We start from the raw sequence: 57,671 nt of genomic DNA, 5'->3' as shown, positions 1-57,671 counted from the left end.
TTACAAAGAATAAGGAAGAACTTAAAATGAAAAGTGCTATGGCGTACTTTTATTTAGATGGTAAAGTCATTAAAGAAATTGATTTATTAAACCCAAATTATAATCGTAATAATGGGCATTATAATTTCCATTCTGATTCACATTTTGAAGGTATTAACTTTAATCATTTTTTAAATCTAGAAGAGGAAGTTGGTAAGGATATAGAGGACGTAGAACTTCGAATCATCGTTAAGGATGGCCTTGGCTTAACCTATGAAACGATTGCGGAACATAACAAATAGTTTTAAGATATAGGAACCAGGGAGTAAGTTTGCTCTCTGGTTATTTTTATTCATATAGATATTAAGGTTGTTCTTGTAATACTCTTTCACCAAGTGCTGGCTTCCTTTTATGGATTTGTAGTTGACCGATCTTTTAAAAAGGATGTCTATGTAAAGGAGTTAACTAAGACTAATTATTAGCATTGCGATCGGAATCATTATGGTGGTTTGTTTGCTACCTATCATACTTGATACTGCTAAGACAGCACTTGAGGTAACCGTCATGCTTTTCATATTATTGATTACGGTCTGTCTGATTTTATGGGTAGCCTTTGATATCAAATATGTTTTTGAGGAGCATCATTTGTTTATAAAGGGTGGTCCATTTAGAAGTCGAATCAAATATGAAGATATTACGCGAGTTACTCCTACCAATAATATTCTTGTTGGTTACAGGATTCTGTCATCCAAAGACGCATTGGAAATATTATATAAGACCGGAATTTTAGGAAGCATTATAATCTCACCAAAAAACAAAGAGGAATTTATTTTGGAATTAGCAAGGCGCTGTCCCAATGCTAGTATTTCTGAATAGGCGATTTTTTCAGGTAAGTGGTAGCTTACCTGTTTTTTTATGTCTCCCTATTTTATTCTTTTTCGTGTATAATTTTACCATTATATGCCGGAAATTTTCACAGAGGAGAGGTTTTCGCTGAAAGCATCCACGAATGTAAACGCTGACCATTTTAAAATACTAGAAAAAAAGTTTACGAAAGATAAGATTAATAGTTGTATCGTTTCTCATAAGGGGGAAATTGTATACGATTATTTTAGAAATAAAAAGCTCAGAGAAAAAGAGCATAAAATAAATTCTGTAACAAAGAGTGTTGTTGCGATTCTAATTGGAATCGCGATTGATAAGGGAATCGTGAAGGGAGTTTATCAGCCTATATCTGATTTTTTTCCTAATATTGATATGAACAAACGGAGTATTACGATTGAACATTTACTGACCATGTCAATGGGGATTGATTGGCCGGAATTTTCTACTTGGGGTGGAAGGCCGATGCCGATGATTAACAGCAAAGATTGGGTTCGTTTTGTCCTTGATAGAAAAATGGCTGAAAAACCAGGGGAAAATATGTATTACAATTCTGGTGCTTCCCATTTGTTGGCGGCAATTATTCAAGAAGCATCAGGAGTAAGCTTAATTCAATTTGCTGAAAATCACTTATTTAAGCCACTAAGCATTGAAAAATACATGTGGTATTCCGATTCAAAGGGGATTGGTATAGGTGGATTTGGTCTTTCTCTTAAACCAGAAGATATGCTTAAGCTTGGTCAATTGATGCTCAATAAAGGAAAATTGGGAGAAAAATTGATTGTTTCTGAGGCGTGGGTTACTGCTGCTACAACCCCGCATTTTTTGAGTCAATATAAATTTGGTTCATATGGCTACCATTGGTGGATTTTGAATGATGAGAAGAAACAGCCTTATAAGCCACATATTTATTATGCTATGGGATATGGAGGACAGTATATTATTGTCGTTCCAGAATATGAACTTGTAACCGTATTTACAAGTGATAATTATTCTGAAGCCTACGGTCCATTGGATTATTTTAAACAAGATCTATTAGTAACCTTTGAGGGATTATAATGCTAAGTTTTTATTGGTGAAATTTGAGATAGTGTGTTACCATAAACGGAACACATGTTCTATTTATGGTAGGGAGGTCGCAGAAGTGAGGCCCATTCTTTCAAAAGAAATAAGATTACAAGATTTTAAAAATTTTTACTGGTTGAAGGAGGAACTACAATCTTTCTGTAAGGCAATCGGGATGAGTTCATCAGGCTCTAAGCAAGAATTATCAGATAGAATATTGAAGTATTTAGAGACTGGAGAAATAAAAACCGCACCTAAAAAACATTATTCTAAACCTACCAAGCCGGGTCATCTTAGTTTAGACACCGTAATAACGGAAAATCATAGGTGCAGCCAAGAGGTAAGAGCATTCTTCAAAACTGCTATTGGCCCGAAATTTCACTTTTCTACATACATACAAAACTACTTTAAAAATCATATAGGTAAAACATATCGTGATGTAGTCGATGCTTGGTACAAAGAAGAAGAACGTAAGAAAGATCCACTCTATAAAAAGGAGATTCCTCCCCAATTCGAATACAACCGATTTGTTCGGGACTTCTTTAAAGATCCGAGTAATAAAGGGAAGGGTCGCAAAGAGGCGATTGAAGCATGGAATCGTACTAAGAGGCAACCGGGAAGCAACGAGTATAAGAGGGACATGAGTTATTAAAACACATTTGTGTTTTAGGCTAAGATTTTGCTGATCCTCTCTATTAATTAACAAGGAGAAGTTAATCATGATTGATCCGAACTTGAAATCAGCTTTAAAAAGCTCCTATGATGTTAAAGCCCAAGAAAGAGAGTCTTTAACAATTGAAGGTTGGAAGGAAAAAGAACGCGATGTTTTCCTATCATTCCTAGTAAATGAAGATGTTAAAAGCCTCCTGGAAGTAGGTGCTGGTCCGGGAAAGGACAGTCTCTATTTTTCATCTAAGGGACTTTTGACGATGAGTGTTGATTTATCGCCTGAAATGGTGGAACTATGCAAATCTAAGGGACTTAACGCAAGAGAGATGAGTTTTGATCATCTGGATTTTTCGGATAGCTCATATGAGTCTATCTGGGCTATGAATTGTTTGCTACATGTTCCGAAAAAGGATTTAGAAGACACGTTATTGGAAATAAAGAGAGTATTAAAGCCAAGCGGCCTTTTCTTTATGGGTGTCTATGGTGGTGAGAACTCTGAAGGTATCTGGGAAGATGATTTTTATGAGCCCAAAAGATTCTTCTCTTTCTATACGGATGAAGATTTAAAAATCATACTAGAAAACCATTTTAAAATCGAGTATTTTGTAGTTGTCCCAGCTGAGACAGTTGGTGGGAAGTATCATTTCCAATCTTGGGTATTACGGAAAAAAGGATGAGGAGTGAGCAAAATGTATGAGCTAAAAACCAAAGAGACTGAGAACAGTGTAATTGAATTTATTGAAAAAGTTGATAGCCCTAAAAAAAGAGAAGATGCTTATAAGCTACTAGATATATTCACGGAGACATCAGGCTTTCCAGCAAAAATGTGGGGACCAAGTATAATAGGTTTTGGTTCTTATCACTATAAGTATGCAACCGGTCATGAGGGAGATGCACCACTAGTAGGGTTCTCTCCTAGAAAGGCGAAGATTAGTTTGTACTTTGCTACTGGTGATACAGAGCGTGAGCAATTACTGAATGATTTTGGAAAACATACATCGGGGAAAGCTTGTGTGTATATCAACAAAGTGGCAGATATTGATGTAGAGGTTTTAAAAGCACTCATCAAGCAATCCATCAAATTTTTACAAGAAACTTATCCAAATGAATAAGTAATTTAAGGCTACTCCTTCTTTCTTAGAGGGAGTTTTTTGTTTTTACAGAACATGAGAATGCCTGTGAAAAGCATAAATTTAACTATTTTTCCAAACGATAACCAAAGAGATTTATCTAGGAGGAACCAAATTGGATTTACATTTTGTTTGGAAATCGTTTGTGATTGTGTTTGGCGGGGTTCTCATTTTACGTTTGGCCGGGAGAAAGTCTATTTCCCAATTAACCGTCGCCCAAACTGTCATGATGGTTGCGGTAGGTTCTTTAATTATTCAACCAGTTAGTGACAGGAATATATGGGTGACGATGCTCATCACATTCCTTCTTGTGGTGGTTCTTATTATGATCGAATATGCGGTCTTAAAATTTGATAAATTAGAAAGCTTCTTTTATAGCAAATCGGTCCTAGTTGTAGAGAATGGTCAGTTAAACGTAGCAAATCTTAGAAAGATTCGTTTAACGGTAGACATGCTTGAGGTTAGGATGAGGCAAAAGGGGATTCAAAATATAAGTGATGTTCAATGGGCAACGATTGAATCAAACGGTCAACTTGGATATATGTTGAAACCCGAGAAGCAACCAGCAACAAAGGAAGACATTCAATTGTTATTGTCTTTGTTAAAAGGAAACCAAGTAGTGATTCCATCCGCTAATGAAGCATCCAATCTATTTACTGAAATTAAAAATAACCAACATCTTAACGAACCGCCAGAACATCTGAAATGAGGGTTTTCATTGATGACTAATCAAAAGTATAGGGTATTTTTCGTCATACTATCAAAGTGGATTTTCTGGGGGACTATTGTTGGTTTGGTTATTGGCACTACTACAGCATTTCTACTAAGTACCAATGACTATCTTGGAGAAATACGTGAGAAAAATAACTGGTTAGTCTACTTTCTTCCAATTGGTGGACTGCTAATTGGATATTTGTATATGAATTATGGGAAGAAGGATGGAAACAACATCGCAGAAGGGAATAACCTCATTATCGATGCGGTGAATGGTAAGGCAAGGGTTCTTAGAAGAATGGGATTCCTGGTGTATTTAGGCACTTTTGTTACGATTATTTTTGGAGGGTCAACCGGCAGAGAAGGTGCAGCTATCCAAATGGGTGGAAGTATTTCTGAAACACTTAATCAGTTCTTTAAGTCTCATATCCTAGATAAGAAAATTCTTTTAATGAGCGGGATTAGCGCTGGTTTCGGTGCAGCTTTTGGAACCCCGATTTCTGGTGCCGTTTTTGGAATGGAAATGACATCCGTAGGAAAAATAAAATTCGAAGCATTCGTTCCTTGCCTTGTCTCAAGCTTTGTAGGTCATTATGTAACCGTTCATGCTTGGGGTGTGGAGCATAAAGAGAAATTATTCGTAAAACATATCCCGGATTTATCTCCTATTTTATTTTTAAAAGTCATCGTGTTAGCTATTATCTTCAGTCTTGTAGCTGTATTGTACTGTCAGCTGAGGCATGAGATCCAAAAAAGGTCTGAGAAAATCTTTAAAGAGAATCATATGAAAAGAGCTTTTGTCGGAGGACTCCTGGTGATTGCTCTAACTTGGATGGTTGGAACCCAGGATTATAACGGCCGAAGTTTACCGATGTTAGAACAAGCTTTTACCGAAAGTGTACCTCCATTTGCCTTTTTAGCCAAACTCATCTTTACAGCGGTTACGCTTGGAATGGGTTTTGTAGGAGGGGAGGCGATTCCTTTGTTCTTTATAGGTGCGACATTAGGGAATGCCTTATCTGAAATTTTTCATCTTCCTTTATCATTTATCGCTCCACTTGGAATGGTTGCAGTTTTCTGTGGAGGAGCAAACACACCGATAGCTGCGTTTCTTCTGGCAGTCGAATTGTTTGATGGAAAAGGAGTGGAGTATTTCTTTATTGCTTGTCTCATAAGCTATATATGTTCCGGTCACCATGGACTTTGGCCTTCACAAACCTTGTATCCACCTAAGAGTAGGCTGTATAGTGTGGTGGAAAGTGAAACCATTAAAAATATTGAAAAGAATAAATTTTAATGTGTGCGGAACTCTTTATCGTCCGCATTTTTTTTGTATATCTACTTGAATTAATTAGTAAATCAAAAATTCCGAATTTGAATAAAATTTATATTGTAGAAGAGGTGCTGCTTCAGTATAATCATTTAAAATGGCACTTCATTATAATAAAGATGATAAATTTCACCTTTCCATTTAGGTGAAAAGTAGCCACGTTAAGAGGGGTTTTCAAATGAAGATCATGGTAGAACAACACAAAAAAAGCATTCTGGAGACTTTTCGTCATTTCCATGAACATCCGGAGTTAAGCTGGGAAGAAACGAAAACGACCGATTATATAAAAGAAGTATTATTAGAACTGGGCTGTCGAGTTCGGACATTCAATGATTCAACAGGGGTAATAGGAGAAATTGGTAAGGGGAAGCCTGTTGTGGCTTTAAGAGCTGATATGGATGCATTATGGCAGGAAGTAGATGGAGTTTATCAGGCAAATCATTCATGTGGACATGATGCCCATATGGCGATGGTCTTAGGAGTAGTAGAAGCTTTAAAGGCTATGGATTCTCTCCCGAACGGTACGGTGCGCTTTATTTTCCAACCTGCTGAGGAAAAAGGAACAGGTGCATTGAAATTTGTAGAAGATGGTGTCGTAGATGATGTGGATTATTTGTACGGCGTCCACTTACGCCCTATACAAGAAATGCCGCTTGGCAAAGCTAGCTCAGCCATCATACACGGAGCAGCTAGAGTCATGGAAGGGAAAATATCTGGAGAAGATTTGCATGGTGCACGTCCTCACCTAGGTGCTAATGCTATTGAGGTAGGTGCAACACTAGTCAACATGCTCAATAGTATCCATTTAAATTCAATGGTTCCATACTCTGTAAAAATGACATCCTTTCATGCTGGGGGAAAAAGTCATAATATCATACCAGGGAATGCGACATTCAGCTTAGATTTACGTGCTCAATCGAATGAAGCCATGGATCAACTTATCAAAAAAGTGAATCATCAAGCTGACATCCTTCAGAATTTATACGGGATTAACATCGAACTGACCACCACGGCAAAGATTGCTGCTGCAGTAGAAAGTCAAGAAGCACAAAATATCATGGAACTTGCCATATCAGACGTACTTGGCGCTGAAAATGCAGAAGCACCTCTTGTGACTACAGGTGGAGATGATTTTCATTTTTATAGCATTAAACGACCGCATTTAAAAGCGACCATGCTCGGATTAGGTTGTGACTTAGCACCAGGTTTACACCACCCGAACATGACCTTTAATCACGATGCTTTATTAAATGGAACGGAGATATTAACACGAGCAGTGCTTCTAACGTTGGAAAAATAAATAACCTTTCAAAATCGAGTTCCCTTTTGGTGGGCTCGATTTTTTCATTGAAAAAGTAAGGATTAGGCAAGTGCAAATAGTTAATTCTTACTTAAAATCTTTTATAGAAAATAGAAGGAAAATATCCATTTTTATCGAACTTTTAGCTAGTAAAAGAAAAGGGGTTCTTTTAAATGAATCGACGTCAAGAAGTATTATTTGCTCAATTAGAAAGCTATCGAAGTTACATTTTAGGTGTAGTTTCGAATCTACTGGAAGAAGAAGCAGAAGTGATTCCATCTGGCTTTAATAACAACATCCGTTGGAACCTTGGTCACATATACCTCGATCAATATTTGTGGATTCAAGCAGTTACGAAGGAGAAGGCTGATGTACCTGAGGCATTCAATTCTTGGTTTGGATATGGATCATCACCAGAAAACTTCACATCTGACACACCTTCATTCGAGGAATTAAAGTCGTTACTAGAGCAGCAACCAACAAAAATTAAAGAGTTGTTCGGTCATCGATTTGACGAGGAATTTCCTCCTGTAGACATGGGAATGTACACAATTGAACAAGCACTCATCCGTACCGTTTTTCACGAGGGAATGCACTTGCAAACTATACTAGATATCAAAAAGTTATTAAATCAATAGGTTAAAAAGAGGCAGAGACCGGAAGTCTTTGTCTTTTTTACTAATTATAAAATAAATTGCGAATTGGAAAGTCGGAAGCTAGTATAACAGAACATTTATAAAAATAACGCAATAAATAGTAAACCTACACCTAAAAGAAAACCAACAATTAGACCTAAGTTATCTATAAAAAATAGAATCTTACTGTTCTTCTGAAAATTATAGGCGGTAATTCTTTTTTGTAACCAATAACCAAAAATGATGATAAAAAGAAGAGAAAATACGATTAAAGTAGGTGTGTCCTTTATATAAGTCTCACTTTGCATTCTCTCACCGTTTTCCTATTATTTTAGAACAGAAAAGGGGACGTCAAAAATCCACCAAAATCCTATAATAGTTGGCAGAACAAGAAGCCATGCTACATACGGTTTTTTATAGTGCAATAGCAACATAGAAAACATGATCACATTGAACACCAAATCCCATCCGTAATTCCAACCATGATGATATGTCATTATACCAGTTGTATGGGCAATACATTCTGTTATTCCGTAAATACCCGTCCATAAAAAAATAGACAGAATCTGCTTGGATTTCTCAGAACTCAACCTCCCAAGAAAAATAGATAACGTTACTGGATACTGAATAGCCATTTTTCCTAATGCAATTAACGAATGATTTAACTGTAAACCCTCATCTATAAACCCCAAAGGCTTAAACTTCCACATCGTATGATCAAATAATAAAAATTGGTATAATAAGTCACCTATGATAAAGAACAAGAGAGAGGGATAATAGCGGCTAAAATCCTTCCAGTTACCATATTTCCATCCGATGTACCCGTAGATAATAAACAGGATTATATTCATGTGATTACTCCAGAATTTGTAATTTAAGCTAATCCCTTTTATTATTCAATACAGAATGATTATATATTCTAAAATTAGAAATGGCTTAGCACGAATGCTAAGCCAACTAATTAATTACTTATTTACAACCCCATATCCATATGATTCATATGTTGAAAGTTTTTGCTGGGCATTGCACCGTTTGTTCCATGACATGATTCGTACATATCTTTCAATTCTTTTTCAGATAGTTCTGGATGCATTTCTTCCATAAACGGTTTCATTTGGCCAAAATTCATTACTCCATTTTCTACTTCATTATCCTGCGCAAAGGTGGCTGTAGCAATGGCGAGGAATAAAGAAGCTGTCAAAATACTAGTGAATAGTTTTTTCATAGAATTCATCTCCTTCGTATTCTCACGATAAAAATAACAAGAAGATATCGAGAACTCATGCAGAACTCGTGAATAAATCGTGACGATTTGTTAATGAAGCCCTTTTGTTGCTTATTGCTCAAAGATACGGCATGAGGCTGCCTCGTAGGTACCTTATAATTCACCTCTCTCGAAATATACGTCATCAGTTTGCTTCTTTGATGTCCTAAAATTCATTATTGCTCAAATATATCGCATCATAATGCCTTTTTGATGCCTTATACTTCATCAATCCTCAAATATACGTCATCAAAATGCCTTTTTAATCCTATAATTAATCGTTCTTCACATATACGTAATCAAAATGCCTCCGTGACACCCTATATCTTAACATTCCTCAAAAAAAACAGTATTACAAAACATAAAACGATCCATAAATAAACGAGCCCTATCTTTAATAGAAAGGGCTCCCTACGACTATAAACTATTAATTGGCGACAACAACTCAGCCATCTCATTCTTAGGTGAATTAACAAGCGAGGTTACTGCATATTTCTCCATTTCATCAGCCGGATAGGGGACGAGGAGGGACTTTAAATGTTCCGTGTCTTCAAACTTCGGATTCATCCATGTGTCATAAGCGTTCTCATGCAAAATTACTGGCATGCGATCATGAACATCTTCTGTCACCTTATTTGGAGTCGTTGTAATCACAGTACAAGACACAATTGGTTCCGTACCCTTTTTCCATATTTCATAAAGGCCTGCCATTGCAAAAGGTTTCCTATCCTTCATAACAAATCGATAAGGCTGTTTTGTTTTACCATCATCAAGCTTTTTCCACTCATAAAAGCCATCTGCTATCACAAGACAGCGACGTTTTTTAAAAGCATGCTTGAAGGACGGCTTTTCTTCAATCCCTTCGCTGCGAGCGTTAATCATTTTATAACCAATTTTCTCGTCCGAAGCCCAAAACGGAATCAGCCCCCAACGCAACATACTTCCTTTCCGACGTTCACCATTCGAACCAATCGCCAAAACCTTTTGGCTTGGCGCTATGTTATATCTAGGCAAATATTCATCATAGAACTCAAATTCAAATTGTGCCTGTAGCTGAAGAATATTGTCTGTTAACGTAAATCTTCCACACATAAGTTTCCACCTCTAGTAAGCTCTTGCGTATAAAAACTTCCTTTTATTTCAATACCATTTTTAAAAGATGGGTGGCGAATGCTTGAGCAATTTCTTCAGATGTTTGTGGACCATCCTCGCTGTACCATTGGAGAATCCAATTTAATGCTCCTAAAATAATAAAGCGAACCATCCTAATATCTATGTTCTCGTCAAAAACGTTCTTTTCAATTCCTTCTTTTAAAATTTTATCAAAAAAATGAGCATAGTCTCTTCGTTGACCGAGAGCATCCTCTAAATGTTCTCCCGTAAAATGTTGATCAGGTTTATCCATCATCATAAACATAGACTTTTCACTGGTGGCAAGAAGGACGTGAGACTTTACCGCATTTCTGAGTTTTTCAATAGGATTTAACTCACTATTTGCTACTTGCTCAATCTTTTCAAGACTCAGTTCCATAATCATCTGGTGGCACTGATACAATAGATCATCCTTATTTTTAAAATAGTAATACATCGATCCTTTTGTCATTAATAGGTTTGCCGCAACCTCTTCCATAGTCGTTCCATGATATCCTTTTTCAGCAAGCACAGTAGCAGCAGACCTTAAGATTTCCTCTTTCTTTTTGGCAATCTTTTTTTCTCTTAATGACATGACAATTCCTCCTAGGTCCAAAAAGTTTATTGTACAAGCTAATAAAGTAGCATGAGACTTGAAGGTAGATAATATTATTGAACATCGTTTCATTTTTTTACCTTGTGTTTAAATCGTATGTTAGAGAAGTGGAAAAATCAACTAAGAATTTAATAGAGGTAAAGGCAAGGAACTAGCAAAAGCTTGTATGACCGTGTTCTTCTTGAAATAAAATTAAACAGAGAGTCAAAAAATAAATACGTTGTATAATTTTTAGAAAATTGCTATTATTTGTATATGTAAGCGATTTCCTTATCTATTTTCGAAAGGAGTTGTTGTTGATTGTCGTTACCTCTTGATGGAGTACGAGTCTTAGATTTAACTAGATTGTTACCAGGACCCTATTGTTCGTTGATGCTAGCTGACTTTGGTGCAGATGTCATAAAAGTGGAAGATCCAAAACTAGGAGACTATGCACGTTGGGGCGAACCGAAGATTGAAGGACAAAGTGCAATGTTTATGTCTCTTAACCGGAACAAACGTAGTGTGACCCTAAACTTAAAAGATGAGAAAGATAAAAAGATTTTTATTGATTTAGTTAAAACAGCGGATGTTTTAATTGAATCATTTCGTCCAGGGGTGATGGAACGCCTAGGCCTTGGATACGAGCAACTTAAAGAACACCAACCTAAATTAATATACTGTGCGATTACTGGTTATGGCCAGACGGGTCCGTTTACCAGTGAACCTGGACATGATCTAAACTTTTTAAGTTATGCGGGCCTTCTACATCTACAGGGAGATCCAAATGGAAAACCACTCATTCCATCTGTGCAAATAGGCGATATTGGTGGTGGGTCTCTAATGGCTACCATTGGAATCTTACTTTCCATTATTGATGCTCAGAAATCTGGAGAGGGTCAGTTTATTGATATTTCCATGCTTGATGGTGCTGTGTCGTGGATGCAAACGATTCTTCCTAACTATTTTTCTAGTACACCAGAAACTCTTAAAAGAGGAGAGTTTGTTCTAAATGGAGGAAAAGCTAGCTATGAGGTGTATGAAACAAAGGATCACAGATACATATCAGTCGGTGCGCTAGAGTTTAAGTTTTGGAAGAATTTTTGCGAGGTGATTGGCAAAACAGATCTAATCGCAAAACTAGAAGCCCCCATTGAACAGCAAAGGAAGATGAAAGTAGAGATTCAAGAGATGATCTCACAAAAAACACTTCAAGAGTGGATGTTCCTTTTTGAAGGAATTGATGCGTGTGTGTCGCCTGTTTTAACACCGGAAGAAATGATGGAACACCCGCAAATAAGAGACCGACAAATGATTGAAGAAATTGAACACCCTGGAATTGGAAAAGTAAAACACATTAGCAATCCTATTAAGCTATTAAGCAAAAAGGTACAAATGAAGCGTCTTGCACCAAAGCTCGGGGAGCATAATGATGAAATTCTTGAAGAATTAGGCTATGTAAAACGAGAGAATCTATAAGTTTTAGTTGAATATATTAGAGATGGAAAGGAGTAAAAAAATGAGAATACAAGATTCTATTGCAATCGTTACTGGAGGAGCTTCAGGACTTGGAGAGGCTACTGTTCGAAACATGGTTAAAAATGGTGGAAAAGTAGCTATTTTAGACCTACAAGAAGATAGAGCCAATCAATTAGTAGAAGAGCTAGGCGAAAATGTGATCTTTTTCAAAACAAATGTTTCTAGCGAGGAAGATGTTCAAAAAGCGATTGATGGAACCATTGCAACATTTGGCCCTTTTAATACGGTTGTAAACTGTGCCGGAATTGGTGCTGCTGAAAAAACAGTTAGTAAAGGAAAGGCTCATAGTTTTAACACTTTTAAGAAAGTCATTGAAGTGAATTTAGTAGGTACTTTCAATGTCATTCGACTAGCTGCGGAGAAATTAGTTGCTAATACGCCGAATGAAGAAGGTGAGCGCGGTGTCATTATTAATACGGCGTCTGTAGCAGCGTTTGAAGGACAAATTGGGCAAGTTGCTTACAGTGCTTCAAAAGGCGGAGTTGTTGGAATGACCTTGCCGATTGCTCGAGATTTAGCGAGGGATGGAATTCGAGTAGTAACGATTGCTCCTGGTTTAATTGAGACACCACTATTCGGTGGGTTAAATGAACAGGCAAAAGCGGCGCTAGAGTCACAGGTTCCATTCCCATCTAGATTAGGTCGCCCTTCGGAATATGCGCACCTAGCACAATCGATTATTGAGAACCCAATGCTAAACGGTGAAACGATTCGTCTTGATGGTGCCATTAGAATGTCACCGAGATAAGGGAGGGTAAGGATGAAAACGAGAATTACCGAACTGTTAGGAATCGATTATCCTATTATATGTGGTGGGATGTATCAAGTTGGCCGTGCCGAACTAGCTGCGGCCATTTCTGAGGCTGGTGGCTTAGGAATCATCACTTCAAAAACGTTTGGTACGCCTGAGGGTTTGCGGAGTGAAATCCACAAGGTAAAAGCACTAACAGATAAACCGTTTGGGGTAAACTTAAATCTTTTTCCTAGCCAAACGGCTACGCCAAATGAAGATTTCATAGATGTTTTAATAGAAGAAAACGTTAAAATCGTTGAAACAAGCGGGAGAAGTCCGAAAGAATTAATGCCACAGCTGAAGGAGAATGGATTTATCGTTCTTCATAAAGTTCCTGGAGTAAAATATGCCATCACCGCTGAGAAACTTGGAGTCGACGCTGTCATCATTGTCGGAAACGAAACGGGGGGTCACCCTGGGATGAGTGATGTTGGTACACTCGTCATGTTACCTAGGGTAGTAGATTCTGTCTCAATCCCCGTGATTGCGGGTGGAGGATTTTCCGATGGTAGAGGCTTGGTAAGTGCGCTTGCCCTCGGTGCAGAAGGAATTGTAATGGGAACACGCTTTATGGCAACGAAAGAGGCTCCCATTCACGATAACGTCAAGGAATGGATGGTTCAAGCTGATGAGACCAATACGATTATTGTTCAACGTAATATCGGTAGTCCATCTAGAGTAGCCCTTAACGAAGTAAGTAAAGAAGTAGAACGACTTGAGAGGGAAGGGGCTTCATTAGAGCAGCTACTCCCGTATATCACCGGAAAAAGAAGTAAGAATGTCTATTTTGAAGGTGATCTTGATGGGGGCATTTGGTCTTGTGGCCAATCCGTTGGTCTTATAAAAGAGATTCTCTCGATTCAAGAGTTATTTTTACAAATGAAAGAAGAGGCGAACTTGTCCCTTCAACATATTCAAAACCGTTTAACACCGAATACTGAGGTAACGAAATAGACTAATTTTGGAGGAATGTAAGATGCGTGAAGTAGTGATTGTAGAAGCAGTTCGTACACCTGTTGGAAAAAGAAAAGGATTATTAAGCAACGAACGTCCAGATGAATTAGCGGCTAAAGTGTTAAAGGAGTTAGTCAAGCGTGCAGGTGTGGAACCTGGAATCGTTCAAGATGTAATCATGGGTTGCGTATCACAGGTTGAGGAGCAAGGGGTAAATATTGCTCGTACAGCAACGTTGATGGCTGATTTTCCAATTCATGTACCAGCGACTACAATTGACCGTCAATGTGGATCAGGTCAACAGGCGATTCATTTTGCGGCACAAGCGATTCTAAGTGGAGATATGGATGTCGTGATCGCGGGTGGTGTGGAAAGCATGTCACGTGTTCCACTTGGCGCAACAAGAAGAAATTCTGATTGGGCGGAAAGCTTAACTTCGAAATATGAAATGATTCACCAAGGGTTGTCTGCAGAACGCATTGCGGAAAAATGGGGGTATACTCGCACTCAACTGGATGAGTTTTCACTAGAAAGCCACAACAGAGCCCTGAAAGCTATTGAAGAAGGACGCTTCGAACGTGAAGTGATGCCATTAGAAGTAACGCTTGAAGATGGAACAACTGTTACGGTGAAAAATGACGAAGGACCAAGAGCCGGATCAACAATTGAAAAATTAGGAACGTTAAAGCCAGCGTTTAAAGAAGACGGTAATATTCATGCTGGAAACTCTAGTCAAATGAGTGATGGAGCGGCAGCTCTTTTACTAATGTCTAAAGATAAAGCGGAAGAGTTAGGATTAAAACCTAGATTCCGTATCATTGCTCGTCAAGTAGTTGGTTCAGATCCAACCCTTATGCTAACTGGACCAATTGAGGCTTCAAAGCAAGTACTTCAAAAAGCAGGCTTAACGATCGAAGACATGGATACGTATGAAGTAAATGAAGCATTTGCACCAGTTCCAATGTGCTGGTTAGAAGAACTAAAGGCAGATCCGCAAAAGCTTAATCCTAATGGTGGCGCAATCGCACTAGGTCATCCACTAGGTGCTACAGGTGCGCGTATTATGACTTCAATGATGCATGAATTAGAAAGAACAGGCGGCCGCTACGGTCTTCAAGCCATCTGTGAAGGTGGCGGAATGGCCAACGCAACGATTATTGAAAGAATTGAGTAGTTAGAGGAGTTGCAGCAGGAGAGGGAGGATTGTCTCCTGCTGTGACTCTGTAAATCTCGGTTTCGCGGTTATTTTATGTAATTTCGCGATTATATCGAAAAAAACGCGATTATCTTGCTGATTTTCGCGATTATATCGAAAAAAACGCGATTATCTTGCTAATTTTCGCGATTATATTAAAAAGTCACGATTAGCTTATAAAATTTAGTGATTACAGCATAAACTAGCAAAACCAAACTACAACACTAGAACACACCACACACAAACCCACACCATGCACACAGCAGCACACCATCTTCTTCAGTCATAACAACGCTCGTAACAGGTAAAGTAAATTGGTTTTCACAGAATTGCCGTCTACTAGTAAAGTCACCCTGTTTTAAAAAAAGCGATTTATCAAATGAACTGAGGAGGTTTTATTATGAACGTTGTTAATCTAATTGTTCAAACTGCTGACCGCCTTCCAGAAAAAACAGCTCTCGTCTTTCGAAATGAACCGATGTCGTATCAAGAACTTAAAGAGAAAATACTAAGGGTTGCAAACGGTCTAAAGTCTCTTGGAATCAGAGAAGATATGAATGTTGGTCTCATGTTAACGACTCGACCTGAATATGTCCTCTCTTATTTTGCCCTGCTGGCGATCGGTGCAACGGTTGTCCCACTAAACCCGCAATACAAAGAGAAGGAACTGACATACGCATTAAATGATTCTGAATCACAAGCACTCATTTACGATCAAGCCGTAGCTGGAATTGTGGAGAATGCAAAAAATCATTTTACCACTACCAATCTATTGATTCCTTGCTATGGAAAAGAGGACCCTCGATGTGAATGGACGAAATTGCTAGACTCAGAACCTCTTGACGAACTCACCCCTAGAATAAGCGAAGATACAGCACAAATTATTTATACCTCGGGCACAACAGGAAATCCGAAAGGTGCAATGATTACCCACGATAATGTAGCCTGGATGACCAAGGCAATGACGGATGAACAAGGGACGAACGAAAAGGATCGAGTCATCGTTGTTCTTCCACTGTTCCATGCGTTTGCGAAAATGGCTGGGATTTGGTGTCCACTTTACAAAGGAGCGACCATTTATATCGAAGAACGATTCCACCCTGATGCCATTTTAGAAATGATAGAAAGAGAGCGAATTACTGTCTTTAGTGGCGTGCCAACGATGTTTACTTTGTTTGTACACTCTCCTAGATTAAAAGAATTCGACTATTCTTCCTTACGAATTTTTGGCTCTGGTGGTGCAAGTATTCCGGTTGAAATTATTGACCGAATCAAAAAAGAAATCGGAGTGGAGATGGTAGAAGCGTACGGGCAAACAGAAGCCACCATTATGATTACCAGTCAACCAGTTAACGGAGAAAAGGTGGTTGGATCAGTAGGGCCACCAATAGAGGGCGTTGATTTACGAATTGTGACACCTGATGATCGTGATGTGCCACAAGGTGAGATTGGCGAAATCATTTTCCGAGGTCGTAATGCCATGAAAGGTTACTATAATAAGCCAGAAGAAACAGCTACAACGATTCGTGATGGCTGGGTTTACACAGGGGACCTTGCTTATCAGGACAAAAATGGAAACGTTTTCATTGTAGATCGTAAAAAGGACATGATTATTCGCGGAGGATACAATGTCTATCCTCGCGAGATTGAAGAAGTGCTGTATGCGCACAGTGATGTAATTGAATGCGCTGTAGTGGGGGAGGCTCACGAAATTCTTGGGGAAGAAATTGTTGCCTATGTGGTGGTAAAAAATAATCTTCAAGAGGAAGAGCTTTCTGCATACTGTCGAGAGCATTTAGCAAAATATAAAACGCCTAGAGTATTCCGATTCCTTGACTCTCTACCAAAAACAGTTACAGGAAAAATATTAAAAGGTCCCCTTCGTAAAAAAGAAACAAAAACGATTTAAGGAGGTTCCACTTGTTTACAGAGATAGGTGTCACGCAGGTTACCATCCCGCTACCCTTTCGGCTAAACCACGTTCACTGTTTTTTTGCTGAAGGAGAGAATGGATGGACGATTATCGATGCGGGGTTAAATAATCAAACAACAGAGGATATATGGAAACCTTTTATCCAAAAGCATGAAGTCAAAAATATCATTCTCACACACTACCATCCAGACCATTTTGGTTATGCCGGTACGCTCCAGAAGTTAACAGGAGCTGAAGTATGGATGACAAAAGTGGATGAAGAGGCAGGCAAATCGATATGGGAACCTTCATCTTTAGAAAACCAAAGAAAAAATTATCAAACATGCGGCTTACCAGAGGAGATTGCCAATGAACTAACGTCTGATGAAGGAAGTTTTCAAGCCAGAGTTAAACCATATCCAACGGTGAAACACCACCTTGAAGAAGGGATGAATGTACATTTCGGGAAGTACGAATATGAAGTTATTTTTACTCCAGGTCACTCAGACGGTCTCATTTCACTTTTTAATAAGGAAAAAAGTGTTCTGTTTTCGACGGATCATATTCTACCGAAAATTTCACCAAATGTTTCGTATTGGTTTAGAGGAATCAGTAACCCCCTTCAAGCATTTTTTACATCACTTGAAAAAGTAAAACGTTTGGATGCGGAATATGTTATTCCATCTCACGGGAAACCGTTTCAACATGCCAATAAAAGAATTGATGAATTACTAGGGCACCATCAAGAGCGACTTCACAAAGTCTATGAATTTATGAAACAGCCCTCGACCATTTATGAAGTCTGTAACCAGCTTTTTCAAGGGTTGAATACACACGAAACCCGATTTGCGATCGGAGAGACATTGGCACATCTTCAGTATTTACATCAGGATCAGCAGTGCAAAAAATACATGGAAAACGGTACTTGGTACTTTGAAGCTATCTAATCATGTAAGCGATTTTAAAAAGTAGGAGTGAATAAAGTTGAGTAAACGTTATCTACAAGAAGAACATGAAATATTTCGGAAAGCTTTTCGTAAATTCCTTGACCAGCATGCTGTTCCATTTTTCGAGGAGTGGGAACAAGCAAAACAGGTGCCGAAATCGTTTTGGAAAAAGGCAGGAGAACAAGGATTCTTATGTCCATGGGTAGACGAAAAGTATGGAGGTTCTAATGCTGATTTTGCTTACTCGGTGATTATCACAGAGGAGTTAGATCGAATTGGGTCTGGTATCGGAGGTTTAGGACTGCATAATGACATTGTGATGCCTTATATTGAAGAGTTTGGAACAGAAGAGCAAAAGGAAAGATGGTTACCGAAAGCCGTTTCAGGTGATATGATTTCCGCCATTGCGATGACAGAACCTGGAACGGGTTCAGACTTGGCTTCTATTAAAACGACTGCTAAAGACAATGGTGACAATTATATTTTAAACGGAGAAAAGACATTTATCACGAATGGTTATTCGGCTAATTTTGTCATTGTGGTTTGTGTAACAAATCCGAATGCTCAACCAGCACATAAAGGGATCAGCTTGTTAGTAGTAGAGGAAGGAACACCTGGTTTCAAGAAAGGCAAGAAGCTAAGAAAAGTAGGTCAGCATGCAAATGATACGTCGGAGTTAATTTTTGAAGATGCTGTTGTACCAAAAGAGAATTTAATCGGCGAAGAGGGCATGGGCTTTTACTATTTGATGAAGAAGCTTCAGCAGGAGCGTCTAATGGTTGCGATTGGAAGCATTGCTGTTTCCAAAAGAATGCTTGAGATTACGACAGATTATGTGAAGCAAAGAACCGCGTTTGGTAAGCCAATAAGCAAGTTTCAAAATACACAATTTAAAATCGCCGAAATGGCCACCAATATTAAGATCGGTGAAACGTTCGTTGACCAGTTAATCTGTGATCATATGGAAAATAAGGACATCGTCAATGAAGTGTCAATGGCGAAGTGGTGGACGACCGATCTGTCGAAAAAAGTTGCTGGAGAGTGTATGCAACTTCACGGTGGCTATGGATATATGGAAGAGTACGAGATTGCAAGAAGATATCGGGATGTGGCTGTTGGCAGTATCTACGCCGGGACAAATGAAATCATGAAGCAAATCATTGCAAAGAATATGGGCTTATAAACCGGAATAACTACTTCTGCAAAAATAAGGGGAAACGGGCAAAGTTTTATAGATACAAACCGTCTTCACGGTGTTTTTCAAAATATAGTTTGATTCAATGAAATAACCATAAAAATCAATCCAAAATTATGGAGATAACAAGGGGGAAGGAACATGAATCTTTTTGATGGACTTGAAAGAAATGCAAGGAATAACCCAAACAAAACGGCGCTTATTTTTAATGAAACTAGTTATACGTATGAACTGTTTAATGAGGAAGCCAATCGCGTTGCCCATGGTTTACTTTCCTACGGTATTAAAAAAGGCGACAAAGTTGCCATCATGATGAAAAATTCCGACCAATTTGCCTTTGTTTTTTACGGTATTTTAAAAGCGGGTGCAGTAGCAGTTCCGATTAACTTTCGATTAACTGCTCATGAAGTAAACTATATTTTAAATGATTCAGATTCGTTAATCATCTTTGCAGATGAAGACCTTTCTGAAACAGTTAAAAAAGCGGCTGAAGGCAATGACAAGTTACTTTTACAAGTGATTTCAGGGACGACGAAACAACCTAATCAGCTCTTACTATCACAATTCCGCAGCTTTAATACGGTCAACCCTGATGTTGGTGTCGTGGAAGAGGATGATTGTGAAATTCTCTATACTTCAGGCACAACCGGTTTACCTAAAGGGGTAGTATTTGATCATCATCGTATTCTTCATGTTGGTTTTGGGATGATCATGACGATGAAAATCGCGCAAGATGACCATTTGCTTCACATTGCACCACTGTTCCATTCCGCACAACTAAATCTATTCTTGGTGACAGGAACCTTCCTTGGTTGCCAACAAGTGATTAGACAAGATTTCCATCCTGTTCAAACTTTAAAGGATATTGATCAATACAAAATTAGCTTGTTCTTTGGAGTTCCAACGATGTATAACTTCTTGCTCCAAGTACCTAACCGCGAGCAATACGATTTAACTAGTATCAAGCGTTGCGGTTACGGGGCAGCCCCAATGCCTGTGAGTTTGCTACAAAAATCGATGGATCTATTTGGAACAGATCAATTTTTCAATATGTGTGGGTTAACAGAAGGTGGACCTGGTGGAGTTTTCCTCATGCCGGATGAACATAAGATGAAGCTTGGGGCGAGTGGAAGGGCTTCTCATTTAACTGACGCAAGAGTAGTCGATGAAAACGGAGAAGATGTGCGTCCAGGTCAAGTAGGAGAGTTCATTATTAAAACTGAATCTCTTATGAAGGAATATTACAAAAAGCCAGAAGAAACAAGAAAAACTCTTAAAAATGGCTGGCTATATACAGGTGATTTGGCAACGATGGATGAAGATCGATTCATCACATTAGTCGACCGGAAAAAGGATATGATTATCTCTGGTGGAGAAAATGTATATTCAACGGAAGTAGAACAAACGATTTATAAGCATCCGGCTGTTTTGGAAGCAGCGGTCATTGGGGTGCCGCATGAGGTATGGGGTGAAACCGTAGCGGCCGTTGTTGTAGCGAAACCTGGTCAACAAATTGATCATGAAGAACTACAACAATTTTGCCGACAAGAACTAGCAGGTTATAAAATTCCAAGGATTATCTACGAGATGGATCAGCTTCCGAGAAACCCATCTGGCAAGGTGCTAAAGTATCAGCTTCGCGATAAATATAAAGAACTAGCAACAAAATAAAGGTAGAGATAAGGCTCTGGACAGAAAATTATCCAGAGCCTTTTAATGTTTGCGGACAATATACCCATCATAAACTTCCTCTATACTTATATCCTCACCAGTGGCAATCCCTACAATTCTAGAGAGAATATTTTCCTCAGCCATGGAAGCGATATATAAGGTTTCAACCTTCCCGTTAGCTGTCTCTTCCAACTTTTCAATAGACTTTAACTCGTAATAATCAATGGCAGAGCGAACTAGTTTCTTTAAGTGATCTAAATTGATTTCTACTCTAGAATTGAAGTCTTTAACAAACTCGCTAAATGATATTTTCATACATACTCCTTTTGAATGTCCTCTCATTAGTATAATATTCATCCATATTACTAAACCAGTTTTTTAGAAAGTATATAACTTCTTTATTATAAGAATGATAAAAGAGACAATTCTCAAACAAAAAGAAAATTTATGTTACTATTATAAAGGTAGTAAAAACCCATACATAAAAGGTTTTTCAAAACAACACGGAAAGGGAGAAAAAGTATGACAAATAAACGAAACATCACGGTTGCAAGAGGGGATGGAATCGGGCCTGAAATTATGGATGCTACTTTAAAAATATTAGAGCATGCTGGGGCCAAGATTGAGCCAGAATTTATTGATATTGGGGAGAAAGTGTATTTAGCGGGTAATTCTTCGGGAATTCCTGATGACGCTTGGGAGTCTTTAAGACGAACAAAGGTATTTTTCAAAGGTCCTATTACAACTCCACAAGGTGGAGGCTATAAAAGCCTAAATGTTACAATCCGTAAAACATTAGGATTGTATGCAAACGTTAGACCAAATGTTTCATATGCACCTTTTGTAGAGACAAAACACCCGAATATGGACATTGTTATTATTAGAGAAAATGAAGAGGATTTATATGCGGGGATTGAGCATCAGCAAACACCTGAAGTTGTACAATGTTTGAAGCTCATTACTCGTCCGGGTAGTGAAAAAATTATTCGATATGCATTCGAATATGCTCGTAAAAACAATCGTAAAAAAGTGACTTGTTTTACAAAGGATAACATCATGAAGTTGACGGATGGTCTATTTCACAAGGTGTTTAAAGAAGTTGCTGTAGAATATCCTGAAATTGAGACAGAACATTGGATCATTGATATTGGGATGGCAAAAATTGCCGATACTCCACAGGATTTTGATGTGATTGTTATGCCAAACCTTTATGGAGATATCGCATCAGATGTTGCTGCACAAATAACAGGTAGTGTAGGTCTTGCCGGTTCTGCGAATATCGGTGATCAAGTGGCCATGTTTGAAGCGATTCACGGCAGTGCACCTGATATTGCAGGTAAGGGAATTGCGAATCCTTCAGGACTCATTCATGGTGCGATTATGATGCTTGTTCATATTGGCCAACCAGAAGTAGCAACAAAAATACATAATGCATGGTTAAAAACATTAGAAGACCGCGTTCATACAGGGGATATTGCAAAAAATGGCTCTTCTGTTGGAACAATGGAGTTTGCGGATGCAGTAATCGAAAGGTTAGGGCAACAGCCTTCTACTTATAAGCCAGTGGAATATAAGAAGGTAGAAGAAGCGGATGAAATTTCATTCAAGCTAGCACCACAAGTCAAAGATCGTCCAAAAGCTGATGTTGTGCGTACACTTGATGGAGTAGATGTCTTCTTATTCAATAACGAACTTACTCCAGATGAGCTTGGCCAAAAGCTAGAGTCCCTACAAGGTTCAGCGTTTAAATTAGCTGTCATCACCAATCGTGGGGTAAAAGTATATCCTCAAGGTTTCCCAGAAACATTTACCACTGATCACTGGCGTTGTCGCTTCCAAGGCAATGAAGGTGTTACAAACGCTGATATTATCAAGTTACTAAGCCGTATTGAAGAAGCAGGCTTAGACTTTATAAAAATTGAAAACCTATACAAATTTAATGATGAGCTTGGCTATTCATTAGGGCAGGGACAATAAAAGGGTTAAGGAAACACAAGGTTGCTTATAGGGATAAGTGCCTTGTGTTTTTTTGTGTTGAAATCTTAGATTACTATTAACGAACTTCCCTCTGCAAGTAACTTTTTAATCTAATTGCTTCTCGTTTTAATGGAGTGGATTTCCCTAAAAGTACATATCCTCGAATACGTGGATGGAAAATGGAATCTCTTTTTATCTTTTTTTGTATACATCGCTTGTTTCACGATAAACATAAAGGTATTTCACAATGTCAAGAGGCTGTTAACCCCCTAAAAAAGGAATTTTCCCTCGTCTTATAGAAAGATAGAGAAAATACTTTAGAAGGGGGTTTTTTGTTTTGCCTAGCGTGGAAAGTATGTATTTTAAAGAGCAGTTGCGACGAGAAGGTAGAAAAGAGTTTTGGAAACAAACAGGTGATAAACTGAGAAAAGGCATTGCAGAAAGACGATTATTGAACTCCGAACCACCAGATTCTTTAAGGGAGTACTTCCATATAGAGAAAAAGCAACTGAATGGACATGCTTTTTATGAGATGTCACCATTAGGAAGCAAATATGAGTTGAATATTTTCTATGCCCATGGTGGTGCTTACGTAAATAAAATTACTGCTTTCCATTGGGAGTTTCTTGGTCAAATAGGAAAGCAAATATCATGCAAGTTTACAATTCCACTCTACCCATTAGCACCCGAATATACATACAAGGACACGTTTGACTTTGTATATCCGTTATACAAACAATTAATCGAAAAACAAGAGGACATTATTTTAATGGGGGATTCAGCAGGAGGGGGACTTGTACTTGCTTTATCTCACCTTTTAAATGAAAAAAGTGACTTACAACCCAAAAAAATAATTCTAATATCCCCGTGGTTAGATCTCACCTTAACTCATCCAGAAATAGATTCAATTGAAAAGGATGACCCTTTTTTATCAAAATTAGGTGCAATTGAAGCAGGGAAAATGTACGCCGGTGGAGAAAATCCAACTCATTATCTATTAAGTCCTCTATACGGAGATTTAAATGATTTACCTGATATCATGTTAATTATGGGTACACATGATATTTTAGCTCCTGATGCTAGAAGGTTTGTAGAAAAAGCGAAAAACATAGATGTAAAAGTCGAATACTTTGAGTTCCCAGAAATGGTCCATATTTTCCCGATTTTTGATTTCCCCGAAGCAAATGAGGCAAAAAAACTTATTATTCAAACGATCAAAAAACCTTAAAAAGCAATCATATTCGATTGCTTTTTTATTATGTCAATATATTTTCATTCTCCTAAAAGGACTATTCATTCATTATTACTTAACTGAATTTCCACTGTATAAATAGTATAAAATATGCAACATATTGTATTAAAATGCAAGTTATGATAAAAATTAACTATCATTATGTAAAATATTACAACATTTTGTAAAATCTTGTCCTACGAAAGAAGGAGGTGAGAATATGAGCATTATGTACGAACCACATCATATCCAACCTATTATTCAATCACTTCAAAGAGCTTTAAAAAATGGGAATCAACTTGATGATCTACGCCTGATTGAAGATAAGGTTAATCAGATTATACAACTGCTACATGATTATAAAAATTTAAAGCATGCAATAGATGCTTCAATCATTGTTGCCGCGACAAGTTTAAGCGGGAAGATTATTTATGCGAATGAGAGATTTTGTAAGATCTCAAAATATAAGCTTGAAGATTTAATTGGCAAAGATCATCGAGTACTAAATTCAGGTCATCATAATAAAGCATTTTTTAAAAAGATGTGGGAAACGATCAAGAAAGGTGATATTTGGCAAGGAGAGATAAAAAACAAAGCAAGAGATGGTAGTTTCTATTGGGTTCAATCAACCATTGTACCTATAAGAGATGAAAACGGTAAACAAATCATGTACATCTCATTAAGGACTGAAATTACCGAAGGAAAAATAGCACAAGAAAAGTTATTAGCCGCACTCAAAAATGATTTTCGGTTTGTTGTGAATTCCATGTATAACCATATTTATAAAGTTATGAAGAAAGGTACTCATTTTATTTATACGCTAAATGAAGGTAAGCTGGCAGCGGACTTAGGTTTAGACAATGGAAAGATGTACAACAAATCGCCAAAAGAGGTTTATCCTCAGCCGATTGCAGACATGTTAGAGGAGAAATATGAAAAAGCTTTTTCGGGAGAAATGGTCACTTTTACAACCACTTTACAAAATAGAAATCTAGTAACCCATTTAACTCCCATTACTAATGATGGTGTCGTCAATGAAGTAATCGCGTGTGTAAGTGATATTACAGATCTAAGTAAAGCACAAGAAGAGGTTAAGTATATTGCTTTTCATGATCTGTTAACAAATCTACCAAATAGACGAAAATTTATGAATGACATGAAATATCTCATTCAGGATGCCAAAAGGAATGAGAGACCCTTTAGTGTCTTTTTCCTTGACTTAGATCGGTTCAAGCAAATCAATGATTCATTAGGTCATACTGTAGGCGATCATCTAATTATAGAAGTAACGAAAAGATTAAAAGCCTCCATAGGTTTATTGGGGAATATCTATAGATTTGCAGGAGATGAATTTATTATTGTCTTCCCGAATAGTGATGGGAAGATGGACGTTCATTCATTAGCTGAACAAGTGGTGGATATTTTTAAAAGCGTTTTCATACTGCCGAACTCTTTAGAGATTTACACATCAGCAAGTATCGGAGTAAGCATTTACCCTGAACATGGAGAGGATGATGACACGCTTCTAAAAAATGCGGATACTGCTATGTACTATGCAAAGTCAGTGGCAAAAAATACATATCAACTATATGAAACTAGCATGAGTCAGCAAAATGAAGAAACGCTTAAGATCGAGCATCATCTACGGTCAGCCATCGAAAAAAATGAGTTGGAATTATACTATCAACCTAAATTTGATCTCCTAACAAATCGTGTAACTGGCGTGGAGGCCCTCCTTCGATGGCATAGTTCGATATTGGGGGAAGTTCCTGTTACAAAGTTTATCCCTATCGCTGAGGAAACGGGACTGATTTTTAAGTTAGATGAATGGGTATTAAAGAAAGCTTGTGAACAAAGCCGAAAGTGGAACGCGCTTAATCTATCTTACCCATTAACAATGGCAGTTAATATTTCACCGCTTCACTTTAGACTTCCTAACTTTGTTCATTTTGTCGACCGAGTCTTAAAAAAGACTTGCCTAGAACCTAGTCTATTAGAAATAGAAATTACGGAAGGCTGCTTTATCGATAATGCAGATGAATGTATCATCTATCTTACACAATTAAAGAATTTGGGTGTTTCTGTTGCGATTGATGATTTTGGGAAGGGATACTCATCATTAAACTACTTACGTAAGTTTCCTATTAACTCTTTAAAGATTGACCGTGAATTCATTCATGAAGTAGAGCAGAATGCAGATGATATTGCCATAGTAAAGGCAATTATCTTTCTTTCGCATGAATTAAAACTCAAGGTAGTTGCAGAAGGTACGGAAACAAAAGAGGTAATTGAAATATTAAAGGGTCTAGGGTGCAATGAAGTGCAGGGCTACTACATTTCAGAACCATTACCTAGTAATGAGATTGAGCGAATCATTAGTGAAATAAATAGTAAAGATGAATTTTTTAGCAATTCTTAACATGACTCTAAAAAGGGTAGGGGAATAAGTTTGAACAGTATTAAAACGAAATTATTAATGGTAATGATCCCAATCATATGTATTGCTTTAGTCGGGGTAGCTTGGTTGAACCAAAATAAAGCAAAAGAGTTTTTAATTGAAGGGTTTGAAGAAAACTCTTTTGTAAAACTTGATAGAACTCAGGTTAAATTAGATGATGCACTATTAATCCATATTGAGAGACTTCAGGGGTTAGCGCAGAGCTCTGATGTGATAAACGCGAATTTAGAACAGCAACAAGCGTTTATTTCACGTGTCTCTAAGCAGTTTACTGATTACTCAATGATATTCGTGGCTGATCAAACAGGTCAATCCATTACATCTTCTAATGTAGAAGCGAATGTAGCGGATCGCGCTTATTTCCAAAAAATTATGGCAGGAGATTCATTTGCTATCTCAGAGCCAGTTGTAAGTAAAGCTGATAACTCAACCATTATTGTGTTTGCGGTCCCGATAAAAAATGCCCAAGGAAGTACAGTTGGTGTGTTAGGGGGAACATTCCCAATCGATAGCCTTCAGCAATTGGTAGCCGATGTGAAAGTTGGCGAAACGGGTTATGCATTCATAACACAAAATAACGGATTAATCATCGGTCACCCAGATAAAGAACTAGTTTTACAAACCACTCTTAAAGATTTAAATATACCAGAACTTACTGAGGCACACGAGAAGGCGAAGACAGGCGAAGAAGGGATGATTCGTTATTCCTTTGAAGGTGTAGATAAGTTTAATTTTTACAAAGGGCTTCAATCTACAGATTGGGTGATATACATAACTGCTCCTGTATCTGAAGCAACAAGTAAACTATCTTATTTAGCCATTTTATCATTTGTAACAGCAGGTGTAGTTTTACTATTTACGATTATTATCGTCTTTATTTTCTCGTCCCGTCTTGTAAACCCAATCCAAAAAATGAGCCACCTAACATCAGCTGTTGCAAAAGGGGATCTTACTTTAAAAGTGGACCACAAAGGCAGAGATGAGATTGGATTACTTGGTAGAAACTTTAACACGATGATTGAAGGGATGCAGAATATATTAATCAAGATTAATTCTGTGTCCGATCATGTAAAGCAATCATCCGAAACGCTTGTACAATCTAGTGAGGAGACTAGGTTATCAGCAGAACAGGTGGCTACAGCCATTAATGAACTGGCAACTGGAACGACGGATATCGTAAACTCAGTGACAAGTGTTACCGATAAAGTTCAATATATGAGTGAAACACTCCGAAATCTTAATCAATTTGCTAATGAGGTAAATGAAACCTCACTGCAAAGTAAGGAACTGTCCGAAAATGGTGAATTGCTGATTAATGAAGCGATAAAAACGATTCGTGAAGCTAGTCAACAGGTGCAAGAAACAGCAGAAATTATTAAACTAGTGGATAAAAGATCCTCAGAAATAGGCAATGTCATTAATATGATTACGAGTATTGCGGAACAAACGAATCTTCTAGCCCTAAATGCATCTATTGAAGCAGCTCGTGCTGGGGATGCTGGGAAAGGGTTTGCCGTTGTTGCGGAAGAGGTTAGAAAGCTTGCAACGGAAACGAGTAGTTCAGCTGATAAAATCGCAAGTATGATTAGAGAAACACAAAATGAAAGTAATCGAGCAGTGAAGTCCATTCAACAAGGAATTGAGGTAGTAGAGGTAGGGATGGAAGCTGTGACTCAGTCAGGCGACGCTTTTACGAAAATATCCGAAAATGTTAATACGACATCTAATCAAATACACAAAATTAATGAATCTATTAAAACTCTAGAAGCTAATAGTGTTAGTATTACAGAGGATATGGGAAGTATATCAGCAGTTACGGAACAATCATCCGCTGGAGCGCAAGAGGTGAGTGCTGCAAGTGAAGAACAAGCTAGCAGTGCAGTACAAATCTCTCATGATGCACTTGAGTTATCTAATCTGAGCAAAGAGTTACAAGAAATGCTTAAGCAGTTTAAAATTAGCTAAAGAACAAAAGCGCAAGCGCCCTGTTTGCACTTATTTTCATTATGTGATAAAGGAAACAAGAATGTTGACTTGCCGTAATTAGGGGAATCTCTTCAGATATCAAAAAAGGTGAATTCCTAAGGGAGTTCACCTTTTTTAACTATGGCTGTTATTTACCTGTTCCCATTGCCGCTGTATAAGAGGGAAGGTCTATCGGAAACGTCAAGGTTACCGTTGTGCCTTTACCCTCCGTACTCTCAATTTGAAATGTACCTTGGTGTTTCTCAATAATTTTGATTGAAGTCATCAAGCCCAGTCCAGTTCCTTTTTCTTTAAGGGTGTAAAAAGGTTGACCTATATGCGGTAAACGATTCTTCGGAATTCCAGTTCCCGTATCCTCAATTAAGATTTGTAGTTTCCCATCTATTTGTTTGCAACTAATAGATATTTGACCACCATGCGGGGTGGCTTCGATTGAATTTTTAATAATATTGATAAATACTTGCTTTAACTCGTTTTTGTCACAAAGCAATAGATGCTCAATATTTGAATGGTTAAAGCTACAAATTACATGATGAAGCAATGCTTCCGGCTGCATTAAAGTGATAACGTCATTAAGTATTTTGGTCACATTACAAACTTTTAAGTTGCTGGCTTGCGGCTTAGCTAATATTAAAAAATCATTGGTGACTTGGTTAATTCGGTCAATCTCCGCCATAATGACTTTATAATAAGTTGGGTTTTTAGCTGACTCTTCCATCATTTGAATAAATCCTTTTATACTAGTTAAGGGATTTCGTATTTCATGGGCAATCCCTGCGGCTATTTGTCCTACCACTGCAAGCTTTTCAGATAGTTTTAATTGCTCCTCTTGCTTTTTCTTTTCCGTAATATTTCTTATTACTAATTGTACGCATCTCTTATCGTTAAATTGGCATATGATTGCTTTCGATTCAACAAAAACCGATGAGCCATCTTTAGCAATCAATTCGTATTCATTTAAGTTTAAGACAATATCTTCATCTGTACTATAAATTTCTTTTTCGCGCTCGATAATCGTTGCGTGGCCAGACGGGTGTGTGAAATCAATGAGAGTTTTTCCTAGCACTTCTTCCTCCGAGTAGCCTAAGTATTCAACGGCAACAGAGTTTGCATAGACAATTCTACCTTTTTCATGAATGACGATGCCATCCGGGTGATGATCAATTAATCTCTTATACCGTTGTTCACTTTCATAGTTTCTTTTATTTATCTCTTTTTTTCTAAAATAGGACACGATTAAATAGGTAGAGATAGATGAGAAAATGTAAAAAAGTATAATCCAAATGGGGCTCCCAGTGAGAGTAACGTAGTGGTGAAAAATGAAGAGTGAAATGAGGAAAAATAAGAGGTAATAGAGAAGTGAAGTATGATTTTTCAAATAGGTTAATGCCTTAAAAAACATTGGTTAAAACCCCTTATTTACAAGTTGGAAATCTAGCTAACTACTCTAATTATATCAAGAAGTTACCAGTTTTAACAGAATTTTTTAAATGAGTTAGAAAACGGGTATTTTTAAAGAGCCTATGTTCATTAGGAGTTTTCGAGCTAGTATTGTTATTCTGGTTAAGTGATCGTACAAGTTGTTCCTTGAACAAAAATAGGTAAATATACACTCTTTTTCATCTTATTTATTTTTCCATTGAACTTTCTGACTATTGCGTAAATTGTTAAAAGTTGTTATATTAAAATAGGGTGATTAATATGCAGCTTATGACTCAGTCAGGAAATCTAGGTCCTAAATGGTTCCACGTAGCTTTACGAGCGATGGTCATTTTGGCAGAAACCAAATTTTTATTAAAGAGCCATCAAATAGCAGACATGATTGGTGCAGACTCTACTTTTATCAGGAAAGTATTAGCTTTACTTTCTAAAGCAGATCTTGTTTCAAGCTACGGAGGACGATACGGTGGATATACTCTAGAAAAATCAGCTTGTGAGATTTCAGTAGGGGATATTTATGTTGCTCTTGCTACAGAACCACCAGACCCAGATTGTACCGTTCCATCCACTGAGTCGGAGTTATATATTTCTAACATCATCTCAAAAGCAGAACAGGAATTTAGGACAATCTTAGAAGGATATACATTGGACGATATTGTAAAACAAACAAATATACATCAGTTATATGAGTGAAGGGATGCTACATAAGTGGCATCTCTTTTTGGTCAAACAGAATAAATCCAAGTAAAAACAATAATTCATAAAGTATTCAAATACAGGGGTGGAATTGTCAATTTTTTGCAATGAATCGGTGATATAATATTCCCAAAAAAGATAGAAAGGGGATTTATATGGATAGTGAACTTAAAAAAATTTTTGATCTACTAAGTGTGATGGATTCAAAGCTAAATAATGTTGAAAAGAGGCTAACCCATCTTGAAAAAGTTGATAGTATTGAGCATAGAGTTACGGTTAATCAAATTGACATTTCGGACATTAAAGAATTACTACAAAAACTAGAAGCTCACCCAGAAGATCAATTTACCTCGATCGTAAAAGAGGCAATGAGTAAGTTTGAAGATATCTACTTAAAACATGTTGATACAATTAATAGACGACTGGATTCTCAATTATTAAAAATCGCAAAGGCAGAAGAAGAAATTCAAATGTTAAGATAAGAAGAAAGGAGTTCACTTATTGGTGAACTCCTTCATTATGTCTGTGTTTTATTAAAAACTTAGAAGCTTTTTACATTCTTAGGAAGTGCCTTAACTTTTTCCATGAATTCAGTAACTTTCTGATCGTCCTCGGTAGGATATTGATAGCCAAAGTGATCCGCAACCCCAACAGCACTTTTTCTAAAAAGAGCACACATAATAAATAGAGAGTTCCAGATACTTTCTACGTTTGCATCCGTATAAGTAGATACAAAATTTCCCCAATCATTTTCTTCCATATAGTCTTTTAAGTACTTTCCAAGCTTTCCAGCACTTAAAGAAAAATCAGTCTTGATTCCAATTTCCCACTCCAACATTTTAATGAGGACATTACGATTAATTTGTTCATACATAAACATTGTGAATGAAAGTTCCTCTCGCCACAACCCTTTGCATATATTAAGGTTAATCCACCAAAATTCATTACAAATATCAAGAAAGGTTCTTTCTGATGGAGGTTTGATATGATAGTCCTCATCACTAGGAGGTGGGAGAGTTCCTATGATTCCATCTTTATCTAAGAGAAGTATACTCAAACTGTCATTACTGAGTAACTGGTCGAGCTTTTCTATTGGTAGGAGTGTTAAGTCAATTCGGTTACCATCCATAAATTGCATAAGATAAGTGAATCGGCCATCATTCAGTGGTGGAGGTACCACCTTTTCTTCCGGCATTTGCATCATCATTCGCTCTCCGAATACATCTATCCAGTTATGATTATTCGTAAAGTATCTATATCCTTTACGATGTAAACAATATCGTAGTCTTGAAAAATATCTTTCTCTACACGTGGATTCGTTCTTGAACCATTCATAATAACTACTCGAATTCTCTCGTCATTTTCAGCCGTAGTCAGTATTAACTCCATCATTTCTTGTTCTGTTCTCATATGAAACCTCCGTTTATAAGTTTAAATTCTTTGAAACTAATTTTTTATGGAGGAGGTCTGGCATGATAAAAACATAGAATACGTTATAAACCAGTAAAAGTTCTCTTCATAGGAATCATCCTTTTTTTAAAAAATATTGTACCATTTTTTAGGGTTATAATGCTCTTTTTCTAAAAGCTGTATTTTCGATACAATGTAAGGTAACAAATCCTCTAGAGAAGGTGGTTAACAAAGTGGTAACAGGGAAGATTCATGAGATCATTCGGTATCCAGTCAAATCACTACAGGGGGAGAGGTTGAGGAACACAAACATTAAAGAGTATGGGCTGTACGGAGATCGAAGTCATGTGTTTATAGATGAAACAAAGAAGAAGAAGTATTATATGGCCACCTATAATCAAAAGCTTCTCTCCTATCGGGCAGAGTTTGCCGGTGAAGACAAAGCCACCGAATATCCAGATGTAAAAATCACTGCACCAGATGGAAGAACTTTTTACTGGCACGAACAAGCATGTCTAGAAGAATTTAAACAATTAACAGGAGAAAATCAACTATACCAAAAAACATTTACACCACAGCATGTGCCCATCGGACCTATAGAAGAAGAGCATATTCTAATCCTAACTACTTCTTCGTTGAAGGCGTTGGAAAGAAAAATAGGAACCGCGATAGACTGGAGAAGTTTCAGACCTAATTTTATTGTTTCTTTAGATGACGATACACCTTTTATAGAGGATCAATGGTTCGGGAAGACGATGAAAATAGGTGAAGTCGAGTTACAGATCAAAAGGCACTGTGAAAGATGTACGATTGTTAATATTGAACCTGACACGCTCAAAGCTAATACTAATATCCTAAAGACCATTGTCAAAGACCGAAACAATTATTTTGGTGTGTATGCTAGCGTCATTAAAACAGGTAAGGTTTCTGTTGGAGATGAGTTTAGTATTATTTAAGGAGGCGCCCTTGTGGTGCCTTTGTTAATTTGTTTAAAGACTATTATGATTTTCAAGGAACAATCTGCTCCTCTTATATACAAGAACTGATGTATTACGATTATATTTCAATTGTTACAACCATTTAAATGCGTGGTTGTGTAGCTGGCACATATAAGAGTCATAAAGAAGTGAAACTGCTATGTTCTATAAATCTAGTGTTTTGGTACCTACTAAGGTTTTACAGTCAAATATCATGTAATCTAGGCTCTGTAGTAGCATAAATTAGACGGATTAATAATGGTACAGAAGCCGTTTTTCATATGTTTTTAAAATAGCTGTAACAAGAAGATTGGAAACTTTTAGTACAATAAAGATAGAGTGTTTAGAAGGGAGCTTTCTTACTTGGAAAAAGCGATACTAAATGTGGAAGACTTATTACATATGTTAGATCATTTGTTAAGGGAACCCAAACTTTTTTGGGAAGATTTTTATGAGGACCGGAACAAAAAGGTTCCATTTTTTCAAAATCATCAACCCGATGAGAATCTAGTCGAATACTTTGAGAATGATTTAAAGCCAGAACGTGTTCTTGAATTAGGTTGTGGTCCGGGTAGAAACGCAATCTATATGGCACAAAAGGGGTGTGCTGTAGATGCTATTGATATCTCTGGGAACGCTGTAAATTGGGCGAGAGAGCGTGCAAATGAAGCGGGTGTTTCCCTCAACCTTTACTGTAAGTCCTTATTTGAGTTTGACTTTGAACCTAATTCCTATGACTTTGTTTACGACAGTGGGTTATTTCATCATTTACCACCGCACAGGCGCATAACCTATTTAGAAATCGTTAAAAGAGCTTTAAAAGACAATGGCTATTTTGGAATTGTTTGTTTTAACCCGGATGGCTCAAACGGCATCTCCGACTGGGAGGTATATGAGGAACGGAGTCTAAAAGGTGGAATTGGGTATACAGAGGATAGATTCAAAGAAATCTTTACACAGCATTTTGCAATTACGCATTTTCGAAGAATGAGAAAATCAACTGAAGTGAATGGACTTTTCGGAGAGGACTTTCTTTGGACCAGTTTAATGAGAAAAAAATAACTAAACATCTCTATGAGAGGTAAAAAACTAAGTGAAAAAGCTGCAAACTTCATGTTGATTTATGAAGTTTGCAGCTTTTATTTTTCTTTACCACGTAGTCCGATTGGATAGAGCCTGGTATTGTTGTATGGTTTTAATTCTCTCTGCATCACTTACCGATGGGTCGACTTTCCAGCCCATTTTCTTTATGAACTGTCCATACCATTCTAATATTCTCGCCTGCTGATAGGCCATATGAAAATGAGCTTCCTTTACATTTTTATTTTGCATGAAAAGTGCTGATGAAAAATTATCGCCTGCTTGAGATTTTGCTGTTGAATGGGCTTCAAGAGCTATATCCTGGTCTGAGAGAGAGGAGTTTGGTTGACAAGTAGCTTGAAATGGTTTAATTTGTTCGATCGTTGGTACAGTCACGTAACCATGATGACTGGGGGAAATTAGTAACAACATTACTTTTACATGAGACTCCATTACAGCGATTTGCAGAGCTAAAATTTCCTTCAAATTAGGATGATTTGTACTACAGTAATATCGCTTCAGCTTCGTGATAACCGCATCGTGCGTTTTTAGGTGGTTGGCCATAAGCCCTAAATCAATAGCTTTCAAAACTTTTCCTCCTAATTAGGCGTTTTTACGATAGCATATGTACCCACACCTTTGTCCCGTACCAAAGTTATTAGGGACTTGTAAAAGAGAAGGGTTGTTTGCATACATATGCTTGAATGGAACGAAAAAGGGGATGGGTCTGATGGAAGAGAGAATACATGCTGGTATGTATAATATGTTTTACCGTTTTATGACGCTCTCACCAATGAAGTAGTAGTCTTTATTCACGAAGCCAATTCGCACTTGTGGGATCAAGTTCTCCCATTTCAATCCCAAATTCAATTCTAAAAATTCTTCCTAAATATAGCCATTACTCCAAGTTAGATACCCCAAGCTTATTTGCAAACGAACTACTTAATCATCTTCAATCAACTTGGATCAAACATATATAATATGATTCTTAAAAAATAGATAAAATATGAAAAATTTGGTATCCTAGGTTGGAGATTACAGAATAGGAGATTAGGTAATGGTTAAACTTCAACTTAAACAAGTTAACGAACAAAACTTCTTTGATGTTATCAATTTGAAATCCGATGAAGATCAAGTTAAAAAGTTTCAAATCTTCGAAAGATGGGTAGGTTCAAATGCTTTTTTCATAGCATTATCGTCTGTTAAAGGATGGACTTGCAAAGCCATCTATGATGGAGAAACCTTAATTGGTTTTGCAACCTATGGTTACGACCATGAAGAGCAGCGATACGAAATGGTTAGTATCATGCTAGGCTATCAGTTTCAAGGGAAAGGTTACGGGAAGAAAGCATTAAGCCTTGTACTAAATGCGATGGTTAAGGAGTTCAATTGCGAAGATATATATTTAACTGTCATCCCGGAAAATGCGCAAGCCATTCATATTTATAAGTCATTAGGCTTTGAAGCAACAGGGGAGATTTTTAAAGCCTTCCATGATGAGCATGTGTATTGTTTAAAAGTAAATGACCTTAAAGAAACCGTGGTATAAAGGCCATCGGTTTCTTTTCATGAGGCGAGGTATAAAACCGGTTCAATACACTAGCTATATGATAACAAATTGATATCTTTTTGATAGCGTATGATATCCTCGATTTTTCCTGTGTTTCTTCTTTTATATCTTCTACAGTTTTAACTCTCTTTTTTTAATCAAATCTCATGCAACCATAATGGTTTAAAACGTTTTTTTCTTCTGTTCTCATATAGTCCAAGCATTTTTGGGAATTTAGTTAAATTTTTTTTATGACGTAGGAGCGTATTTCATTGTTTAACAAGTGGTTTTTAAGTAAAGAAGCATCTAACTTTTCGTCCATTCTTTTTGTTAGCTCATTATTCAAAAGGTATTTCTTATTTCTTGGGAAAGCGCAATACTTGACATTTGTTGCGTGTTATATGTCATAACTTGTATTTTTATTGTAAAAATGTAAAAAGTTTGTCATTAAACGGAAATGTTGTTTTCTGATCCAGCCGTTAGTTCATATACATTATGTTCTCACTCATTTAATTAAATTGTCCTTAATATCAATTAAAAATGTTCGAATCTCCTATTTCATCAGTCCAAGAAGATCTTGTCTCCATTCATATAATAGAGTAAATCATCGGAAAGGAGTGATATGAAATGGGTTTAGTATGTGATTGTCGTGCCACAGCAGCTATCACAGATGGAACGATTACGATTACTCTTCCAGGTCCAATTCCACTACCAGTAACAGTAACTTACTCCATTGATGCATCAATTTGTCCTGACTGCACACCAGGTGGCAGCTTTTTTAATGCTAACTTCTCAGCTTCTGCTTTAGGATTCGACATAGCAGCAAGCTTCGAATCGACATCTGTTGGCTTACCAGTATGTGAAAACGGAGTATTAACCGTTGAAGTGGAAGGAACATTGACAGTTAATGGGGATACGTCTGAAGTAACGGCAACTGTTACGTTAAATGGAACAGAAGATGAAGTTTGTATTGATTTACCTGACGATGTCAACCTACCAATTGACATCCCATGTCTTGCAGCTGATGTAGAAGTCTTTAGCTGCGAAGCATAATAAAGGAGAGCTTGAGAGGTATTCCAACCTCTCAAGTTTTTTAATAAAACTAGGTCTCATTTTGAAGTTTTTATAAAATGTACAAAATTACATAAAATTTTTTGGCAACTTAATTAGGTTTACTTGCCTTTTCTTTCTATTTCTGTTAAGTTTAAAAAGAATTATTTTTGTTCGGTATATGCAAGGTAAGAAATTGGTCATCCTTTTCACCTCGATATTTGAGCAAGAATAGTAATACAAACGTGTGTGCTACACACTAGGAGGCAACAAAAATGGAAAACGGTAAAGTAAAATGGTTTAATGCAGAAAAAGGTTTTGGTTTTATCGAGCGTGAAGGTGGAGAAGACGTATTCGTACATTTCTCAGCTATCCAAGGCGAAGGTTTCAAAACTTTAGAAGAAGGTCAAGCAGTAACTTTTGACGTTGAGCAAGGTGCTCGTGGACCTCAAGCAGCTAACGTAAACAAAGCTTAATTATTGATTGAAACCATACAAAACAGGCCCTTTTTAAAAGGGCCTGTTTTTTTGTGCTATTTTTACCTATTTTTACTCAAGAAACGAATTAAAAATGACGAAATGGTAAGGTTACTATAAATAACGAAAATTTCATCTTGCAGAAAGGGCAAGAGGGAATAGTTAATCAAAATTTTAAATAGAAGGAGGGTTTCTGTGTGAAATCTATTCGGGCGTTATTTTTATTTGCCTTGATGTTAGCACTGTTAGCATCGTGTCAGCAGGCTGGCAAACAAGAAATACAGGAAAAAGAAGTAAAAACAAGTGACACCGAGGGATTAGAGACTGATAATGACGATCCAGAAGTGTCAATAAAAGCCAAGGAAATTGAATCTTATCCAATAAGTCTATATGATCAGGTGGAATTTGACATAGACGGTGACGGAGAGCCAGAAAACATTGAAATGTACGTAAATGCAGAACAAGATGGAGAAGGTAAATACCTATGGGACGATGGACAAGATTGGTTATTAGTTGTTAAAGACGGGGATAAAACCTACCCTTTATTTGAAGGTTGGGTGCAAATAGGTAAGCTTTCATTTTGGTTAATCGAATCAGGCGAAACCCCAATGCTCATATTATTAAAAACAGGTACTGCTGAATTTACTCTTCAAACTTTTACATTTGAAGAAAAAACACAAGGTTTTATTCAAAGGACTCATTTTAACCCTGAGAATGTAAACTTTTGGTATGGTACAAAGTAATGGGAAGTAATATATCGGCAACTATTAGTGAATATCGGCTAGTTTAAAAATAAATCGGCAACTTTTAGTGAATATCGGCAAGCTTTAAAAACCCACTCCTTTTTTAGTAGAAGGAGTGGGTTTAAAACCGAGTACGAATGGTAATTTACCTGATACCAATTCATATATAAAACACTAGTTTCTTTTAGTAAAATAGCTCATCATCTTATTTAAGATAAGTAATCGCCTGTCTTCCCATTTGCTCCCACGCTTTTTCAAAATCTTCACGATCAACTTCACGGTTTGGTTCTTGATATAACGGATCATTAATGTATACATGGTCGTCGCTATAACCTACTACTAATACACTGTGCATTCTATAAGTAATTCTAAGTTCACCAAGTCTAGTATTCCAAAGTCTAAAGTGTTCATCGCTCAATTCTTTAAACGTATCGTTTGTTACAACCCAGACTGGAAGACCCTGATCTATTTTTCGATAAATTTCCTGAACATCACTTCCAGTAAAATCGAACACGCGACCAGGTATGTACTTTTCCGCTAGATCCTTAATTGGTTTATGATAAACACCAAGGCCATCTGTTTCAAACGAGTACATATCACCAACAAACCCATCATTCAAGTGACCATGTAATTCATCCTCTTTAAAAGAGACCTTTACAATTTCTCGAGCTAAGGTCATTTTATCTACGTTAATCCCAGCATGTTGCAATAACAAGGACAAGCTCGTTACTTCACAACCTCTTGGAAGCTCAGGCATTTGCTCTACAAAAGGGGCATCAATAATTTTCATATTATCTCTCCTTATTTTATAAATAGTTTAACTATGAAGCTATTATAGAACATACTTAAAACATTAGAAAAGGTGTTATCTAATAAGGATAACACCTAAATGAAAGTAATTTAGTAGGAGTTTAATAGTAATAAAACCTATTGAAGCTCGTTTACGATATTAACTAAGGAATTGAGAACAGAATAGTATGAATCTATATCATTTCTTGGATTCCTATATTCTTTATTAATTTCTATTTGAACTGAATTTTTATGTAATACATTATAGCTGTAATTTGTTATGGTGCCTTCCGTTTCAGCAGCGAACGTTCCATTAACGGTTATGTCTGTAATGTTATTCGCCTTAAAAGCAGCTGTAAATTTATCAACTGTTTCGCTATCCATAGATTTACCGTTAATTGTGCCTAAATCTATATCGAAAGTACGTTCGGAAGCGGCTCCGTGTAAATCAATAATATATTGTATATTGTTTTCCGACACAATTTTATTCAAGGTATCTTTATAAATACCGCCTTTTATATAGTTTGGATCATCTGCAATTCTAGATGAATATACAACATGAGTATTAGTCAGTTCGCCTAAAAGAAGAGCTAGAGAACCTGTATAAATATCCGCACTTTTCACTTTTCCGTCTCGAATATGTTCAGTTGCATGTGGGGCTGATATAAGAATAGGAATACTACCTTTTTTATATTCTACTGGACGCGTTAAATAAGTATCTCCTCCATAGGAATTCATTGAAAACTGCTGTTCATAAGAAAGTATTTTTTTAAGAAAATTACTCTTATCCTCGAACATGGTAGATAATTTTTCCTCTCCTGAAAGAGAATTGTTGACCTCTGAAGTTAAATTAGATGAACTAGTAGATTCAAGATCAGTACGATTTAACTTTACTTTTCTAACAACCTTCCACATCCCCATCTTTCTTTTTGATTTGTGGAGGTGATAGCTTTGTTTTGCCACATGAAATGCTACTGGTTTTTGTTCTGCAGCTGAAACAACATGTTCATTAAATGGTATGATTTGGCTAGAAATGAAAGTAAATGATGTTAAAAGACAAATTGGTAGTTTCACCGGTATTTACCCTCCCTGCTGTAATATGGAAAACATGTTTCCATTAAATTATACCAACAGGAAGAATCATGAAACAAGGCTTAAAACTACCAATTTCATGAACATTAAAAAAATCTCCTATTTATTAAATAAGAGATCCTTAACGTATTGCCCATTTACCGCCTCTTCTAGAATCGGCAGCACCTATAATTTCTTTTTTGTCATAATTAATAATAAGAACATGGCTGGCTCCAAAGTAAGAGGGGGAGTGAGAGTAATCTAAAATATACCCCTGTTCCTGTAGTTCATTTTCTACATTTGTATCTTGTTTATTTTCAAGAGAAATCATATTCTTGTTAAACTCAGAAAAAAAACGCGCCGAAGACACTGCATCTTGGGGGTCTTCATTAAAAATACAAATTCTAATCAATATGTTTGCAATTGTAGATGGAATTCTTCTACCACCTGAACTTCCTATACCAATTATTGGTTTATCGTCTTTTGCTAGTATTAATGGTGATATATAACTATGTGGCCTCTTTCCAGCTTCATATGAATTTGGGGAATCCTTTCTTAAACTAAAATTGTCTAATTGGTTGTTTAAAAAAAAGCCATTAACATAATGACCAGAACCAAAAAAATTGCTTAAAGTATTGGTAGTAGACACCATCATTCCTTCAGAGTCTACAATAACAAAATGGGTTGTATTCCCTTGTTCTTCCATGTCAGCTTTTGAATCTAAGGGAGTCGTGCTGTTTTTATTTGTATACTCTACCTCATGTGCTAGTTTGCTTGAAAAATCTTTACTAGTTAACTTTTTTATGGGAATTGAGTTAAACTCAGGATCACCAATACTATTAAGACGGTTTTTGTAGCTTCTTTTAATAATTTCACCTAGTAGGGTAGCATAGTCTGGTAAATTACCTCTTGTTTGACTAATATTTAAAATTTCCGCCATTTGAAGAGTTTGAATCAACATGACACCTCCAGCAGGTGGCGGAGGAGCATATACGGTATATCCAGAAAAATCCCCTTTAACAGGAGCAGAAACTCTAACTTTGTAACCTCTTAAGTCTTTTCTTGTTATTTTAGATGAGTTCACAATATCTTCTGATAAATTTCCCGTGTAAAAAACACTAGAGTGTTGCTCTTTAATTTGCTTTAGTGTCGTAGCTAACTCTGATTGCACTAATAACTCTCCGGTCTTAATGGGCTTACTATTGGGATAGAAATGTTCTAACTGTTGTACGGGCATTCTATAGGCAGCATTTTTAAGGGTGGTATGTAATATTGAAGAGACTTCAATTCCTTTTTCAGCCAAATGAATTGAAGGTTCAATAAGGTCTTCAAATGGGACTACCCCAAAATCATTATGTGCCATCTCTATTCCTTTAACGAAACCAGGTACACCGATGTTTTTACTTGTTCTATGTAGGGGGGCTGTTTCCCTATAATCATAAAGGATAGGTTCCCTTTGATTAGTAGGATGAACGAGCATTAATCCTCCCCCGCCAATACCAGAAGCATAGGGTTCTAGCACAGATAATGCAAACGAAACCGCAACAGCAGCATCCACAGCGTTTCCGCCATTATTTAGAACTGCCATTCCGATTTCAACTGCCGTCGGGTTATCTGCTACAACAGAATATTTACCTAGCTCTGGTTTTCTTTTTAGTAAATCTAGATTATTAATTCTTTCATCAAGCTTCGGTAAAAGTCTGTCATCTTTGCCATAATTAAATAGAACTATTGCTATAAGAAATATGCTGATAAATAATAGCATGGATAGACGTTTTCTAGGCACTAATCATCATCCTAGTGTAGTGTAATTATAATAATACTAAAAGCAGAAGTGTTGAAATAATAATTCCAACTACAGCTTGTTGGGTCGAGTTCTTTTTTTGTTCTTTTACAAACATTAATAGAAATTGTTTAAAACTATATGAGTTTTTAAAAGAGATTTTACCCCAAATGCGTCGACCTTGTTTTGATAAAACACGAGATTTCTGAACAACTGTATTCATTTATATCATTCCTTTTAAAAAATATTAGATACATGAAAAATTGAGAAAGTAGCAATACTTAATAATAAAGTGCTTGCGGTAGTTGGTAATACACCTTGTCTTTGAATGGTATTTGCAATTAGACCTGGTACAATAATTCCAATTTCATGTAAGCCGGTCCCAGCTATAGAATCGATAGGAACCGTGAAATCAAATAATAATTTTAAGGCTATTCCCGTTAATAACATCGCTGTAAACTTACGTCTTCCATAGATAATCGTAAACTTAGAAATTCCTTTAGTTACAACGAGGAATGTAATAAAACTTATCAAGAATATCGAAATCACATAGGCAGGTTCACTCATTGTAAGTGCTAGGTAACCAGGGACAACTAGGCCAGCGGGTACAATTCCAGTTTTTTCAGCAAATAATAAGCTCAAGATTACTCCGATAATTAATGCAACCGTTATATTTGCATCGATCATTTTTATTCCACCTTTCTTAGTTCTGTATTATGAATTTTAAATTCCTCTAAGCGTTCTATTAAAGGTTCTGCAGCACCATGAATATTCCCAACACCATAAATCGTATGATTTGAGAGTACATACGGCTTAAGTGCTTTTAATAAATCTGGAGTGGACTTATATTCAAGATTTAATAGTTTTTTTGCTGGGATATTTCCTGCATTGAAATTATCCACAATAGGGGAAGTTGTTTCACCTATTAGAACAAGAACTTCACAATCAATATATGGTAATACATCTTTCGCAAACTGTTCTGTTCGGTCGACACGGTCAGCTCGACAGTTCATGATGATAACAGGTTTTTCAGTTGGATAACCGAGGGTTTTAACACGATTCCAAATATTAATGGTAGAAGAAGCATCATTTGCTGCAAAACCATTAACAAGATAACTTGGCTTTGATGAATTTCCAATCGGTAATATGGTCATTGATCCTGGATCAGGCCAAGCTTTTAACATCCCGCGAAATGCTGTTTCTTCATCGATTCCAATTGCATCTGCAACCGCTAAAGCTAATGCCGCATTTTCAGGGAAAACCATATATTCAAACTTCAGTAAAAATTCTTCAGAAACTCGTGAAGTATCACACACAATCACTTCAGTATTTCTTTCTTCAGCAATTTTCTTAAAGAAGGGTACGTAGGGACTTTCGTTAATAATTAGATGACCATTAAAAGGTATTGTCGCTGTAAAAGCATCAGCAACTTGGTCTAATGTAGGTCCTAAAACATCCATATGGTCTTCAAGAACATTAACAATAACACCGATATTTGCTTGAAGCATTTCCTCTTGGAAGGTTATTTGGTAATCGGGATTAACAGCCATGCATTCACTCACAAGTGCTTCGGCATTTAAAGAGGCAGCTTTCTTGACAACTTCTTTTTGCTCACGAATATTTGGACCTTCTGGACGGCGTTCAATGGGTTCTTCGTTGTCTTCAAACCAATACAACATACGAGCTTGAGTACCTGTTGTTTTTCCTACAGTTTTATAGCCTGCCTCAGAAATAACCCCAGTTATTAAGCGAGTGACAGTAGATTTTCCTCTAACTCCATTGATATTAATTCTTAAAGGTATAGAGTTGATATTTTTTATATGGCGATTTTTTTCAATAACTCCTAATAGAAAGATAAGCACAATAAAAAAAGAAACAATACCAAACATTAAAAAACTCCTTTCAAAAACGAACTATTCTATTTACGAGCCGCCTATTAGTAGGGACTATAATTTTAAAAATGGGATTTGGCTGGAAACACATTAATGAATACTACTCCTCAGCTAGGTAGAAGTAAAGCATATTTGGTAGGTAAATTTACCCTTAAACTACAAAAGGCATAGTGATGAGCTTTTGTCTAAATTCCAATTTATGTGAAAGAATTTGTAACCGTTTTAATAAGGGTTTGTAGATTTTAGAGTTATTTAAGACATCTATTTTTAATGAAAGTGAAAACAAATTTAAAACTGGAAATAAAAAAGAATTTTAGAAAAAACTCTTCCCATTTGGTAAAGCCTGTAATATAATTCAACTGTACTAACTGTATTACGAATCATAGTACACTAAATACAGATGGGAGGGTGACTATGTTCGAGTTGGATGTAAGGAGCAGGAAACCTATTTACGAACAGTTGGTTGATAAGCTAAAGGAACTTATCATCACGGAGATTTTTAAGTCTGATGAGCAGCTACCTTCTGTTAGAACAATGGCACAACAATTGACGATTAATCCAAATACGATCCAAAAAGCATACAGAGAACTAGAAATTCAAGGATTTATTTACTCAATTAAAGGAAAGGGAAGTTTTGTTAGTCCTTCAAGTCCTAAACAAAACAATGAGAAAATCATGAAAATTAAAAGTGAATTAGCAAAGCTTTTATCAGAGGCTATTTACCTTGGTATTACTAGTGCTGAGATTATCGAAATCATAAAGGATATAGAATCTGGGGTAGGAGGAGGGAGTGCAAATGATCAAGTTTGAAAACGTGAGTAAGTCTTTTGAGGATGCAGACGCATTAGAAAATGTAAATTTAACAATCAATAAAGGATCTATTTACGGCTTACTTGGTTCAAACGGTGCTGGAAAGACCACTTTGCTTAAGCTTCTATCTGGAATCTACATAGAGGATCAAGGATCTGTCACCATTAATGATCAATCCGTATATGAGAACACAATGATAAAAGATCAACTTTTCTTTATTCCTGACCATCCTTACTTTTTGTCTCAATATACGATTACACATATGGGGCAGTTTTATAAAAATATTTATAGTAATTGGAATGAGGAGAGATTTCAAAATTTAATTAAGGCATTTCAAATTGATCCTAAACGAAAGCTTCATCGCTTCTCAAAAGGATTACAAAGACAATGCGCCTTTATATTAGGATTATCGACCATGCCAGAATTACTGATCTTAGATGAACCGATGGATGGGCTCGATCCAGTTGTTAGAAAAAATATAAAAAGTCTCATTATTGAAGATGTCGCAGAGAGAGAAATGACGGTTCTAATTTCATCTCACAACTTAAGAGAAGTTGAAGATATTTGTGATTATGTAGGGATCCTACATAAAGGGAATATGTTAATTGAAAAAGAGTTGGACGATTTGAAGTCAGATGTTCACAAAATTCAATTAGCGTTTAAAGATGGCTCACCAGCAGACATATTTAAAGGCTTAAAACTGCTTCACAGTGAGAAGAGAGGAAGCGTGTTACTATGCATTGTCAGAGGGAACGAAGCCGATATCAGAACTAGAGTGAAAGAATACGAACCTGTCATATTTGATATCCTCCCACTAACGTTAGAAGAAATTTTTATTTATGAAATGGAGGATGTTGGCTATGCAATCAAAAATATCCTTGATTAAGAGCGAGTTTTTTAAACAGATTAGTAGAAATATTGGTTGGATCTCCATCATCTATTTTTTAACATTAGTATTTGCGATTCCACTGGATATTTTAATGACTGTTACAAATGAACATAAAGAATTTTGGGTTAAAGATAATTTATTTCAGTATAATGTGGGGCTTCAAATCATCTTAATGATCTCTATCCCTGTCTTGTTAGCAGTGTTTCTTTTCCGCTATTTACAAGTAAAACAAAGCTCAGATTTATACCATAGTTTACCCATCAAAAGAACACATATTTTCCATCAATATACATTAATTGGTTTATTGTTTCTGATCATCCCAGTTATTGCAACGGCCATCATTGTTCATTTTCAACATATAACATGGGATTTACAACCGTATTTTTCAGTAGGGGATATCTACTACTGGGCTGGGATTATGATCCTCATTAACATCATTGTTTATATGGGTGCTGTATTTATTGGGATGGTTACTGGTTTATCCATTGTACATGGCGCACTAACCTATATTTTCTTATTGCTACCATTAGGATTGCTTGTGTTAATCACTGCTAACTTACAGTACTTTTTGTATGGATTCCCACAAGACTACTTTTTAAATAGCAAGATGGAGTACTTCTCACCATTAGTTATTACTGAGCAATTAAATCATCAAAAAGTAGAGCCATTGGTCATTTGGCTGTATCTTATGGTTTCTATCGTCCTTTATGGATTATCTGTATTTCTATATAAAAAGAGAAAGCTTGAAGCTGTATCCCAGGCGCTTGTTTTTCCAATTTTACAACCTATTTTTAAATTTGGAACAACTTTTTGCTCCGCATTTTTAGTGGCATTATATCTTGGTGAAACACAAAATCAGTCTTTCGCTTGGTTAATAGCAGGGTACATTATTGGGTCATTTATTGGATATATCGTTGCTGAAATGGTCCTGCAAAAAACATGGAGAGTTTTTGGTAGTTTTAAAAGTTACTTCATTTATGTGGGTGCGTTAGCTATCATTCTTGTTGCTTTACACCTTGATGTTACGAAATACGAAGATAAAGTACCTGAACGATCAGAAATAAAAAGCGTTCACTTAAGTGAACATGCCTATTATTACTACAGTTCGGACTACCAAATCGATAAATTATCACTAGAAGAAGATCAAAACATCAAATTTGTCCAAGAATTTCATAAAGCAATCATTTCTAATAAAAATGATGTAGAAAATGAGTCGAGAAATGGAAGAGCATTTTTTGCTTATGAGCTTGAGAACGGCAAAAATCTCGTTCGTGAATATTATATTAACAAAGAATTATACAAAGAATTTATCAAGCCTATTCACGAGTCCATTGAGTATAAAGAAGCAAACAATGAGATTTTTCGCCTGAAAGAAGATGTTGAATTTATCAGCTTTAACCCTGCAGGTCCAACTGGTCGACATGCGGTTATTTCAGAACCAGAAGATATTAATGAAGTAATATCGATCTTAAAGGATGAAATCTACGCAGCATCTTATGATGAGATGTACAACAATAAAGGCTTCCAATCTCATATTTCTATGAAAATTGATGACCAACATGGAATGGACATCCTGTTTAAGCCTTCCTATAAAAAGTTAGAAGCTTGGCTGAAAGAAAAGGGATTGGCTGAAAAGGCAATGGTCGTTGAAGAGGACATTTCACATGCCTTAGTAGTAGAGGTAAGTAAACTAGAAATGGATAAGCCTGAGTACGCTTACTCCAATGAAGAGATTTTTAACAAAATGATGAAAAGCTCGGATGTGTTAGAGCTTAAGGATAGAAATGAATTGCAAATTGCTATGGATCAATCCATTGACTACTACATGGTAGAAAATGAAAGAAAAAAGAGGTATTTAGTCGCATTCTATTTTAAAAACGAAAACTACCCAGTTATACGCTCATTTGAAGATGAGTTTGCACCTGATTTTGTAAAACAATTTTTTCAATAAAATATAAAGAAAAGGTTTAGAAGGGAGGGAGCAGGTTTGGCTGAAAATCGTATGACTATGGATATAGAAGAAATTTGTTCATTGTATAGTCAACGTCTGTTTCATGTTGCTTATAGTATAACAAGAGATCACCATCATGCTCAGGACGTGGTTCAAGATACGTTTATTAAAGCGTATCAAAAATTAGATACTCTGGAGGATCACAGCAAAGTTGGAGCTTGGCTATCATCAATCGCTACTAGAACGGCCATCGATTATGTAAGAAAAGAAAAGCGTAAGAGTGAAGTTTTCTTAGAAAATTCTATAGTAGAATCAAATCAGCTACATTTTAGTTCAAGCCAGGATGTTGAAAAAGAGGTCGAATTAGCGCTTTTTGAGGAAGAAATACAGCATGTAATTAACAACTTATCTACGGACCAGAAAAATGTCTTCCTGCTCAAAATAAAGGCCGGACTAAAGGAAAAAGAAATCGCGGAAAAACTTAAGCTTAAACAAGGTACGGTAAAAACCAATTTATATCGAGCAAAGAGACATTTAAAGTCAATGATGGTGGAGAGGAGTTTGGCATAATATATTTAGAGATCAACTCGATGAGAGTTGGTCTTTTTAATATGTTCATTCTTCCAATATTTGAGAGATAGTATGTTTGTCCCAGAGGAAATAAAGTCAATTTTTTAACAAATAGAGCTTTGGTTATACCCATTTAAAAGGTTAATAAAAACGTCATATTTCGCAGAATATATACATCTATTAGCACTAGTTTTTTTAAAAAACCAGGAAATATTACAGGGGTCACTCTGTCTTAATAGGACTATAGAAGTATATATTTGCTGAATTTTCTAAAAATAAATAAGTCAAAAGCCGGATTGTCGATTTGTGTTGGTAAATTTATCATTTAGTTAAGAGATCAGTCGGATAAATAAAAAAAGCTGAATCTCGATAAAGGCAAAACTGATGAAAGTCAGTGACGCAAAGCTACAGGGGCTAAGGTGCAATCTAGCACTAGGCCAGCCAGTTACCGAAAGATTTAGGGAGTAGTCTGTCTACTTTTCACTAAACCCCCTTTCGGTAAAGGCAGGGGTTATTTTTGTTGGAGAAAAGAGGTGAAAAAGTAATGAGACTAATGAACCTGGTGAACGATCAGCAAATCGCGAATCGCGTAGGACAAGCATACAGCTTCCACAAGAGGCTAGTCGGGCTAATGTTTACAAAATCGCTAGCACCAGGGAATGGTCTACATATTAAACCCTGCCGTTCCATTCATACTTTCTTTATGAATTACCCAATTGATGTGTTGTTTTTATCTGAAGAAAATGAAGTGATCGCATGCTTCGAACATTTTTCACCGCGAAAGATCGGAAAAGTAATCCACCGTGCAAGTTCTGTAGTAGAACTTCCAGCAGGAACGATTGAGAAAACAAACACCAAAGTAGGACATAAAGTGCAATTCAAAAAAAATGATGAAAAGGGAGCGAATTTAACATGATGAACAAATTAAAAGGACTAGTAGTAGAAGAGCAAGGTCAAGGGATGACTGAGTACGGATTAGTATTAGGAGTTATTGCAGTTGGTGTGGTAGCTACACTAGTTTTATTAAAAGAACAAATTCAGGCAATGTTTGATGAAGTATTGACTAGCGTCTCAACACGTGACGATTCATAAAAAATAGAAGAAGGTCTTGCGTTAATTAACGTAAGGCCTTTTTTAAAAGGTAGAATGCATTCACAGTGAGATTCTCTTATAAAGTGAGGGATCCTTATGATTTTTGATAGCTTGTTAATCCTCGTATTACTCATTTGTCTGATAACGGACATCAAATCTAGAAAAATATATAATAAGGTCATTTTTCCAGCTCTAATAGTAGCAATAATCTTACACGCCTTTGCCCCATTTGGTTCAGGGATCTTATTTTCTTTAACAGGCTTTGGGGTGGGTTTAGCCCTATTGTTAATTCCCTATTTAATGGGTGGAATGGGTGCTGGAGACGTGAAGCTTTTAGCTCTAGTCGGGGCTTTAAAAGGAGCTATGTTTGTAATGACCACTGGCATTTACATGGCAATAATAGGAGCCCTTATTGCACTATTCGTTATCATGTTTAGAAAAGGTGCTCTAAGACGTCTTAAATCGATTGTATATACTGTTTCCAGTTACAAACATGGGATTAAGATACCACTTGCTCTAGATAAAGATGCACTACAAACAACTTATCCTTATGGTGTAGCAATTGCTGGTGGAGCATTCATGAGTTTACTAGCAAAAGGGTGGTTGATTTTATGATAAAAGACGAAAAAGGTCAGTCCCTAGTAGAAATGGCACTTTTACTACCATTATTGTTACTATTGTTGACTGGTATTTTTGACTTTGGGAGAATTTTATACTCTTATACGCATCTTCATTTAGCAACACAAGAAACGGTTCGGTTAGGTGGTTTAGGGAAAAATGATGCTGAAATCTCTGAGTTTGCTAGAAATTATATTCACTTAGGAAACCCTAACTTACTACAGATAACCATCTCTCCAAACGACACAAATCGTCAGTCTGGTGAATATATGACAGTGACATTGGATTACCCAGTTGATATCATCACTCCGTTTGTTTCAACTTTTTTTCCTACTCCTTTTATATTGTCTACCGAATCTACGATAAGAGTGGAATGAGAGGAGTTTTACACATGAAGAAACTCTTAAGGCAATTGATTCGAAGAGAAGAAGGGAACGTTATCTTACTAGTGTCTTTGTCATTTATGGGCTTATTAGTGATGGTAGGTCTTGTAATTGATGGCGGGACCATGTATATGACAAAAAGCCATTTGCAAAAAACAGCCAATGCAGCTGTTTTATCTGGCGCACAAGAGTTAACTAACCGAGAAGATTCGGTTAGAGAGGTAGTAACTGAGGTGCTAAAATCTCATCAGGAAGAAACAAGTATACAGGAACTTTCCATCACGATGGGGAAGCGTGTAGAAATAGAGTTAAAGAAGACAGTACCTCTTTCATTTTCGAAGTTATTCGGCTTTAATAGTTTAGATGTACATAGCAATGCGGCTGCTGAACTGCGTGTAATGGCTAGAGCAATAGGTGCAGCACCACTCGGTATAGATGATTCGATTGCTCTTGAATTCTATAAGAAATATCAATTAAAAGTTGATTCAACCGGGGTTGAGTATGGAAATTTTGGCGTTCTGGCTCTTGGGGGTCCAGGGGCTAATACCTATGAAGAAAACTTAAGGAAAGGGTATAACCAAGAAATTTCTGTAGGGGATATTATTGAAACCCAAACTGGTAATATAGCTGGAAAAACAAGAGCTGCAGTAAAAGAACGCGTAGATGGATGTCTCCATACGGAAACTAGTATTTATGATCGAAATTGTTCTAGAATCATCCTAATTCCGACTTATACACCGTATGAACATGACACAAACCAGATGAAAAGCATAAAGATTACTGGTTTTGCCTACTTTTACATTACTGACCCGATGGACTCTAAGGATACTTCTATAACTGGCATGTTTATAGAAAGGGCAGGTACTGGATTTGAAGGGAGTAATGGTTTAAGTAAAGGTGCTTTTGCAATCAGATTAACAGAGTAGGTGACTTTAATGAAATCGAAATTAATCATGTTTATTGCACTCTTAATGGGAGTTTTTACCACCTTTTTGTTTTTCAATTACATGAAAAAATTTGATACAACAGCTGTTATAAACGAAAACACGGTTGAGGTACTCGTGGCAAAGGAAGCCATTAAAGAGAATCAGAGAATTACATCCTCGATGGTAGAGTTAGCTCAATTGCCAAAGGACGGCGTCCATCCTCAAACACTAACAGATCTTTCTACAGTTGAAGGTAAATATGCTACGTCTGATATCGAGGCTGGAGAGGCATTATTAACTCACCGAATTAAGTCAGAGAAGGAAGAAGCATTGTTTGTTTCTAGAAAGGTTAAAGAAGGATTTAGAGGAGTATCAGTCGGGGTTAATTTCGTTCAATCCATATCCAATTTAATCGAACCAGAGGACGTAGTTGACGTTATTTTTAGTGAAGTAGTGAAAGTGAATGATAAAGATACTGTGGTGTCTAAACAAATTTTGTCAAAGGTTAGAGTGTTAGCCATTGGGAGAAAAATGATCGCTACAACCGACGAAGCTGAAGAATATGCCGAGTATAGCTCTTTAACGTTAGAGCTAAGTCCAGAGGATTCTCTTGTATTAGTAAATGCATCTGAACGCGGTCATATCCACTTTACTTTACATACGAAAATAGAGTCTCCGAAAAAGTAGATACAATGAGTAGTTAAAGGAATTTAGATTAGTTAGGGGTGAACATTCATGACCAGCAATCACAATTTTCAACAGACTAGCAAGAGGCGAGGGGAAATGATTGCCGTCTGTAGTGCCAAAGGAGGTATAGGGCGAACAACGCTTACAGTAAATTTAGCCGTAGCCCTATTTAAAAAGAACATATCTATCAGTATTCTAGATGGTGATTTTCAATTCGGTGATATTGGTCTTGCTATGGACTTACAATCTACTTTTACCATCAAAGATGTCGTTGAAGAAATTGATCGTCTGGATGAATTTAGCCTTGCAAGCTTTCTATGCAATCACGAAAGTGGTGTGAAGGTCTTACAAGCTCCAGAAAGACCGGAATTTGCAGAGTTAGTTACAGATGAAAAGCTTAGTAAAATACTAGATTTATTGTTAATGCAGCAAGATTATGTGGTCGTGGACACTGGGGTGGGTTTACAAGAAAGAACGCTTAATATCGTAGAAAAAGCAGATCAAATCTTAGTGGTCACTAATCTTGAAATGGCTGCACTTAAAAATACGAAACTTCTACTTGAAACGTTAGATATATTAGGGTTTAGGGATAAAGTAAGGATTGTTATTAATCGTGCAACGATGGAAAGTGTTATAAAAGCAGGGGATGTTCCAGATATTTTAGGGGAAGCAGAACCTATTTATATACCTAACGATTTTCAAATCGCATCTCAAGCCTTAAACATCGGCATCCCTTTTGTCATCAATCAAGGAAAATCAGAGCTAGCAAAATCTGTTTTTAAAATGGCAGAACAACTAACCACTCGTCGTGAGATTTCGATGATTCGATCAGCGAAGCCTTCTATTATCTCAAAGCTTTTTAATCGAAAGCGCTTAAGAGAGGAGACAGTAGAATGAGTCTATTAAACCGGATTAAGGAAAAAGAACAGGCGCGTGAAGAGAATCCAACAATCGAAACGAATGTATCCATTCAACAACCTAACTACCTTCCTAAAAAGGACTTAGTCTCTACATATAGGGAAGTACGAAAACAAGAAACACAGAAAAATAGGACCACTACATCTTCTATTGATATGCATCAAGAGCTGAAAAATAGGCTACACAAAGAGATTCTAGCAGAGTTAAAAGATGACAATGTAGATGAGATTATACCAAAACTAGATGGAATGGCGATTGAAATTATCAAAGAGGATGAGGCGTTTCGAGGAAAGATTGATCGTAAACGTGTGGTTGATGAACTCATTAATGATCTAACAGGCTTTGGGCCAATCAACCCATTACTGCTAGATGAAAATGTAACAGAGGTAATGGTAAATGGGGCGAACAAAGTTTACTGTGAGCGTAAAGGAAAGATAGAACTAACGAATATAAGGTTCAGGGATGACGAACATGTCATGAATATAATTGAAAAGATTGTAGCTCCTATCGGTCGGCGAATTGACGAAAGTAGCCCGATGGTAGATGCACGCTTACCTGATGGTTCACGTGTGAATGCCATCATTCCTCCGCTCGCGTTAAAAGGGCCAACGATCACCATTAGAAAGTTTTCTAAGGACCCGTTTACCGTTGAAGATATGATCAATTTTGGCACACTAACAGAAGAAATGTCGATTTTCTTAGATGCATGTGTAAAAGCGAAACTTAACATTTTTGTTAGTGGAGGAACAGGATCTGGTAAAACAACAACCTTAAACGTTCTATCCAATTTTATTCCTTATGATGAACGGATTATCACGATTGAAGACGCTGCTGAGTTACAACTCGGGCAGGAGCATGTTATTTCACTGGAATCACGTCCACCAAACATTGAAGGGAAGGGTGCCATAACGATACGTGACTTGGTGAGAAACTCTCTAAGGATGAGACCAGATCGTATTGTCATCGGCGAGGTTCGTGGTGGGGAAGCGCTAGATATGCTCCAAGCCATGAACACGGGTCATGATGGTTCCTTGGCAACAGGGCACTCCAATAGTCCACGTGATATGATTGCACGACTAGAAACAATGGTTTTACTTGCCGGTGTTGATTTACCAATTAAAGCAATCCGTGAACAAATTGCAGGAGCCGTCGATGTCATTATTCAACAATCTAGATTAAAGGATGGCTCTAGAAAAATTGTCAATATTACTGAAGTGCAAGGTCTTGAGGGAGATGTTGTAGTCTTACAGGATATTTTTGTGTACAAGCAAGAAGGAGTAGATACAACTGGGAGAATACGAGGTAGACTTGTTCCGACTGGTGTGCGCCCTAAGTTCTACGAGAGACTCGAAAGCTCAGGCATCCATATTCCAGCCTCTGTCTTTATAGAAGGGGAGGATTGGAGAGCATGAAATGGTTCTTAATGATTCTGGTGTTATTTTCGACATTTCTGTTTTTTACTTCTATCCTTCAAATGATTTTATTTAGAGATAAAAGCTTAGAAAAAAGAATGAAGCGATATTTAGCTTTGAATGAGAAAACAAGCTTAGACCGAAATAAGTTCAATCTGCTTCTCCAAATGCAGTTAACCAAGCAAAAAATTCGCAAACAAGTGTTAACGAAGGATAAAAACTCGAAACTGGAAATGATGTTGAATCGGGCAGGATTAGAGTTGAGGCCAGAGGAGTATGTTCTATTTCAATGGATTTCCATTGCGTTAACTGCCGGGCTTTTATATTTGGCCTCAGACAATTTCTTCTTATTAATGATTGGTGGAATAATAGGTTACTTATTACCAAGAATGTTCGTGAAGATAAAGCAGAAAGAACGTATGACTAAATTTAATGAAAATTTACCTGATATGCTATCTACAGTTGTAGGTTCTCTCCGTGCTGGTTTTAGCTTTCCACAAGCGCTCAAGACAGTGGTTGAGGAAGCACATTCGCCGATAAAAGAGGAAATGGAAATTGTCTTACGTGAAATGCAATATGGTAGTAGCGTAGAAGATTCGTTATATAATCTAAAGGAAAGAATGCCAAGTGAAGATCTAGATTTAATGATTCAAGCGATTCTCATCCAAAGGCAGGTTGGAGGGAATTTAGCTACCGTTCTAGAGAAAATTGTAGAAACGATTAGAGACCGGACAAAAATTCAACGGCAAGTCGTAACGCTAACCGCACAGGGAAGATTATCAGGGATTGTAATTGGACTATTGCCACCAGCACTTGCACTATTTATCTATTTAATAGAGCCTTCTTACATCAGTACATTATTTTCTCATCCAGTAGGGATTGCATTAGTGACGGTTGGTTTCATATCAGGAATCATTGGTTTCCTGCTTATTCGGAAACTAACAACCATTGAGGTGTAGTTATGATCTATATTACCTTTTTTTGCATGATTACATGTACGATTTATGGTCTTTACACACTAAAAGTAGAGAAATCAAAAAAGATAAATAATAGGTTGTCCAAATTAAAAAATGACCACGCAGCGGAAGAGGTTCTAGGTTCGAATGAAAATAAGAATCGAAAATTCCGTGAAAGAATCATTGTCCCTATTTGGAAAGAGTTTAAGAAAAGTTTCAAACGGAGAATGCCAGGGGACAAAGCCGTTGAATTAGAACTTAACCTATTGCAGGCCGGAAATCCCTTTGGAATGACACCAATCGAGTATCGTTTGATTCAGGTGGCATTATTCATCATCATCCCCTTTTTGTTTGGAGGGTATGGGATGGCTCTAAGTAGTAATGCTGCTGTTGCCATTCTATTTATTATTTTTGGTATGTTGGTCGCAATGATGCTGCCTAAGATGTACATCAAGCAAAAGATTAAAACAAGAAATCAACTCGCTCTTAGAGAACTGCCAGATGTACTAGACTTACTTACTGTAAGTTTAGAAGCAGGCCTAGGATTTGACTCAGCTATTAGTAAAGTTGTGTCAAAGAAGAATGGCGTACTGGCAAGTGAGTTTCATCGGTGCCTAGAAGAAATCAGACTTGGAAAAACAAGAAGGGAAGCACTATCAGGTATTCGTGATCGTCTTTCTTTTGATGAGATGAGAACACTAATAAGTAGTATACTTCAGGCCGAAAAACTTGGAATCGGAATGGTACAAGTACTGCGTATCCAATCAAATGAAGTTCGCGACCGCAGAAAGCAACGTGCTGAAGAGCAGGCCATGAAAGCTCCGATTAAAATGCTTTTTCCACTTGTCCTTTTTATCTTCCCAAGTATCTTTATCGTATTACTAGGACCGGCTGTTATCCAGTTTCTAGAGGCTTTTAAATAGGGGATAAGTCTAAAGGTATTTATCCTAACGGGGTAGATACCTTTCATTTTCTATGCTCTTATTTACAAAAAATGTTACAATAACATACAGAACTGGATAACGAGAAGGAGAACAAAATGAAAGTTATTAAATTTTTCGTGATTTTTATAGTTGCTTTAGGTGTAATTGGTTACGGTCTTTACCATTTTGGCACCAGCTTTGCTTCTGAAAAACTAGTTGATACGGTTACAACGGAGTTAGAAAGCAGTGGAGAATTAGAGAAAATCAAACAAACAATCGAAAGTGATCCAGAGCTAAGTGCTTTTATTGCAGAAGCTAAAACTGCTGACACAAGCAGTCTGCCATTTTCCACAAAAGAGGAAGCAACGAAAATTTTGATTAAAAAAGTCGGTATAACCGAATTAAATAATATCCGGATGAAAGTGCAAAATGGGTCAGCAACGACAGAGGAAATACTAGCAGATATTCAGAACAAATTAACTGAAGAGGAAATATTGGCTTTAAAAGTGATTGCTTATAAGAAATTATATAATAAGTGAAGGCTCTTTTCGTAGATTCTGTTGCTGTTTTCTTTATTTTGCGAGAAAAGATACCACGAAATAGCATGGAATCTGTCTTGGAGCCCATATACGAATAGCAACAATCTATACGAAACAGCTTAAGTAAAAAATGAGCCCTACACGATTGTGTAGGGCAATTTTTATTGCTATGGATTCATAGTATCCAGCTCATATACTGAAATATAATCAATTTTTTCTTCATCATATCCACCCAATAACTTATTGGTCCTCGGAATAAAAAAGGTTGATGAGTCTTCACTCCAACTTCCTAATAGAGCGATCACGGCAGGGAGTTCTGCTTTTTCTAAAATGCGAATATTTCTAGTGAGCTTTCCATCTTCAAGCATGGCTAAATAAACATTATTGAAAAACTTATCGTCTTCACGTACGACTGTATCAAATAAAAGTTTTTTCCCATCAGGCGATAGGCTATAGAAAGGGGTCCATGTTCCTTCAGAATCCGTTCCACCTGAAACGATTTTATTGATTTCTTGGTCCTTAATGTTGTAAACATAGATTCCTGATTCTTCATTATAAGTACCGTTAAAAATAATGGTGTCATCATTTAAAAAATCGTACCTGGCTATTTGATCACCTTTATGCGGAAAGCCCAATATCATTTCTTTTTTCTGATCAAACGAAACTTTATAAAGGGCGGTTCCATCTTTGCCAGTATGAGTAGACAAATAAATAGAATCTTTATAAATAGTAGGGCGTTCAAACGAAAAGTCTTTCTTGTTGAACAGCTTTTTAAAATCAAGACTCTTTTCTTTCTTTGTTTCCGTATCTATCAAAATATAGTTGTTGGTGCTAAAACTATAGTAACAGATGTAGTTACCTTCTTGATCAGCAAAGCCAACATCACCATCATTCTCTTTATAATTTCCCAGGTCTACAACTTCATTCGTATCAAGGTTGTACAACTTAATTTTGCCATTCTCCACACTCAATGCTTTTTTATGATTCTTTGATAACTCTTTCACCTCGATATCTTCTATCTTCACAGGATTGATTCCAGCTAGATCAGATTGGTATAAAGAGTTGTTTTTTACAAAATAAAGCTCTTCATTAGCCACTCCCAATAATTGTTGGTACGTAATCTTTTCATTAAGACTTACTTTTTCAGGCTTTGATAACGATACTTCTGCATCTTCCATCGTACTTTGTAATGCGACATCATCACTAATTACAATGGTCTTACCTTCACCTTGAGCTGTGTCGAAAACTCCGCATCCTGTCAAAACAGAAACAGCAAGTGTTACTCCAATTAGTCCTTTAACTACTTTCATATAAATAACCTCCTAATAATTAGCTTACAATTAGATTTTAGAAAATGAATGTTGCCAACTTTCATTTACTTGTTGCCAATTTGTTGCCAAGTAGGAAGTTTTATAGATATCGTAACAAGATCATTATCCATTCTCATGTCAATGGTCCCTTGATGGTCCTCAACCACTTGTTTGCTTAT

At 36.8% G+C, this 57,671-nt stretch carries 61 protein-coding genes, 1 pseudogene and 1 riboswitch (2 of these 63 only partly in view); of the genes and pseudogenes, 45 read left to right on the top strand and 17 right to left on the bottom strand.

Annotated elements, in window-relative coordinates:
* From ACFYKX_RS03405 to ACFYKX_RS03360, 10 genes are all read left to right on the top strand, one after another.
* Positions 1–281, top strand: the end of a protein-coding gene (locus ACFYKX_RS03405) for a hypothetical protein (RefSeq protein ID WP_389358056.1). Its footprint begins 604 nt before the window's first position; 281 of the gene's 885 nt are visible here — the last part of the coding sequence; its start codon lies beyond the left edge, outside the window; its stop codon occupies positions 279–281.
* A gap of 202 nt (positions 282–483) precedes the next feature.
* The gene (locus ACFYKX_RS03400; protein WP_389359029.1) at positions 484–855 is read left to right on the top strand and encodes a PH domain-containing protein; all 372 of its coding nucleotides are present in this window, start codon (positions 484–486) and stop codon (positions 853–855) included.
* An 84-nt stretch (positions 856–939) separates the two neighbouring features.
* Positions 940–1,920 (top strand): serine hydrolase domain-containing protein, encoded by a 981-nt coding sequence (locus ACFYKX_RS03395; RefSeq protein WP_389358054.1) that lies wholly within the window; start codon positions 940–942, stop codon positions 1,918–1,920.
* An 85-nt stretch (positions 1,921–2,005) separates the two neighbouring features.
* Entirely contained in the window at positions 2,006–2,578 is a 573-nt protein-coding gene (locus ACFYKX_RS03390) for a DUF6434 domain-containing protein (RefSeq protein ID WP_389358052.1), read from the top strand.
* Between the two features lie 67 nt (positions 2,579–2,645).
* A complete protein-coding gene (locus ACFYKX_RS03385) occupies positions 2,646–3,272 on the top strand; it encodes a class I SAM-dependent methyltransferase (RefSeq protein WP_389358050.1) in 627 nt (208 codons plus the stop codon).
* Positions 3,273–3,284: 12 nt separating this feature from the next.
* Complete coding sequence (locus ACFYKX_RS03380) at positions 3,285–3,707, top strand: DUF1801 domain-containing protein (RefSeq protein WP_389358048.1); 423 nt, start codon at positions 3,285–3,287, stop codon at positions 3,705–3,707.
* A gap of 133 nt (positions 3,708–3,840) precedes the next feature.
* Entirely contained in the window at positions 3,841–4,434 is a 594-nt protein-coding gene (locus ACFYKX_RS03375) for a DUF421 domain-containing protein (protein ID WP_389358046.1), read from the top strand.
* Positions 4,435–4,446: 12 nt separating this feature from the next.
* Positions 4,447–5,736, top strand: a complete 1,290-nt coding sequence (locus ACFYKX_RS03370) for a voltage-gated chloride channel family protein (RefSeq protein ID WP_389359027.1) — start codon at positions 4,447–4,449, stop codon at positions 5,734–5,736.
* Positions 5,737–5,947: 211 nt separating this feature from the next.
* Positions 5,948–7,069 carry a M20 peptidase aminoacylase family protein gene (locus ACFYKX_RS03365; protein ID WP_389358044.1) on the top strand — a complete coding sequence of 374 codons (1,122 nt, stop codon included), beginning with the start codon at positions 5,948–5,950 and terminating at the stop codon, positions 7,067–7,069.
* Positions 7,070–7,242: 173 nt separating this feature from the next.
* Positions 7,243–7,707 (top strand): DinB family protein, encoded by a 465-nt coding sequence (locus ACFYKX_RS03360; RefSeq protein WP_389358042.1) that lies wholly within the window; start codon positions 7,243–7,245, stop codon positions 7,705–7,707.
* Between the two features lie 95 nt (positions 7,708–7,802).
* On the opposite strand, the gene ACFYKX_RS03355 is transcribed toward ACFYKX_RS03360, so the two are convergent.
* The 5 genes from ACFYKX_RS03355 to ACFYKX_RS03335 form a co-directional block, all read right to left on the bottom strand.
* Positions 7,803–8,012: a hypothetical protein gene (locus tag ACFYKX_RS03355; protein ID WP_389358040.1), complete on the bottom strand. Its 210-nt coding sequence runs from the start codon at positions 8,010–8,012 to the stop codon at positions 7,803–7,805.
* An 18-nt stretch (positions 8,013–8,030) separates the two neighbouring features.
* Positions 8,031–8,555, bottom strand: a complete 525-nt coding sequence (locus tag ACFYKX_RS03350) for a CBO0543 family protein (RefSeq protein ID WP_389358038.1) — start codon at positions 8,553–8,555, stop codon at positions 8,031–8,033.
* 122 nt (positions 8,556–8,677) lie between these two features.
* A complete protein-coding gene (locus ACFYKX_RS03345) occupies positions 8,678–8,929 on the bottom strand; it encodes a hypothetical protein (protein ID WP_389358037.1) in 252 nt (83 codons plus the stop codon).
* A 456-nt stretch (positions 8,930–9,385) separates the two neighbouring features.
* The gene (locus ACFYKX_RS03340) at positions 9,386–10,060 is read right to left on the bottom strand and encodes an SOS response-associated peptidase (RefSeq protein WP_389358035.1); all 675 of its coding nucleotides are present in this window, start codon (positions 10,058–10,060) and stop codon (positions 9,386–9,388) included.
* Between the two features lie 43 nt (positions 10,061–10,103).
* Complete coding sequence (locus ACFYKX_RS03335; RefSeq protein WP_389358033.1) at positions 10,104–10,694, bottom strand: TetR/AcrR family transcriptional regulator; 591 nt, start codon at positions 10,692–10,694, stop codon at positions 10,104–10,106.
* Between the two features lie 321 nt (positions 10,695–11,015).
* On the opposite strand from ACFYKX_RS03335, the gene ACFYKX_RS03330 reads away from it, so the two are divergent.
* From ACFYKX_RS03330 to ACFYKX_RS03295, 8 genes are all read left to right on the top strand, one after another.
* Entirely contained in the window at positions 11,016–12,173 is a 1,158-nt protein-coding gene (locus tag ACFYKX_RS03330) for a CaiB/BaiF CoA transferase family protein (protein ID WP_389358031.1), read from the top strand.
* Positions 12,174–12,213: 40 nt separating this feature from the next.
* On the top strand, positions 12,214–12,981 hold the full coding sequence (locus ACFYKX_RS03325; RefSeq protein ID WP_389358029.1) for a 3-hydroxyacyl-CoA dehydrogenase: 768 nt from the start codon (positions 12,214–12,216) through the stop codon (positions 12,979–12,981).
* Positions 12,982–12,993: 12 nt separating this feature from the next.
* A complete protein-coding gene (locus ACFYKX_RS03320; RefSeq protein ID WP_389358027.1) occupies positions 12,994–13,980 on the top strand; it encodes an NAD(P)H-dependent flavin oxidoreductase in 987 nt (328 codons plus the stop codon).
* 22 nt (positions 13,981–14,002) lie between these two features.
* Positions 14,003–15,154 (top strand): thiolase family protein, encoded by a 1,152-nt coding sequence (locus tag ACFYKX_RS03315; RefSeq protein ID WP_389358025.1) that lies wholly within the window; start codon positions 14,003–14,005, stop codon positions 15,152–15,154.
* Between the two features lie 421 nt (positions 15,155–15,575).
* Complete coding sequence (locus ACFYKX_RS03310) at positions 15,576–17,084, top strand: class I adenylate-forming enzyme family protein (protein WP_389358023.1); 1,509 nt, start codon at positions 15,576–15,578, stop codon at positions 17,082–17,084.
* Positions 17,085–17,095: 11 nt separating this feature from the next.
* Complete coding sequence (locus ACFYKX_RS03305; RefSeq protein ID WP_389358021.1) at positions 17,096–18,034, top strand: MBL fold metallo-hydrolase; 939 nt, start codon at positions 17,096–17,098, stop codon at positions 18,032–18,034.
* 37 nt (positions 18,035–18,071) lie between these two features.
* Positions 18,072–19,217, top strand: coding sequence for an acyl-CoA dehydrogenase family protein (locus ACFYKX_RS03300; RefSeq protein WP_389358019.1), 1,146 nt, complete (start codon positions 18,072–18,074; stop codon positions 19,215–19,217).
* A 153-nt stretch (positions 19,218–19,370) separates the two neighbouring features.
* Positions 19,371–20,900 (top strand): class I adenylate-forming enzyme family protein, encoded by a 1,530-nt coding sequence (locus ACFYKX_RS03295; RefSeq protein ID WP_389358017.1) that lies wholly within the window; start codon positions 19,371–19,373, stop codon positions 20,898–20,900.
* Positions 20,901–20,942: 42 nt separating this feature from the next.
* Here the strand turns inward: ACFYKX_RS03295 and ACFYKX_RS03290 are convergent, their stop codons facing one another.
* A complete protein-coding gene (locus ACFYKX_RS03290; RefSeq protein WP_389358015.1) occupies positions 20,943–21,215 on the bottom strand; it encodes a DUF6407 family protein in 273 nt (90 codons plus the stop codon).
* A 207-nt stretch (positions 21,216–21,422) separates the two neighbouring features.
* Here ACFYKX_RS03290 and ACFYKX_RS03285 point away from each other — a divergent pair, with 207 nt between their 5' ends.
* The 4 genes from ACFYKX_RS03285 (at position 21,423) to ACFYKX_RS03270 (ending at position 28,531) form a co-directional block, all read left to right on the top strand.
* Positions 21,423–22,877, top strand: coding sequence for an NADP-dependent isocitrate dehydrogenase (locus tag ACFYKX_RS03285; RefSeq protein ID WP_389358013.1), 1,455 nt, complete (start codon positions 21,423–21,425; stop codon positions 22,875–22,877).
* 346 nt (positions 22,878–23,223) lie between these two features.
* On the top strand, positions 23,224–24,105 hold the full coding sequence (locus tag ACFYKX_RS03280) for an alpha/beta hydrolase (protein ID WP_389359025.1): 882 nt from the start codon (positions 23,224–23,226) through the stop codon (positions 24,103–24,105).
* A gap of 223 nt (positions 24,106–24,328) precedes the next feature.
* Entirely contained in the window at positions 24,329–26,527 is a 2,199-nt protein-coding gene (locus ACFYKX_RS03275) for a sensor domain-containing protein (RefSeq protein WP_389358011.1), read from the top strand.
* A gap of 30 nt (positions 26,528–26,557) precedes the next feature.
* On the top strand, positions 26,558–28,531 hold the full coding sequence (locus ACFYKX_RS03270) for a methyl-accepting chemotaxis protein (protein ID WP_389358009.1): 1,974 nt from the start codon (positions 26,558–26,560) through the stop codon (positions 28,529–28,531).
* A gap of 148 nt (positions 28,532–28,679) precedes the next feature.
* On the opposite strand, the gene ACFYKX_RS03265 is transcribed toward ACFYKX_RS03270, so the two are convergent.
* Positions 28,680–29,954: an ATP-binding protein gene (locus ACFYKX_RS03265; protein WP_389358007.1), complete on the bottom strand. Its 1,275-nt coding sequence runs from the start codon at positions 29,952–29,954 to the stop codon at positions 28,680–28,682.
* Positions 29,955–30,253: 299 nt separating this feature from the next.
* Between ACFYKX_RS03265 and ACFYKX_RS03260 the strand changes: the two genes are divergently transcribed.
* Both ACFYKX_RS03260 and ACFYKX_RS03255 read left to right on the top strand, forming a co-directional pair.
* Positions 30,254–30,685 carry an Rrf2 family transcriptional regulator gene (locus ACFYKX_RS03260; protein WP_389358005.1) on the top strand — a complete coding sequence of 144 codons (432 nt, stop codon included), beginning with the start codon at positions 30,254–30,256 and terminating at the stop codon, positions 30,683–30,685.
* Positions 30,686–30,843: 158 nt separating this feature from the next.
* Positions 30,844–31,170, top strand: coding sequence for a hypothetical protein (locus tag ACFYKX_RS03255; protein ID WP_389358003.1), 327 nt, complete (start codon positions 30,844–30,846; stop codon positions 31,168–31,170).
* Between the two features lie 59 nt (positions 31,171–31,229).
* Here the strand turns inward: ACFYKX_RS03255 and ACFYKX_RS03250 are convergent.
* Positions 31,230–32,098: pseudogene (locus ACFYKX_RS03250) on the bottom strand (aminoglycoside 6-adenylyltransferase).
* Between the two features lie 221 nt (positions 32,099–32,319).
* Here ACFYKX_RS03250 and ACFYKX_RS03245 point away from each other — a divergent pair.
* Both ACFYKX_RS03245 and ACFYKX_RS03240 read left to right on the top strand, forming a co-directional pair.
* Positions 32,320–33,054, top strand: coding sequence for an MOSC domain-containing protein (locus ACFYKX_RS03245; protein ID WP_389358001.1), 735 nt, complete (start codon positions 32,320–32,322; stop codon positions 33,052–33,054).
* Positions 33,055–33,438: 384 nt separating this feature from the next.
* On the top strand, positions 33,439–34,137 hold the full coding sequence (locus tag ACFYKX_RS03240) for a class I SAM-dependent methyltransferase (RefSeq protein ID WP_389357999.1): 699 nt from the start codon (positions 33,439–33,441) through the stop codon (positions 34,135–34,137).
* 87 nt (positions 34,138–34,224) lie between these two features.
* Here the strand turns inward: ACFYKX_RS03240 and ACFYKX_RS03235 are convergent, their stop codons facing one another.
* Positions 34,225–34,743, bottom strand: coding sequence for a hypothetical protein (locus tag ACFYKX_RS03235; RefSeq protein WP_389357997.1), 519 nt, complete (start codon positions 34,741–34,743; stop codon positions 34,225–34,227).
* A 469-nt stretch (positions 34,744–35,212) separates the two neighbouring features.
* Here ACFYKX_RS03235 and ACFYKX_RS03230 point away from each other — a divergent pair, with 469 nt between their 5' ends.
* The 4 genes from ACFYKX_RS03230 (at position 35,213) to ACFYKX_RS03215 (ending at position 37,973) form a co-directional block, all read left to right on the top strand.
* Positions 35,213–35,704 carry a GNAT family N-acetyltransferase gene (locus ACFYKX_RS03230; RefSeq protein WP_389357995.1) on the top strand — a complete coding sequence of 164 codons (492 nt, stop codon included), beginning with the start codon at positions 35,213–35,215 and terminating at the stop codon, positions 35,702–35,704.
* 627 nt (positions 35,705–36,331) lie between these two features.
* Positions 36,332–36,757, top strand: a complete 426-nt coding sequence (locus ACFYKX_RS03225; RefSeq protein WP_389357993.1) for a YceI family protein — start codon at positions 36,332–36,334, stop codon at positions 36,755–36,757.
* Positions 36,758–37,029: 272 nt separating this feature from the next.
* The gene (locus tag ACFYKX_RS03220) at positions 37,030–37,230 is read left to right on the top strand and encodes a cold-shock protein (RefSeq protein WP_019153363.1); all 201 of its coding nucleotides are present in this window, start codon (positions 37,030–37,032) and stop codon (positions 37,228–37,230) included.
* A 197-nt stretch (positions 37,231–37,427) separates the two neighbouring features.
* Positions 37,428–37,973, top strand: a complete 546-nt coding sequence (locus tag ACFYKX_RS03215; RefSeq protein WP_389357991.1) for a hypothetical protein — start codon at positions 37,428–37,430, stop codon at positions 37,971–37,973.
* A gap of 205 nt (positions 37,974–38,178) precedes the next feature.
* On the opposite strand, the gene ACFYKX_RS03210 is transcribed toward ACFYKX_RS03215, so the two are convergent.
* From ACFYKX_RS03210 to pgsB, 6 genes are all read right to left on the bottom strand, one after another.
* A complete protein-coding gene (locus ACFYKX_RS03210; RefSeq protein ID WP_389357989.1) occupies positions 38,179–38,763 on the bottom strand; it encodes a C39 family peptidase in 585 nt (194 codons plus the stop codon).
* A gap of 137 nt (positions 38,764–38,900) precedes the next feature.
* Entirely contained in the window at positions 38,901–39,836 is a 936-nt protein-coding gene (locus tag ACFYKX_RS03205; RefSeq protein WP_389357987.1) for a hypothetical protein, read from the bottom strand.
* Positions 39,837–39,975: 139 nt separating this feature from the next.
* Positions 39,976–41,619: a gamma-glutamyltransferase gene (ggt, locus tag ACFYKX_RS03200; RefSeq protein WP_389357985.1), complete on the bottom strand. Its 1,644-nt coding sequence runs from the start codon at positions 41,617–41,619 to the stop codon at positions 39,976–39,978.
* A gap of 25 nt (positions 41,620–41,644) precedes the next feature.
* Entirely contained in the window at positions 41,645–41,839 is a 195-nt protein-coding gene (locus tag ACFYKX_RS03195) for a hypothetical protein (protein WP_389357983.1), read from the bottom strand.
* A gap of 14 nt (positions 41,840–41,853) precedes the next feature.
* A complete protein-coding gene (gene pgsC / locus ACFYKX_RS03190) occupies positions 41,854–42,303 on the bottom strand; it encodes a poly-gamma-glutamate biosynthesis protein PgsC (RefSeq protein WP_389357981.1) in 450 nt (149 codons plus the stop codon).
* A gap of 2 nt (positions 42,304–42,305) precedes the next feature.
* A complete protein-coding gene (gene pgsB, locus ACFYKX_RS03185) occupies positions 42,306–43,505 on the bottom strand; it encodes a poly-gamma-glutamate synthase PgsB (RefSeq protein ID WP_389357979.1) in 1,200 nt (399 codons plus the stop codon).
* A 417-nt stretch (positions 43,506–43,922) separates the two neighbouring features.
* Between pgsB and ACFYKX_RS03180 the strand changes: the two genes are divergently transcribed.
* The 15 genes from ACFYKX_RS03180 to ACFYKX_RS03110 all read left to right on the top strand — a co-directional run bounded on the left by ACFYKX_RS03180 (position 43,923) and on the right by ACFYKX_RS03110 (position 56,182).
* Positions 43,923–44,318, top strand: coding sequence for a GntR family transcriptional regulator (locus ACFYKX_RS03180; RefSeq protein ID WP_389357977.1), 396 nt, complete (start codon positions 43,923–43,925; stop codon positions 44,316–44,318).
* On the top strand, positions 44,305–45,204 hold the full coding sequence (locus ACFYKX_RS03175) for an ABC transporter ATP-binding protein (protein WP_389357975.1): 900 nt from the start codon (positions 44,305–44,307) through the stop codon (positions 45,202–45,204). The genes ACFYKX_RS03180 and ACFYKX_RS03175 overlap by 14 nt, the downstream gene beginning before the upstream one ends.
* Complete coding sequence (locus tag ACFYKX_RS03170) at positions 45,179–47,158, top strand: DUF6449 domain-containing protein (RefSeq protein ID WP_389357973.1); 1,980 nt, start codon at positions 45,179–45,181, stop codon at positions 47,156–47,158. The genes ACFYKX_RS03175 and ACFYKX_RS03170 overlap by 26 nt, the downstream gene beginning before the upstream one ends.
* Before the next feature lie 36 nt (positions 47,159–47,194).
* A complete protein-coding gene (locus tag ACFYKX_RS03165) occupies positions 47,195–47,728 on the top strand; it encodes an RNA polymerase sigma factor (RefSeq protein ID WP_389357971.1) in 534 nt (177 codons plus the stop codon).
* A 364-nt stretch (positions 47,729–48,092) separates the two neighbouring features.
* Positions 48,093–48,181, top strand: a riboswitch (cyclic di-GMP riboswitch).
* Between the two features lie 67 nt (positions 48,182–48,248).
* Positions 48,249–48,644 (top strand): DUF192 domain-containing protein, encoded by a 396-nt coding sequence (locus ACFYKX_RS03160; protein ID WP_389357969.1) that lies wholly within the window; start codon positions 48,249–48,251, stop codon positions 48,642–48,644.
* The gene (locus tag ACFYKX_RS03155; RefSeq protein WP_389357967.1) at positions 48,641–48,820 is read left to right on the top strand and encodes a Flp family type IVb pilin; all 180 of its coding nucleotides are present in this window, start codon (positions 48,641–48,643) and stop codon (positions 48,818–48,820) included. The genes ACFYKX_RS03160 and ACFYKX_RS03155 overlap by 4 nt, the downstream gene beginning before the upstream one ends.
* A gap of 96 nt (positions 48,821–48,916) precedes the next feature.
* Complete coding sequence (locus ACFYKX_RS03150) at positions 48,917–49,435, top strand: A24 family peptidase (RefSeq protein WP_389357965.1); 519 nt, start codon at positions 48,917–48,919, stop codon at positions 49,433–49,435.
* Positions 49,432–49,815 (top strand): TadE/TadG family type IV pilus assembly protein, encoded by a 384-nt coding sequence (locus ACFYKX_RS03145; protein WP_389357963.1) that lies wholly within the window; start codon positions 49,432–49,434, stop codon positions 49,813–49,815. The genes ACFYKX_RS03150 and ACFYKX_RS03145 overlap by 4 nt, the downstream gene beginning before the upstream one ends.
* Positions 49,816–49,829: 14 nt before the next feature.
* Positions 49,830–50,747: a pilus assembly protein TadG-related protein gene (locus ACFYKX_RS03140; protein ID WP_389357961.1), complete on the top strand. Its 918-nt coding sequence runs from the start codon at positions 49,830–49,832 to the stop codon at positions 50,745–50,747.
* Positions 50,748–50,756: 9 nt separating this feature from the next.
* Positions 50,757–51,434, top strand: coding sequence for a Flp pilus assembly protein CpaB (gene cpaB / locus ACFYKX_RS03135; protein WP_389357959.1), 678 nt, complete (start codon positions 50,757–50,759; stop codon positions 51,432–51,434).
* Positions 51,435–51,482: 48 nt separating this feature from the next.
* Entirely contained in the window at positions 51,483–52,331 is an 849-nt protein-coding gene (locus tag ACFYKX_RS03130; RefSeq protein WP_389357957.1) for an AAA family ATPase, read from the top strand.
* Positions 52,332–52,507: 176 nt separating this feature from the next.
* On the top strand, positions 52,508–53,764 hold the full coding sequence (locus ACFYKX_RS03125; protein ID WP_389359024.1) for a CpaF family protein: 1,257 nt from the start codon (positions 52,508–52,510) through the stop codon (positions 53,762–53,764).
* Positions 53,761–54,723, top strand: coding sequence for a type II secretion system F family protein (locus ACFYKX_RS03120; RefSeq protein WP_389357955.1), 963 nt, complete (start codon positions 53,761–53,763; stop codon positions 54,721–54,723). Before ACFYKX_RS03125 ends, ACFYKX_RS03120 begins: the two co-directional genes overlap by 4 nt.
* 2 nt (positions 54,724–54,725) lie before the next feature.
* Positions 54,726–55,643 carry a type II secretion system F family protein gene (locus ACFYKX_RS03115; RefSeq protein WP_389357953.1) on the top strand — a complete coding sequence of 306 codons (918 nt, stop codon included), beginning with the start codon at positions 54,726–54,728 and terminating at the stop codon, positions 55,641–55,643.
* A gap of 116 nt (positions 55,644–55,759) precedes the next feature.
* A complete protein-coding gene (locus ACFYKX_RS03110; RefSeq protein WP_389357951.1) occupies positions 55,760–56,182 on the top strand; it encodes a hypothetical protein in 423 nt (140 codons plus the stop codon).
* A 167-nt stretch (positions 56,183–56,349) separates the two neighbouring features.
* Here ACFYKX_RS03110 and ACFYKX_RS03105 read toward each other — a convergent pair whose 3' ends face one another.
* Together ACFYKX_RS03105 and ACFYKX_RS03100 are read right to left on the bottom strand one after the other, a co-directional pair.
* Positions 56,350–57,492 carry a hypothetical protein gene (locus ACFYKX_RS03105; RefSeq protein ID WP_389357949.1) on the bottom strand — a complete coding sequence of 381 codons (1,143 nt, stop codon included), beginning with the start codon at positions 57,490–57,492 and terminating at the stop codon, positions 56,350–56,352.
* A 65-nt stretch (positions 57,493–57,557) separates the two neighbouring features.
* Positions 57,558–57,671: the final stretch of a sensor histidine kinase gene (locus ACFYKX_RS03100; protein WP_389357947.1), read on the bottom strand. 1,377 nt of this gene lie beyond the right edge of the window; only the last 114 of its 1,491 coding nucleotides appear in the window; its start codon lies off the right edge, out of view; it ends in the stop codon at positions 57,558–57,560.

It is taken from the genome of Cytobacillus spartinae (genome assembly GCF_042865285.1).
GTDB lineage: Bacteria > Bacillota > Bacilli > Bacillales > Cytobacillaceae > Robertmurraya_A > Robertmurraya_A spartinae.
The sequence above is the reverse complement of the archived record's forward strand: the minus strand, read 5'-3'. Positions and strand labels throughout refer to the sequence as shown.

What these genes read in the sequence shown, in the direction of transcription:
- ACFYKX_RS03395 (WP_389358054.1), top strand. Translation starts at nt 940, where the DNA reads ATGCCGGAAATTTTCACAGAGGAGAGGTTTTCGCTGAAAGCATCCACG.
- ACFYKX_RS03385 (WP_389358050.1), top strand. Translation starts at nt 2,646, where the DNA reads ATGATTGATCCGAACTTGAAATCAGCTTTAAAAAGCTCCTATGATGTT.
- ACFYKX_RS03380 (WP_389358048.1), top strand. Translation starts at nt 3,285, where the DNA reads ATGTATGAGCTAAAAACCAAAGAGACTGAGAACAGTGTAATTGAATTT.
- ACFYKX_RS03370 (WP_389359027.1), top strand. Translation starts at nt 4,447, where the DNA reads ATGACTAATCAAAAGTATAGGGTATTTTTCGTCATACTATCAAAGTGG.
- ACFYKX_RS03365 (WP_389358044.1), top strand. Translation starts at nt 5,948, where the DNA reads ATGAAGATCATGGTAGAACAACACAAAAAAAGCATTCTGGAGACTTTT.
- ACFYKX_RS03360 (WP_389358042.1), top strand. Translation starts at nt 7,243, where the DNA reads ATGAATCGACGTCAAGAAGTATTATTTGCTCAATTAGAAAGCTATCGA.
- ACFYKX_RS03355 (WP_389358040.1), bottom strand. Translation starts at nt 8,012, where the DNA reads ATGCAAAGTGAGACTTATATAAAGGACACACCTACTTTAATCGTATTT.
- ACFYKX_RS03350 (WP_389358038.1), bottom strand. Translation starts at nt 8,555, where the DNA reads ATGAATATAATCCTGTTTATTATCTACGGGTACATCGGATGGAAATAT.
- ACFYKX_RS03345 (WP_389358037.1), bottom strand. Translation starts at nt 8,929, where the DNA reads ATGAAAAAACTATTCACTAGTATTTTGACAGCTTCTTTATTCCTCGCC.
- ACFYKX_RS03340 (WP_389358035.1), bottom strand. Translation starts at nt 10,060, where the DNA reads ATGTGTGGAAGATTTACGTTAACAGACAATATTCTTCAGCTACAGGCA.
- ACFYKX_RS03335 (WP_389358033.1), bottom strand. Translation starts at nt 10,694, where the DNA reads ATGTCATTAAGAGAAAAAAAGATTGCCAAAAAGAAAGAGGAAATCTTA.
- ACFYKX_RS03325 (WP_389358029.1), top strand. Translation starts at nt 12,214, where the DNA reads ATGAGAATACAAGATTCTATTGCAATCGTTACTGGAGGAGCTTCAGGA.
- ACFYKX_RS03320 (WP_389358027.1), top strand. Translation starts at nt 12,994, where the DNA reads ATGAAAACGAGAATTACCGAACTGTTAGGAATCGATTATCCTATTATA.
- ACFYKX_RS03315 (WP_389358025.1), top strand. Translation starts at nt 14,003, where the DNA reads ATGCGTGAAGTAGTGATTGTAGAAGCAGTTCGTACACCTGTTGGAAAA.
- ACFYKX_RS03310 (WP_389358023.1), top strand. Translation starts at nt 15,576, where the DNA reads ATGAACGTTGTTAATCTAATTGTTCAAACTGCTGACCGCCTTCCAGAA.
- ACFYKX_RS03295 (WP_389358017.1), top strand. Translation starts at nt 19,371, where the DNA reads ATGAATCTTTTTGATGGACTTGAAAGAAATGCAAGGAATAACCCAAAC.
- ACFYKX_RS03290 (WP_389358015.1), bottom strand. Translation starts at nt 21,215, where the DNA reads ATGAAAATATCATTTAGCGAGTTTGTTAAAGACTTCAATTCTAGAGTA.
- ACFYKX_RS03285 (WP_389358013.1), top strand. Translation starts at nt 21,423, where the DNA reads ATGACAAATAAACGAAACATCACGGTTGCAAGAGGGGATGGAATCGGG.
- ACFYKX_RS03275 (WP_389358011.1), top strand. Translation starts at nt 24,329, where the DNA reads ATGAGCATTATGTACGAACCACATCATATCCAACCTATTATTCAATCA.
- ACFYKX_RS03265 (WP_389358007.1), bottom strand. Translation starts at nt 29,954, where the DNA reads ATGTTTTTTAAGGCATTAACCTATTTGAAAAATCATACTTCACTTCTC.
- ACFYKX_RS03260 (WP_389358005.1), top strand. Translation starts at nt 30,254, where the DNA reads ATGCAGCTTATGACTCAGTCAGGAAATCTAGGTCCTAAATGGTTCCAC.
- ACFYKX_RS03255 (WP_389358003.1), top strand. Translation starts at nt 30,844, where the DNA reads ATGGATAGTGAACTTAAAAAAATTTTTGATCTACTAAGTGTGATGGAT.
- ACFYKX_RS03230 (WP_389357995.1), top strand. Translation starts at nt 35,213, where the DNA reads ATGGTTAAACTTCAACTTAAACAAGTTAACGAACAAAACTTCTTTGAT.
- ACFYKX_RS03225 (WP_389357993.1), top strand. Translation starts at nt 36,332, where the DNA reads ATGGGTTTAGTATGTGATTGTCGTGCCACAGCAGCTATCACAGATGGA.
- ACFYKX_RS03220 (WP_019153363.1), top strand. Translation starts at nt 37,030, where the DNA reads ATGGAAAACGGTAAAGTAAAATGGTTTAATGCAGAAAAAGGTTTTGGT.
- ACFYKX_RS03210 (WP_389357989.1), bottom strand. Translation starts at nt 38,763, where the DNA reads ATGAAAATTATTGATGCCCCTTTTGTAGAGCAAATGCCTGAGCTTCCA.
- ACFYKX_RS03195 (WP_389357983.1), bottom strand. Translation starts at nt 41,839, where the DNA reads ATGAATACAGTTGTTCAGAAATCTCGTGTTTTATCAAAACAAGGTCGA.
- pgsC (WP_389357981.1), bottom strand. Translation starts at nt 42,303, where the DNA reads ATGATCGATGCAAATATAACGGTTGCATTAATTATCGGAGTAATCTTG.
- pgsB (WP_389357979.1), bottom strand. Translation starts at nt 43,505, where the DNA reads ATGTTTGGTATTGTTTCTTTTTTTATTGTGCTTATCTTTCTATTAGGA.
- ACFYKX_RS03180 (WP_389357977.1), top strand. Translation starts at nt 43,923, where the DNA reads ATGTTCGAGTTGGATGTAAGGAGCAGGAAACCTATTTACGAACAGTTG.
- ACFYKX_RS03175 (WP_389357975.1), top strand. Translation starts at nt 44,305, where the DNA reads ATGATCAAGTTTGAAAACGTGAGTAAGTCTTTTGAGGATGCAGACGCA.
- ACFYKX_RS03170 (WP_389357973.1), top strand. Translation starts at nt 45,179, where the DNA reads ATGCAATCAAAAATATCCTTGATTAAGAGCGAGTTTTTTAAACAGATT.
- ACFYKX_RS03155 (WP_389357967.1), top strand. Translation starts at nt 48,641, where the DNA reads ATGATGAACAAATTAAAAGGACTAGTAGTAGAAGAGCAAGGTCAAGGG.
- ACFYKX_RS03150 (WP_389357965.1), top strand. Translation starts at nt 48,917, where the DNA reads ATGATTTTTGATAGCTTGTTAATCCTCGTATTACTCATTTGTCTGATA.
- ACFYKX_RS03145 (WP_389357963.1), top strand. Translation starts at nt 49,432, where the DNA reads ATGATAAAAGACGAAAAAGGTCAGTCCCTAGTAGAAATGGCACTTTTA.
- ACFYKX_RS03140 (WP_389357961.1), top strand. Translation starts at nt 49,830, where the DNA reads ATGAAGAAACTCTTAAGGCAATTGATTCGAAGAGAAGAAGGGAACGTT.
- cpaB (WP_389357959.1), top strand. Translation starts at nt 50,757, where the DNA reads ATGAAATCGAAATTAATCATGTTTATTGCACTCTTAATGGGAGTTTTT.
- ACFYKX_RS03130 (WP_389357957.1), top strand. Translation starts at nt 51,483, where the DNA reads ATGACCAGCAATCACAATTTTCAACAGACTAGCAAGAGGCGAGGGGAA.
- ACFYKX_RS03125 (WP_389359024.1), top strand. Translation starts at nt 52,508, where the DNA reads ATGCATCAAGAGCTGAAAAATAGGCTACACAAAGAGATTCTAGCAGAG.
- ACFYKX_RS03120 (WP_389357955.1), top strand. Translation starts at nt 53,761, where the DNA reads ATGAAATGGTTCTTAATGATTCTGGTGTTATTTTCGACATTTCTGTTT.
- ACFYKX_RS03115 (WP_389357953.1), top strand. Translation starts at nt 54,726, where the DNA reads ATGATCTATATTACCTTTTTTTGCATGATTACATGTACGATTTATGGT.
- ACFYKX_RS03110 (WP_389357951.1), top strand. Translation starts at nt 55,760, where the DNA reads ATGAAAGTTATTAAATTTTTCGTGATTTTTATAGTTGCTTTAGGTGTA.
- ACFYKX_RS03105 (WP_389357949.1), bottom strand. Translation starts at nt 57,492, where the DNA reads ATGAAAGTAGTTAAAGGACTAATTGGAGTAACACTTGCTGTTTCTGTT.